General features: G+C 59.2%; 38 protein-coding genes (2 of these 38 cut by a window edge). 27 read left to right on the forward strand and 11 right to left on the reverse strand.

Annotated elements, in window-relative coordinates:
• A protein-coding gene (locus CLV84_RS05465; protein ID WP_104418719.1) for an alpha/beta hydrolase-fold protein crosses the window boundary here: on the forward strand, positions 1 to 778 show its 3' portion. 371 nt of this gene lie to the left of the window's left edge; 778 of the gene's 1,149 nt are visible here — the last part of the coding sequence; its start codon lies off the left edge, out of view; it ends in the stop codon at positions 776 to 778.
• 705 nt (positions 779 to 1,483) lie between these two features.
• Here CLV84_RS05465 and CLV84_RS05470 read toward each other — a convergent pair.
• A complete protein-coding gene (locus tag CLV84_RS05470) occupies positions 1,484 to 2,617 on the reverse strand; it encodes a serine hydrolase domain-containing protein (RefSeq protein ID WP_104418720.1) in 1,134 nt (377 codons plus the stop codon).
• A gap of 963 nt (positions 2,618 to 3,580) precedes the next feature.
• On the opposite strand from CLV84_RS05470, the gene CLV84_RS05475 reads away from it, so the two are divergent.
• The 5 genes from CLV84_RS05475 to CLV84_RS05495 all read left to right on the forward strand — a co-directional run bounded on the left by CLV84_RS05475 (position 3,581) and on the right by CLV84_RS05495 (position 9,984).
• A complete protein-coding gene (locus tag CLV84_RS05475; protein WP_104418721.1) occupies positions 3,581 to 4,558 on the forward strand; it encodes a ribonucleotide-diphosphate reductase subunit beta in 978 nt (325 codons plus the stop codon).
• 190 nt (positions 4,559 to 4,748) lie between these two features.
• Complete coding sequence (locus tag CLV84_RS05480; protein ID WP_104418722.1) at positions 4,749 to 5,129, forward strand: four helix bundle protein; 381 nt, start codon at positions 4,749 to 4,751, stop codon at positions 5,127 to 5,129.
• A 364-nt stretch (positions 5,130 to 5,493) separates the two neighbouring features.
• A complete protein-coding gene (locus tag CLV84_RS05485) occupies positions 5,494 to 7,980 on the forward strand; it encodes a ribonucleoside-diphosphate reductase subunit alpha (RefSeq protein ID WP_104418723.1) in 2,487 nt (828 codons plus the stop codon).
• A 143-nt stretch (positions 7,981 to 8,123) separates the two neighbouring features.
• Positions 8,124 to 8,510 (forward strand): BlaI/MecI/CopY family transcriptional regulator, encoded by a 387-nt coding sequence (locus CLV84_RS05490; protein ID WP_104418724.1) that lies wholly within the window; start codon positions 8,124 to 8,126, stop codon positions 8,508 to 8,510.
• On the forward strand, positions 8,503 to 9,984 hold the full coding sequence (locus CLV84_RS05495) for a M56 family metallopeptidase (RefSeq protein ID WP_104418725.1): 1,482 nt from the start codon (positions 8,503 to 8,505) through the stop codon (positions 9,982 to 9,984). The genes CLV84_RS05490 and CLV84_RS05495 overlap by 8 nt, the downstream gene beginning before the upstream one ends.
• Positions 9,985 to 10,135: 151 nt before the next feature.
• Here CLV84_RS05495 and CLV84_RS05500 read toward each other — a convergent pair whose 3' ends face one another.
• Positions 10,136 to 11,623, reverse strand: a complete 1,488-nt coding sequence (locus CLV84_RS05500; protein WP_170067584.1) for a S8 family serine peptidase — start codon at positions 11,621 to 11,623, stop codon at positions 10,136 to 10,138.
• A gap of 200 nt (positions 11,624 to 11,823) precedes the next feature.
• On the opposite strand from CLV84_RS05500, the gene CLV84_RS05505 reads away from it, so the two are divergent.
• A complete protein-coding gene (locus CLV84_RS05505; protein ID WP_104418727.1) occupies positions 11,824 to 12,732 on the forward strand; it encodes a hypothetical protein in 909 nt (302 codons plus the stop codon).
• Positions 12,733 to 12,749: 17 nt separating this feature from the next.
• Here the strand turns inward: CLV84_RS05505 and CLV84_RS05510 are convergent, their stop codons facing one another.
• The gene (locus CLV84_RS05510) at positions 12,750 to 15,329 is read right to left on the reverse strand and encodes a CHAT domain-containing protein (protein WP_104418728.1); all 2,580 of its coding nucleotides are present in this window, start codon (positions 15,327 to 15,329) and stop codon (positions 12,750 to 12,752) included.
• Between the two features lie 24 nt (positions 15,330 to 15,353).
• Positions 15,354 to 16,142, reverse strand: coding sequence for a sensor histidine kinase (locus tag CLV84_RS05515; protein WP_104418729.1), 789 nt, complete (start codon positions 16,140 to 16,142; stop codon positions 15,354 to 15,356).
• A gap of 357 nt (positions 16,143 to 16,499) precedes the next feature.
• Between CLV84_RS05515 and CLV84_RS05520 the strand changes: the two genes are divergently transcribed.
• Positions 16,500 to 18,770, forward strand: coding sequence for a hypothetical protein (locus CLV84_RS05520; RefSeq protein ID WP_104418730.1), 2,271 nt, complete (start codon positions 16,500 to 16,502; stop codon positions 18,768 to 18,770).
• Between the two features lie 247 nt (positions 18,771 to 19,017).
• Positions 19,018 to 20,049 (forward strand): T9SS type A sorting domain-containing protein, encoded by a 1,032-nt coding sequence (locus tag CLV84_RS05525; protein ID WP_104418731.1) that lies wholly within the window; start codon positions 19,018 to 19,020, stop codon positions 20,047 to 20,049.
• Between the two features lie 369 nt (positions 20,050 to 20,418).
• Here CLV84_RS05525 and CLV84_RS05530 read toward each other — a convergent pair whose 3' ends face one another.
• A complete protein-coding gene (locus tag CLV84_RS05530) occupies positions 20,419 to 23,931 on the reverse strand; it encodes an AsmA family protein (protein WP_104418732.1) in 3,513 nt (1,170 codons plus the stop codon).
• Positions 23,932 to 24,128: 197 nt separating this feature from the next.
• On the opposite strand from CLV84_RS05530, the gene CLV84_RS05535 reads away from it, so the two are divergent.
• From CLV84_RS05535 to CLV84_RS05555, 5 genes are all read left to right on the forward strand, one after another.
• Positions 24,129 to 24,692 (forward strand): RNA polymerase sigma factor, encoded by a 564-nt coding sequence (locus tag CLV84_RS05535; RefSeq protein WP_104418733.1) that lies wholly within the window; start codon positions 24,129 to 24,131, stop codon positions 24,690 to 24,692.
• Positions 24,693 to 24,698: 6 nt separating this feature from the next.
• Positions 24,699 to 25,475: a hypothetical protein gene (locus CLV84_RS05540; RefSeq protein WP_104418734.1), complete on the forward strand. Its 777-nt coding sequence runs from the start codon at positions 24,699 to 24,701 to the stop codon at positions 25,473 to 25,475.
• A gap of 287 nt (positions 25,476 to 25,762) precedes the next feature.
• Entirely contained in the window at positions 25,763 to 26,191 is a 429-nt protein-coding gene (locus CLV84_RS05545; RefSeq protein ID WP_104418735.1) for a hypothetical protein, read from the forward strand.
• Positions 26,192 to 26,279: 88 nt separating this feature from the next.
• Complete coding sequence (locus tag CLV84_RS05550) at positions 26,280 to 27,071, forward strand: DUF1206 domain-containing protein (protein ID WP_104418736.1); 792 nt, start codon at positions 26,280 to 26,282, stop codon at positions 27,069 to 27,071.
• A gap of 109 nt (positions 27,072 to 27,180) precedes the next feature.
• Positions 27,181 to 27,954 carry a hypothetical protein gene (locus tag CLV84_RS05555; RefSeq protein ID WP_104418737.1) on the forward strand — a complete coding sequence of 258 codons (774 nt, stop codon included), beginning with the start codon at positions 27,181 to 27,183 and terminating at the stop codon, positions 27,952 to 27,954.
• Here CLV84_RS05555 and CLV84_RS05560 read toward each other — a convergent pair.
• Positions 27,951 to 29,576 carry a hypothetical protein gene (locus CLV84_RS05560; protein ID WP_104418738.1) on the reverse strand — a complete coding sequence of 542 codons (1,626 nt, stop codon included), beginning with the start codon at positions 29,574 to 29,576 and terminating at the stop codon, positions 27,951 to 27,953. The two genes, CLV84_RS05555 and CLV84_RS05560, sit on opposite strands and share 4 nt — an antisense overlap.
• Positions 29,577 to 29,673: 97 nt before the next feature.
• Between CLV84_RS05560 and CLV84_RS05565 the strand changes: the two genes are divergently transcribed.
• A complete protein-coding gene (locus tag CLV84_RS05565; RefSeq protein WP_104418739.1) occupies positions 29,674 to 30,819 on the forward strand; it encodes a vWA domain-containing protein in 1,146 nt (381 codons plus the stop codon).
• 27 nt (positions 30,820 to 30,846) lie between these two features.
• Here CLV84_RS05565 and CLV84_RS05570 read toward each other — a convergent pair whose 3' ends face one another.
• Both CLV84_RS05570 and CLV84_RS05575 read right to left on the reverse strand, forming a co-directional pair.
• Positions 30,847 to 33,567, reverse strand: coding sequence for a WD40/YVTN/BNR-like repeat-containing protein (locus CLV84_RS05570; protein ID WP_104418740.1), 2,721 nt, complete (start codon positions 33,565 to 33,567; stop codon positions 30,847 to 30,849).
• A 34-nt stretch (positions 33,568 to 33,601) separates the two neighbouring features.
• Positions 33,602 to 34,222: a hypothetical protein gene (locus CLV84_RS05575; RefSeq protein WP_146088726.1), complete on the reverse strand. Its 621-nt coding sequence runs from the start codon at positions 34,220 to 34,222 to the stop codon at positions 33,602 to 33,604.
• Positions 34,223 to 34,536: 314 nt separating this feature from the next.
• Here CLV84_RS05575 and CLV84_RS05580 point away from each other — a divergent pair, with 314 nt between their 5' ends.
• The 6 genes from CLV84_RS05580 to CLV84_RS05605 all read left to right on the forward strand — a co-directional run bounded on the left by CLV84_RS05580 (position 34,537) and on the right by CLV84_RS05605 (position 43,445).
• Positions 34,537 to 35,787, forward strand: coding sequence for an erythromycin esterase family protein (locus tag CLV84_RS05580; protein ID WP_104418742.1), 1,251 nt, complete (start codon positions 34,537 to 34,539; stop codon positions 35,785 to 35,787).
• Positions 35,788 to 35,829: 42 nt separating this feature from the next.
• Positions 35,830 to 36,642 carry a DUF3298 and DUF4163 domain-containing protein gene (locus CLV84_RS05585; protein WP_104418743.1) on the forward strand — a complete coding sequence of 271 codons (813 nt, stop codon included), beginning with the start codon at positions 35,830 to 35,832 and terminating at the stop codon, positions 36,640 to 36,642.
• 225 nt (positions 36,643 to 36,867) lie between these two features.
• Complete coding sequence (locus tag CLV84_RS05590) at positions 36,868 to 39,459, forward strand: TonB-dependent receptor domain-containing protein (RefSeq protein WP_104418744.1); 2,592 nt, start codon at positions 36,868 to 36,870, stop codon at positions 39,457 to 39,459.
• A gap of 141 nt (positions 39,460 to 39,600) precedes the next feature.
• A complete protein-coding gene (locus CLV84_RS05595) occupies positions 39,601 to 40,962 on the forward strand; it encodes a TrpB-like pyridoxal phosphate-dependent enzyme (protein WP_104418745.1) in 1,362 nt (453 codons plus the stop codon).
• Between the two features lie 122 nt (positions 40,963 to 41,084).
• Positions 41,085 to 42,236, forward strand: a complete 1,152-nt coding sequence (locus CLV84_RS05600; protein WP_211295172.1) for a PQQ-dependent sugar dehydrogenase — start codon at positions 41,085 to 41,087, stop codon at positions 42,234 to 42,236.
• Between the two features lie 99 nt (positions 42,237 to 42,335).
• Positions 42,336 to 43,445 carry a site-2 protease family protein gene (locus CLV84_RS05605; protein WP_104418747.1) on the forward strand — a complete coding sequence of 370 codons (1,110 nt, stop codon included), beginning with the start codon at positions 42,336 to 42,338 and terminating at the stop codon, positions 43,443 to 43,445.
• Between the two features lie 1,445 nt (positions 43,446 to 44,890).
• Here the strand turns inward: CLV84_RS05605 and CLV84_RS05610 are convergent.
• A complete protein-coding gene (locus tag CLV84_RS05610; protein ID WP_104418748.1) occupies positions 44,891 to 48,418 on the reverse strand; it encodes a choice-of-anchor I family protein in 3,528 nt (1,175 codons plus the stop codon).
• Positions 48,419 to 48,730: 312 nt separating this feature from the next.
• On the opposite strand from CLV84_RS05610, the gene CLV84_RS05615 reads away from it, so the two are divergent.
• Together CLV84_RS05615 and CLV84_RS05620 are read left to right on the forward strand one after the other, a co-directional pair.
• Positions 48,731 to 49,582 carry a UDP-2,3-diacylglucosamine diphosphatase gene (locus tag CLV84_RS05615; RefSeq protein ID WP_104418749.1) on the forward strand — a complete coding sequence of 284 codons (852 nt, stop codon included), beginning with the start codon at positions 48,731 to 48,733 and terminating at the stop codon, positions 49,580 to 49,582.
• A gap of 9 nt (positions 49,583 to 49,591) precedes the next feature.
• Positions 49,592 to 50,620, forward strand: coding sequence for a glycosyltransferase family protein (locus tag CLV84_RS05620; RefSeq protein ID WP_104418750.1), 1,029 nt, complete (start codon positions 49,592 to 49,594; stop codon positions 50,618 to 50,620).
• An 85-nt stretch (positions 50,621 to 50,705) separates the two neighbouring features.
• On the opposite strand, the gene CLV84_RS05625 is transcribed toward CLV84_RS05620, so the two are convergent.
• Positions 50,706 to 52,799, reverse strand: coding sequence for a discoidin domain-containing protein (locus CLV84_RS05625; RefSeq protein ID WP_211295173.1), 2,094 nt, complete (start codon positions 52,797 to 52,799; stop codon positions 50,706 to 50,708).
• A 367-nt stretch (positions 52,800 to 53,166) separates the two neighbouring features.
• Between CLV84_RS05625 and CLV84_RS05630 the strand changes: the two genes are divergently transcribed.
• From CLV84_RS05630 to CLV84_RS05640, 3 genes are all read left to right on the forward strand, one after another.
• A complete protein-coding gene (locus tag CLV84_RS05630) occupies positions 53,167 to 55,257 on the forward strand; it encodes a hypothetical protein (protein ID WP_211295174.1) in 2,091 nt (696 codons plus the stop codon).
• A 203-nt stretch (positions 55,258 to 55,460) separates the two neighbouring features.
• On the forward strand, positions 55,461 to 56,033 hold the full coding sequence (locus tag CLV84_RS22285; RefSeq protein WP_104419514.1) for a histidine phosphatase family protein: 573 nt from the start codon (positions 55,461 to 55,463) through the stop codon (positions 56,031 to 56,033).
• Between the two features lie 171 nt (positions 56,034 to 56,204).
• Positions 56,205 to 56,519 (forward strand): hypothetical protein, encoded by a 315-nt coding sequence (locus tag CLV84_RS05640; protein WP_104418751.1) that lies wholly within the window; start codon positions 56,205 to 56,207, stop codon positions 56,517 to 56,519.
• A 270-nt stretch (positions 56,520 to 56,789) separates the two neighbouring features.
• Here CLV84_RS05640 and CLV84_RS21745 read toward each other — a convergent pair whose 3' ends face one another.
• Positions 56,790 to 56,927: a hypothetical protein gene (locus CLV84_RS21745; RefSeq protein WP_170067585.1), complete on the reverse strand. Its 138-nt coding sequence runs from the start codon at positions 56,925 to 56,927 to the stop codon at positions 56,790 to 56,792.
• Between the two features lie 370 nt (positions 56,928 to 57,297).
• On the opposite strand from CLV84_RS21745, the gene CLV84_RS05645 reads away from it, so the two are divergent.
• Positions 57,298 to 57,671, forward strand: partial view of a DUF1398 domain-containing protein gene (locus CLV84_RS05645; protein WP_104418752.1) — the 5' portion only. The gene runs 61 nt beyond the window's last position; only the first 374 of its 435 coding nucleotides appear in the window; it begins with the start codon at positions 57,298 to 57,300; its stop codon lies beyond the right edge, outside the window.

A 57,671-nucleotide genomic window follows, 5' to 3' on the forward strand; every position in this document is an offset into this window, starting at 1 on the left:
CTCTTACCAACTGAATTCGGCGAGCAGCGGCCCGTACGGCGACGCGCTGATCGAAGAGATCATCCCCTACGTCGATGAAAAATACCGTACCCGCGGCGTGGCAGCCCGGTACGTAGACGGCTGCTCCACCGGGGGGTGGGTCTCCCTGGCCCTACAACTGTTTTACCCGGACAGCTTCGCCGGAACGTACTCCTATAGCCCCGACCCGGTCAGCTTTAAACGGATGCAACTGATCGATATGTACGCCGACACCAACGCCTTCGTCAACCGGGCCGGTCTGCTGCGCCCCAGCCGCCGCGATATCTACGGCGAGCCCGACCTGCTGATCCGCGACGAATTTGCCGAAGAGAACGCGGAAGGCATCGATAGCACCTACGTCACCGGACAGGGACAGTGGGGTGCCTGGAACGCGCTGTACAGTCCGCGGGGTGAAGACGGCCGGCCGCTTCCCGCCTTCGACGGCGTCACCGGCACCATCGACCCGGAAGTGGTCGAACACTGGAAGCAGTACGACCTGCTGCTGCACGTCCAGGACAATTGGGCCGAGCTCGGCCCCAAAGTGGCCGGCAAGCTCTACGTCTGGATGGGGGACATGGACAACTATTACCTCAACAATGCCATGCGCGACTTCGACGCGTATTTAAAGACGGCCACCGCCCCGGCTTCGGACGCCGTTATCGAGTTTTCGCCCATGAAGGGGCACTGCACGGAGTATTCTCACCGAGAGGTGCTGGAGCGGATCGGTGAGCGGTCCGTGACTTCCACTTCAGCGGACTAGCTGCTGGGTTACCGTACTCGCTTCGCGTCGGAGGCAGCCTGACGGCCGAAGCCGTCGCTACGCGTAGCGTCCACTTTAGTGGACTGGCTGCCAAAACGTTGGGTTTGCGGGGCAGGTGTTTCAGGCAGCATGACGGCTGAAGCCGTCGGTCCGTAGCGTCCACTTCAGTAGACTAGCTGCTGTGTTACTTCGCCTTATCGTACTTGCTTTGCGTTGGAGGCAGCATGACGGCTGAAGCCGTCGCTACGCGTAGCGTCCACTTCAGTGGACTGGCTGCCAAAACGTTGGGTTTGCGGGGCAGGTGTTTCAGGCAGCATGACGGCTGAAGCCGTCGGTCCGTAGCGTCCACTTCAGTAGACTAGCTGCTGTGTTACTTCGCCTTATCGTACTTGCTTTGCGTTGGAGGCAGCATGACGGCTGAAGCCGTCGCTACGCGTAGCGTCCACTTCAGTGGACTGGCTGCCAAAACGTTGGGTTTGCGGGGCAGGTGTTTCAGGCAGCATGACGGCTGAAGCCGTCGGTCCGTAGCGTCCACTTCAGTAGACTAGCTGCTGTGTTACTTCGCCTTATCGTACTTGCTTTGCGTTGGAGGCAGCATGACGGCTGAAGCCGTCGCTACGCGTAGCGTACACTTTAGTGGACTGGCTGCCTGATGAAGAACAGGGGCAAATTTGGCAGCATGACGGCTGAAACCGTAGCGACGCCTTACAGCGCCGCGTACACCCTCCGCATGAACGGCCCGATCTCGCTCGGCTCCAGCCAGCGGGTCACGACCACCAGGTCCAGTTCCTCGTCCACGACGATAAAGTTTCCGCCGAAGCCGGCCGCGTAATACACGTGGTCGGGCACCCCTTCCCAGGCGCGGTCGCCGGCGTTGAGCCACCACATGTAGCCGTAGCTGGCGTTGGCGGCCGCGGGGGTGCGGATCATATCGACCCAGCGCTCCGAGATCAGTTGCTCCCCGTTCCAGTTGCCCCGCCGGGCGAAGAGCAGGCCGAGGCGGGCGTGGTCTTCGGTGCTGATGAAGAGCCCGCCGCCGTGGTGGCCACCGCCGCTGACCGACTGCATCCGGAGGCCGTCAAGCTCCACCCAGCTGTCGTCGTAGCCGTGCCACCGCCAGGTGGTGCTGGCGCCGATCGGGTCCATGATGCGCTCCTTGAGCACTTGGGGCAGGGGGAGGCGCCACACCTGCAGCAGCGAGTAGGCGAGTACGTTGACGCGCACGTCGTTGTACTTAAAGTGGGTGCCGGGCACGTGCAACTCGCGGTTCTTCCAGCTGTCGTAGGTACCGTCGGGGTCGGGGCGGTCGGTCCAGTCTTCGAGGCCGAAGAGGGTGCCGGACCAGTCGGAGGTCTGCTGCAGCAGGTGCTCCCAGGTGATCTGTCCGTTGTGCTGGCCATCGAAGGTGCCGTCCCAGACGTATTCGCTCACCAGGTCGTCCACGGAGTGGATGAGCCCGTCGTCGAGCGCCAGGCCCGCCGTGGTGGAGAGGTAGCTCTTGGTGACGCTGAAGGTCATGTCCACCCGGTCGGTGTAGCCCCAGCTGGTGACGAGGTAGCCGTCCTTGATGATCATGCCGGCCGGTTCGCCGCGTTCCTTGGTGGGGCCGCGCAGGGTGTGGCCGGGTTCGCGGCTGAAGCCTTCGAGGATGGCGAGGCGGAGATCGCGCTGCCCGGAGTATTCGTTGTTGATCGCAAACTGGACCACGCTGTCCAGTCCGGCGTCGGTGAAGCCGGCTTCCGCGGCGGTGCGTTGCTGCCACTCCGTGGGGGAGGGGAAGTATTGCGCCGGGGCGCGGGAGAAAAGAAAAACCAGGAAGAGGAGGTAGGTGAAGCGCATTAGACAAATGTAAGGCTGAGAGCAAGGTATTCCGGTATCCAAAGAGGAAGGCCCGCTTCGAGCCGTACGGTGGGCTTTATCGGCCGGGCGGCGCTCGACGCGGGATTCTCTACGAGCGCCATTTCATCCCAGGGGTGCGTTCAGGGGCGTGACGTCTCCGCTCAAGGCGCTCAGCGCCGGATGGAGGGTACGCCATCGGGAAAGGCGGGTCGCTCCGTTCAGCACAAGACGATCGCTATCGCCCCGGATTCATTAACGCCCGGAATGATATTACCCGCCGGCTCTCCTTCCTTGTTACAGATCTACTGTAAACCAGCGGGTGCAAAGGGAGGAAGTCATGTCGGAGAAAGGGTACCGCAAAGTTACCCGGAGGTTAAGGCGGGGCGGAAGAAACGGCGGCCGGATTCGGCAGCGCCCTCGCAAGAGGGGAAGCAGGTTACCTCATAACGGCCGGATAGGATGCGGTTTTCCACCGGGGGTCAAGCAGGAAAATCGATAAAATTGTAGGTTTTGCACAATTAATCACCCGTAGTGCACAATAAATGAGGCTTTTGCACACATCGGATGTGGAAAAGAGCATCGTTTTCCACAATGTGTAAAAGGTTATTAACAATGTGGAGAAAAGAGTAAATTCCCTTAAGAGGCTGATTTACATACAGTTAACAAAAGTTATCCACACGATGTGGATAAATAGGCTTTTTTATCCCTCAACAGTCGGCCTATCTTGGCACTTATACGGGGGAAACCAACAAATTGGTTGGACGCCCCGCACGCTCCGGCTTGCTGATACCACTTAGGCTGAGGCGGCGTCCTACTGAAGGGGTGCCGCCTTAGTTACCTGACACCAAGAAACTTACGGGTTAGTCCGGCCCTTCCCCCATCGAAGAACACGTGGAGGAACAGTCACTGCTATCCCCTTTTTTGACCATCGCAGTGCAGTAGCTGCCTATAAAACCGTTCCCTATGAATGCCAAGCTTGAACCGATCCTGGTAGAAAATCCCAACCGCTTCGTCCTGTTCCCGATCCAGCACGACGACATCTGGCGCTATTACAAAGACAACGAGGCCTGCTTCTGGACCGCCGAGGAGATCGACCTCAGCGCCGACCTCAACGACTGGAACAACAAGCTCAACGACAACGAGCGCTACTTCATCAAGCACGTACTGGCCTTTTTCGCCGCCAGCGACGGCATCGTCAACGAGAACCTGGCCGAGAACTTCGTCGCCGAGGTGCAGTACACCGAAGCGAAGTTTTTCTACGGCTTTCAGATCATGATGGAGAACATCCATTCCGAGACCTACAGCCTCCTCATCGACACCTACATTAACGATGGCGCCGAAAAGGACCACCTCTTCAACGCCATCGAAACCATGCCCTGCGTGCAGAAGAAGGCCGAATGGGCGCTGCGCTGGATCGACAACGGCAGCTTCGCCGAGCGGATCGTCGCCTTCGCCGCCGTGGAGGGCATTTTCTTCAGCGGCTCTTTCTGCTCCATCTTCTGGCTCAAGAAGCGTGGCCTCATGCCCGGACTCACCTTCTCCAACGAGCTCATCAGCCGCGACGAGGGCATGCACTGCGATTTTGCCTGTCTGCTCTACAACGACCACATCCAGTACAAGCTGGAAGACGGCATGGTGACCAAGATCATCAAGGACGCCGTGGAGATCGAAAAGGAATTCGTCAGCGATTCGCTACCCGTCAACCTGATCGGCATGAACGCCGATATGATGTGCCAGTACATCGAGTTCGTCGCCGACCGCCTCCTGGTCGAACTCGGCGAAAAGAAGGTCTGGAACGTCGAAAACCCCTTCCCCTGGATGGACATGATCAACCTGCAGGGCAAGACCAACTTCTTCGAGAAGCGGGTAGGGGAGTACCAGAAGGCTGGCGTCACTTCCGACCGGGAGAAGCAGGCTTTCTCTTTGGATGAGGACTTTTAGATAAGCGATTCCTGATTCTCGATTGGCGAGGACTGATTGGCTACCGCACATACCCCTCGGGCGGCTGCGCCGGCCCTCGCCGAGAGAAGGATAAGCGATAAACGATTTTTGATTGGCGAGGGTGGATTGGCTACCGCACGTACCACTCGGGCGGCTGCGCCGGCCCTCGCCAAAAAACTGACAACTGATTATGACTTCCAATGAACGTGCAGCAGAGCTTGAGGAACGCCTCATCGCCTACTCCGTGCGGATCGTGAAGTTAGCCGAAAAGTTCCCCCGTTCCTACGCCGGAAAGCACTTCGGTCACCAGTTACTTCGATCGGGTACAGCGCCGGCACTACTCTACGGTGAAGCGAGAGGGGCAGAGTCAAACAAGGACTTTCGTCATAAAATCAGTATCGGATTGAAGGAATTACGGGAATCGCATATCAGCCTCCGTATTGTCGATCGATCCGACTTGGTTTCTAAAATCCGACTCAATGAGTTGATCGAGGAAACCAACGAACTCATCAGCATTTTTGTCGCCACGGTCCGTACCCTGGATCAGCGCCAGAAAAAAACCAACCACTAGAGAAGCAGGGGAAAAGGTTTACGGCCGCACGACCGAAGGGAGCAAAGCCGTGCGGCAGCCAAATCAACAATCGCATCTCAGGAATCGCTAATCACCAATCAGACAACCAAACACTAACCGCGAGCGAAGGAGTCGAAAAGGTTTACGGTCGCACGACCGAAGGGAGCAAAGCCGTGCGGCAGCCAAATCAACAATCGCATCTCAGGAATCGCTAATCACCAATCAGACAACCAAACACTAACCGCGAGCGAAGGAGTCGAAAAGGTTTGCGGTCGCACGACCGAAGGGAGCAAAGCCGTGCGGCAGCCAAATCAACAGTCGCATCTCAAGATTCGAGAATCGCAAATCATAAACTATCACACCCATGCAAGTAATCAAACGATCCGGACGCAAAGAAGACGTCTCCTTCGATAAAATCACCGCCCGCATAAAAAAACTGTGCTACGGGCTCGACGAGAATTTCGTCGATCACATCACGGTAAGTAAAAAGGTCATCCAGGGGCTCTACGACGGCGTCACTACCGTCGAACTGGATAACCTGGCCGCGGAAACCGCCGCCTCGATGAGCACCGTCCACCCGGACTACGCCCAGCTGGCCGCGCGCATCGCCATCTCCAACCTCCACAAGGAAACCGACAAGTCGTTCAGTGCCACCATGGAGGGGCTTTATAACTACGTCGACCCGAAGACCGGCGAACCCGCCGGCCTGATCGGTGACGACACCATGCAGGTAATCCGCGACAATAAGCGGAAATTGGACGCCGCCATCATCTACGATCGCGACTTCGAGTTCGATTATTTCGGCTACAAAACCCTGGAGCGCAGCTACCTGATGCGCCGCGACGGTGCCGTGGTGGAACGCCCCCAGCATATGCTGATGCGCGTTGCCGTCGGTATTCACCTGGAGGACATCGACAGCGCTATCCAGACCTACCAGCTGATGAGCGAAAAGTGGTTCATCCACGCCACGCCTACGCTGTTCAACTCGGGTACGCCCAAGCCGCAGATGAGCTCCTGCTTCCTGCTCAGTATGACCGACGATAGCATCGAGGGCATCTTCGAAACCCTGCGTCGTTGCGCCCGCATCAGCCAGAGTGCCGGTGGTATCGGTCTCAGCATCCACAACATCCGCGCCACGGGCAGTTACATCAAAGGCACCGGCGGCACCTCGAACGGCATCGTACCGATGCTGAAGGTGTTCAACGATACGGCCCGCTACGTGGACCAGGGCGGTGGCAAGCGCAAGGGCGCCTTCGCCGTCTACCTGGAACCCTGGCACGCCGACATCTTCGAGTTCCTGGACCTGAAGAAGAACCACGGCAAGGAAGAAATGCGCGCCCGCGACCTTTTCTACGCCATGTGGATGAACGACCTGTTCATGCAGCGGGTGAAGGACGACGCGGAATGGAGCCTCTTCGACCCCAACGAGGCCCCCGGTCTCTGCGACGCGCACAGCGGCGAATTCGAAGCGCTGTACCACCAGTACGAGCAGGAAGGTCGGGCACGTAAGGTCGTCAAAGCGCAGGAGCTGTGGTTTGCCATTCTCGACAGTCAAATCGAGACCGGTACGCCCTACATCCTCTATAAGGATGCCGCCAACCGGAAGAGCAATCAGCAAAACCTTGGCACCATCCGCAGCTCCAATCTCTGCACCGAGATCATGGAGTACACCAGTCCGGACGAAGTAGCCGTCTGCAACCTGGCCAGTCTCGCCCTGCCGAAGTACGTCAACGAGGACGACAAGACCTACGACCTCGACAAGCTGGTCGAAGTGACCCGCGTCGTCACCCGCAACCTCAACAAGGTCATCGACCGGAACTACTACCCGATCGAGCAAGCCCGCAACTCCAACATGCGCCACCGGCCCATCGGCCTCGGCGTGCAGGGACTGGCCGATGCCTTCATTATGCTGCGTATGCCCTTCGATAGCGAGGAGGCCCGCCAGTTGAATAAGGACATTTTCGAAGCGATCTACTTCGCCGCCTGTACCGAGTCCATCGCGCTGGCCAAGGAGCTCGGTCACTACGAAAGCTACCCCGGCAGCCCCGCCAGCAAGGGCGAGCTGCAGTTCGACCTCTGGGGCGTCACGCCCAGCGACCGTTGGGACTGGGCCGGCCTCAAGGAAGACCTCGCCCAGTACGGTATGCGCAACAGCCTCCTGGTAGCGCCGATGCCAACCGCCAGCACCAGCCAGATCCTCGGCAACAACGAGTGCTTTGAGCCCTACAGCTCCAATATGTACACCCGTCGTACCCTCTCCGGGGAGTTCGTGGTGGTGAACAAGCACCTGCTGCACGACCTGATTGGTCTGGACCTGTGGGACAACCAGATGCGCAACCGCCTGATGCAGAGCAACGGCTCCATCCAGGACTTCGAAGACGTACCCCAGCACCTCCGCGACCTGTACAAGACGGTCTGGGAGATCAGCCAGAAGGTGGTCATCGATATGGCGGCCGACCGCGGGGCCTTCGTCTGCCAGAGCCAGTCGATGAACCTCTTCGTCGAGAACGTCAACTTCGGTAAGCTCTCGAGCATGCACTTCTACGCCTGGCAGAAGGGCCTGAAGACCGGCATGTACTACCTGCGCACCAAAGCCGCCCGCGACGCGATCAAGTTCACCGTCGACAAAGAACAACTGGTCAAGCAGAGCGACGACGGCGACGGTCAGGTAAAGCAGGGAAGCCGCAAGGTATCCACGCCTAAGATGATCGGCGGCGTACCCAGTCCACAGGCCAACAACGGACCTGCCACCGCTACAAAGGATTTCGAAGAATTAAGCGCCGAACAGACGGCCGAGGTAGGCAAGACCTGTAGTCTGGACGATCCGGATTGCATCGCTTGCTCCGCTTAGAGAATTACATTCCTTACCCACATTCCTGGCCCGCGGCGTCTCTGACATCGCGGGTTTTTTTTGGTTAGGCACCGGCAGACGGCAGAGCGGAGAAAAAGCCGGGGAAATTTGCAAATACTACACGTGTAGTATATATTTACGGTATGGCCGTAGATCCGTTACCCTCCGATGCCGAACTCCGTATACTGCAAGCCCTCTGGGAGCAGCCCGGAGCATCCGTGCATGATGTCCACGACTGGATATGTACCCACGAACGAGCGCTCAGTTACACGACGGTACTGACGCAACTGCAGCGGATGCATAAGAAGGGACTGGTCAAACGGGGGCGGGACGGCCTGCAGCACCGGTATTCGTCCGTTCCCACCCGATCGGAAGTGGAAGCCAAGCTGATCCACCGGTTATCGAATAAGGCATTCGACGGTTCGGCGGTCCGACTGGCGCTGAAAGCCCTCGGTACGGATCAGCCGACCGGGGAGGAACTGGACGAACTGCAACGATGGCTGGACGCACAAAAAGATCAGCATGATTGACCTTCTCTACCATCCGCTGCTGGCCGCCGTCGGCTACGCCCTGCTGCATTCCCTGTGGGTATTCGGCCTGTTCCTACTGGCAGGACGCCTGACCGCTAAGGGATTTACCGACCCCGCACGCCGGCATTCGGTGCTGCTGGCTTTTCTTACCCTCCTCCTGCCCGTATTCGGGATGCTGATTTACCTCGGCTGGCCGGCCGAAGCCGAACCCTTGCCGGGGGCGGGCGGCGACGCGAGCGGGGTTCCTACCGACACCCCGACCGATGGGGTAGACCTCATGGGCACCGGGCAATGGATCCCGGAATGGTTACCGCTGCTTTCCGTGATGTATCTCATCGGCCTCTTACTGGCCGGAACGCGAACTCTGTGGGCGTACCGGAGTATGCTCGGACTACGGAAGGGCTCCATCCTGCCCGAGGCGGAGCGGATAGCCGACTACCGAAGCCTTCGTACCGCCATGGCCCCGGGCTGCCGGGCCAAATGGCGGCTGTCGGCGGCGGTCAATCAGGTGCTTACCGTCGGGGTGTGGCGGCCGTTCATCCTCTTCCCCCTGGCACTGGCCAACGAACTATCAACGGAGGAGGTGCACGCGATCCTCCGGCACGAACTCGCCCACCTTCGGCGCCAGGATCCGCTCTGGCAGGCGCTGCAGCAACTCGTGGCTACGCTCTTTTTCTACCACCCACTCGTCAACTGGCTATGCCGCGAGCTGGACCGCGAGCGGGAATTCGCCTGCGACGACCTCGCGGCCGGTGTGTCCGGTCGTAAAACCTACGCCCGTGCCCTGTTGCGCGTGGCGGCCTATTCGCTTCATCCTAAAATTCCGTTTACCGTGTCCGCAACCGATCGCTCCTCCTTTTCGCACCGCGTGCATCGCCTCTTTGGCCCCCAAAGCTCCGGTAATCCCCGGGGTGGCTATTTCCTCGCCCCGCTACTTTCCCTCCCGCTGTTCGTTCTGCTGACTCTGGGTACCCTGAATGGCCCGTTCACTACGGTGATGCCCAATACCAACATCACCGGCACCATCTTGGACGGCGCGACCGACACGCCCCTTGTCGGAGCTACCGTGATGGTGAAGGGAACGAATACGGGCACGATCACGGATATCGACGGAGACTTCAGCCTGGACTGGGACGATAGCGGCGCCGTCACGCTCCTCATCAGTTACGTGGGTTACGTGTCGAAGGAGATCATCTTCGATAATATCAAGGACCGGGAACTGGATATAGAGCTTAACAAGCAAGAGAAGGTCCAATTCCGCAAGGCGTCCGGGGATGAATCGGCCTCCTTCTCCAACCTCCCCGATGATATCATTCTGGTAGTGGACGGTCGCATCGTCGACCGTAACGAGGTCTCGCTTTCTCCGTCCACGATTGCAGAACTCAAGGTCATCAAGAACAAGGAAGAGATGACCAAACTCGGTTTCGACGCGGAGAAGGACGGCGTCATCATGGTCACTACGAAAAAGGAGTAGGGGCGATCCGTTTCGGATTCACGGCAGGCCGACATCGAGTGGCACAAAACGGTTCGGTTCTACCATAATCTGGACACCTTCTCGCGCTCCGTGCCCTGTCGCGGAATAATTTGCTCCCGCTTTTGTCCGGTAGCCGGGGCGGGGCGGATCCTTATCCGAAGCTGTCAAGTCGGCGTTTTTCTTGATCATTCCACCTCTCTTCTTCTCGTTTAAGGGTAGTGAGCATGGTTTCTACGTCAAGGTCCGTTCGAGATAAGCTTTTAATCCTGTCGAAGTCTAATATGCCGTAACCATAAGCAGGATGATGCCGGCCCGGTGTAAAGTCGTTCGTATTGGGAGGCCTGGTTCCCATACGCAGCATGGCATGAATCTGAGCTGCCGTGATTTCCGGGTATCGTTCGATTAAATAGCCTGCCATAGCTGCTGCCTGCGGGGCGGCGAAGCTACTCGCTAATAGACAACCAAAAGGTGACAAATAAATCGGTGGAGCCATTACATCGAGGTGCTGACCTTCCTTTGTATCGAAGGCTGTGCCCTCAGCCTTAACGGAGCCTACCGTAATCACTTTGTGATAGTTGTTAATTTCATCCTGGTCAAACGGAACGCCTTCCTGAGCTTTTTGAGCGGCCCATATGACGGGAATACCCTTCCCACCCCGTCCGTTTGACACGGCGTGATCGATGGCCAACTTTAGAATGGACTGCATAGGTACGTGCCCGCCGGAAGCACTTCCCAAGGAACAACTAATCACGCCCACGTCAGGAAGAATAGGATCCGCATCCGCCGCTACCGTTTTGGCGATGCATTTTGCCAGCGAAGCCTGGGTTCCCAGGTTATTTTTACTGGCCATCGAAAGAAGCGCGATATGACCGGTCGGATGCAGCTTGTTTACTATACAAGCACACCTGGTGCCATGGTTTTCGGAGCTTATATAAAAGTCGTCGAATGCACGAGGCTGATAATTATCGTCATAATACACGCTATGGACCACACTGGCTTCACGTAACTGTTCTCTTGAGCCAAAGAATTGGTCTACCACTGCAATGGTCAATTCGTTTTCCTTGGGCTTACGTGGCAGGAAGGCAGCTGAGGCCGCAGCGGCCGATGCACCGTTTAGGGAATACCGAAAATTCTTGTGGGCATTCCGGTACAATACGATATCCCGCGCCTTGTCCTTGGTTTTTAAGATGGAGTGGGGCGGTAGTTTGACACTCAATTGTCTGAATTGTGGCTCCGCAAACTGGATAAATTCGCGGTATTCCGGAGCTTCTGAAATCGTATTAGCGAGTTGTAGAGCAGCACATCCACCTTCAGGGGTATGGATTTCGTACAGATTTTTCGCAAAATCCAGTTCACGTACGTTTCGTGTGTCTATTTCCAGTTCCGAAAACACGGATTCAATCCTCGAACGGGAGGTAGAATCCTTGAATTGTACCGCTAACCATGGCACGAAGTCAATTTCACTCGCAACCTCTCCTTGCCAGTCCTGGACTACATAGGCGATGTTCCCTTTGGAAAATTCACGTACATCGAATCCGATTTTACGTTGAACGGTATTGAAATATCTGGATGATTTAGTAGTCACTGGTGGATAGCGAGGAAAAAAATCGTCGCTTTTAGGTTTGATCGCGACTTTCAAACCCCGGATATACATATAATCTTGTGAGCACTTTTTCATGGTGTTTGAATCCCTGGGCTTAAACGATGCCTGATGACGAATACCAAAGTCGGAAAAATCACGGAGTACAAGAAAGGGATCGGGTCACCAGATATAGTGAATGTTAGGGTAAGTATGCTGTTTGTGATATTTGGTTTATAGCTTGCCGGAAAACCACCTCCATGCCACGTACGCAGTTTCAATTACAGCCCGGTTCGGGAAAATACTTTATTGACTCTGAAGACAACCCGAATCAGCCTTACGGCTTGTCGGGAAACGTTTTTCATCATGTGCAATCCGGCGAAGTACCCTATTTCGTGCTCAACGATGGTAGCGTAAATGATACGCAGGAACTGTTGGACAGGCTAGCCGAAGCCGCCGACGGAAATACCCAACCAGGCGTAAAAAGTGCCAACGTACTGGGTTTGACGATACCCAGGGGCATGACCAAACTCAATAACCTGTTGGACTACAGCGATCCAGGCGCGGGAGTAGCCATGGCTAACATCGGTAACAAGTATGAAGCCTTTCAAATAAAGCTTCTGCAGGAGCTACGGCAGGATTCTGAAGCGGAAAGACAGGAACACGAGTCGTTAGGGGTCAATCACTTTTGTACGGATTTCGAGATAGGCGATGCCAGAAGTTGTTCGGCTACGCAGGGTAATTGCCCGAAGATGATTTGCCAATCCAGCGCCAGGATAGGTTTGTCGGACGCTTCACCTAAAATTGACCCTTTGGTAGCCCGCTTTGATCTGTTTTCTCACTTCCAATCCGAGTACCAATCGGAGGCTCTGAAGAAAAGCGAGATTTACAAGCTGTTTGACGGATATATCGGTGAAACTGAGGGAGAGTTTACCACTATTTTCCAGAACGGGGTGACCCTACTGGGCAGTTATCTTCCCGATCACACCGTAATGTGGATACCCATTCCTGATGATAGCGCGCAAGCGACTCATGAGAAATTGAAAGACTTGCCGTCGGATACCGTCTTTTATTCCGAAAAGGCGGTGTACTGCGATACCCTGGATATTTGGTTTGGCTATCCGTTTGAAGCATTAACCTGTCAGGAAGCCAGGGAGAGAGGCCTGTAGCACTAGGGAGCGAATACCTATCCGGCGAGGAGGCCGGCCCATTGCCTGGGGTCGGCATCCCGCTGGGCTTCGCTGCGGTGCGCCGCCCGCCGTTGCGCTCTGGCCAGCGATTCCGATACCGTACATCCCCTTCCTAAGTGATAGCGGTAAAAGTCCATCAAAATCCGGTTGGTCGCGCTGGCGGGTATGTCATAGAACGATGCGACGACGTCCGGCACCCCCGCCAGGTGAAAACTTCGTCGCAGACTGAAGTTTCCTTCCCGGCTGAAAGACTGGCCGCGATCCGTGGAACAGGCGGCAAGGACAACTAATCTGGCGTCCCACGAACGTTCACTGATGCGTAACTCATTGAGGCTGTCACCGGGAGCCATATACAAAAAGTTGCGGTGCAGGTGCTGCGTATCCGCTTTGGCGTGGGCGGATAGGTGTAGTATATCGTATTGCTTGGCGAACCGCAAGAATGACTTGCTGCTGCAATCATCCTTACGATAGTGATTGTAATCCGTAGATGTTGCCGCAATTGATTCCTGCGCGACGTCGCCCAGGTAACCGTCCAGTTGGCTGTGTGTCCAGATCCCCACGACCGGGGCTTCTCCCCTCAGAGCGTTTCTCCGCTGGGCTAGGTGCCGTTCGGTCCGCCAGCTCGACAGGTACCGTATGTTCCACTCATCGACCGCGTACCGTAAGTCGGAGAATTCGGAAGGGTTCGGGCCACGGTCAATCACCAATGCGGAAAAGGGTAGGGATTGAAGGTGAGGGCTCGGTACGACCAACAATTCTTTCCGCTGCCGCATGAGTTGGACGACCGGACCAGCTATGTCTTGTAGGAGCTGGTTTGCTACCCGCGCGTATTCTTCCACCTCTAAACCGCGGGCTGTATTGAAGTGATCCGTGAAGGCTAGTAGATGTTCCGTGACCGGTCGTAATGGAGCGGTATATAGAGCTTGGGTGTCCCGGTCGACATAAAGTAGGATCAAGAAGCTATCCACTTCGGAGAATTCCAGCAATGCCTGGCTCGCGTTCAGTCGTTCGCACACGTATGGCAGGGTATTGCTCTCGTCTCTCAGGCCCGATGCGGAAATCACTTCCTTCCTCCGATCCAGAATGCGGGCCCGTAAGGGTATACGTTGCTGGTTCAGTAGCCAAAATCGTTCCAACTGTTCCTCGGAAAGACCTCTATCCGTGTCGAATTCGGTCTTCAATAATTGAATTTCCGTCTCAACTTCCACCAGGGCCGTCGTTGTGTACTGACTGCTGTCGCCGGCCTTATTACTGGTTCGATCCATTAATTCCTGGACGAGGAGAAAGGACTTTTCGCCCTCCATCGCCTGAAATGCCGCATCTAAGTGTTCCTGGTTCGGCTCGTCCTGGGCTACGGCAACCGACGCTCGCAAGACCGAACTAAACAGGCGTTCCCCCACCACCAGACTTCTGTTTAGAACGGATTCCTCGTTAATCCCGCGTATTGCGGCGTCGTAGCGGTTCAAGGCAGTTTGCGCATACAGATTGGCCCGATTCAAATAGATCCGGTCTCCGGAATCTTTATAGAGCTTTAATTGGTAATCGCTCATGGGATTCAAAAGGGAGGTGCACTGCAACCTTAAATGACACGACAGGGGATCCTCTTCGCCGGGGGGGCAACACCCAAAGGATTGCATATTCGACTTCGCCATACTCGTAGCCGCCCGAAAATCTTGTCTGAACTCTAATACCTTCATCAGGTAGTAATATGCTTCATCGACGTATCCATAATTGAAGCTTGTGGTATCACTGACAAGCCTCCCTGCATAAACCACCGTGCTATCGTAGTTATCCCGGTGGTAGTGAAAGTAAGCGAGCAGTCTGTCCCGGGATCCGAAAAATGGGGTTCCGTTTTCAATGCGATCAATAGTCTCGACTATCTTGAAAAACGTTTGGTCGGCCTCCGGTCGCCGCGTTGTCAAAATGGCGAGATGTTCCAGCGGGTAGCCGCGCCAGGGAGAATCAATTCGGTCCAACGTACGGTCGGCTTCTTTCAGCAACTCGGCACTTATGTCCCACCAAATTTCTTTGTCCGACCGGGCACTCATCTTGTCGGCCTGTTGTTTGCAACCACGTCCCTCAATGGTGAGGAGCAATGCGTTGAGAAACTCGTCTTCGACGGATGATTCCGCGAGCAGATGCCGACCGTATTGCGCGTAGATCTGAATATCCCGATAGCTCCAATCCAAAAAGGCCTGATATGCCTGGCACAGCAATTGTCGAGCTCGCAGGGATCCTGATGGCTCGGCGGGCATTTGTGCCTCGGCCAATCGGGTAAAGTATTCTACCGAGTCGCGATGGTAGGCCCGGTCGAAGTGCAATAAGGCGAGGTATTGATAGCCCATGGTACGAATGGAGGGGGGAACGTTGATCGAGCGCTCCGTGAGCAGGCGTAAACGTCTAGCACGGGCCATTGCTTCCGGTAAACGTGCGGCCTCATATTCCTTACGCAACACCTCCAAGCTGTCAGACAGTGGGTGATTTTCCCGAGAACTATCCGAACTACTAGCGTGGTCGCCGCAGTGCAACAGGCTAGCCGCCACGACAATCGTGAATAGTAGAAAACGGGACTTCATAGCATTTCTGATACCGAAAACAAGTTACGGTCTTTCTTGCGTCCTGCACCGCTCACATGATATTATAATGAATATCTGACCATCTGCCCAGGCTTCGTCCTGGCCTAGAGCATTCCCGAACTGTCGACCGACGGGCATCAACCTTCTATTCGGCCGGTATTTATACCGGAAACCGCAACACCACCTCCGCCCCCCGACGATCGACAGCCGGCCGTCCAGCTGTTCGGCGAAGGTGTGGATCAGTAAACTGCCGAAACTTTCCTTACCCGAGATCTCCTCCGGCCGGATGCCGCGGCCGTCGTCCGCGATGCGCAGTTCGATGTCATCGGCATCGCGGAGCAGCTCGACGGTGAGGGTGGCGGCGTTGCGCAGGGTAAAGGCGTGCTTGATGGCATTCGTGATCACCTCGTTGGCGATCAGGCCGAGCGGGATCAGGCGGTCGATGTCGAGGTCGATGTCTTCCAGCCGCTTTTGCAGCTGAAGATTGATGCCCCCTACGTTCAGGGTCTGTAGCAGCTCCCGAATCAGTTGGTCGAGGTAGGAGCGGGCGTTGACGGCCGGCGTCATGTGGTCGCGCAGGTACATCCGCTGGTGGAGGATGGCCAAGGACCGTACCCGCTGCCGGCCCATTTCGATGGCATCCCATGCCGCCGGGTCCTCGATGAACTGGGTTTGCAGCGATAGCAGGCTGCTCACCATCTGCAGGTTGTTTTTCACCCTATGGTGAATCTCCCGCAGGAGCAGGTCCTTCTGGTCGTGTAGCTGCTGCAGCCCTTCCTTTTGGTAGCTGATCTTGCGGAACAGCAGCCCCAACGTTGTCCGGCGAAAGCATCCCGAAAAAGTTCCTGAGAGTCACCACTTGCCATATTATGGCAAAATACCCAATTTTCATCGCCTTCAATTAATGGTGTTTGGTCTACTCCACGTAGGGGATTGAGATCGCCGGGTGGCCGTTCACCGCTCCGGGAATCCAAACACCGGATAGGTGTGCGTGACCAGGATCAAGTGTACTGCCTTTGCGGGCAAAACCAGGTTAGTTTGTGCGGCCGCGGGGACAACGAAAAGGGAGTTTAGTTAAAATTTGCCCCTTGTAAAATAAATTGGGCGCAGCATCAAGCGGGGAGATATTTTCGTCTCCCTGAGCGCAACAAACCGAGCTCGCCCACATTGATGAAGCACCTTTTTACCCTGTTTTTTCTTTGTCTCTCGCTATCCGGCTTTAGTCAACGCGTAGTTACCGCACCCGGAAGCTTTAGGGATCTGGTCTACGTTGAAGCCCGCGACCGCCTCTATGCGCTCCAGGTTTCGGACAATAATGCCGGCAGCGCGCTTTGCCTGATCGACCGGGAAAGCGGCGCGATCCTGGAATCCTATCCCATCGGGTTAGATCCGACCCGAGTGGTGGCCACTAGTTCGGGAGATTACCTCTACGTCGCCTTCGCAAGCGAGAATCGCGTTCGCCGCTTCAGCCTGCTTACCAATTCTATCGACCTCGACTTCAGCCTTGGCGGGGAGGAGTCTTTCGACGGACCCTTTTTTGCGGAAGACATCCTTCCGATCCGGGGCAGCGACGATCTGCTCGCGGTTGCCCGGGGCAGCTATTACACCTACCCTAGTGGGGCCGGCATCGCCCTTTTTGATCGGGGCCTACAGCTGCCCAACGTGCCTACGGAGCGCCCGGCGGGCAATACCCTGGTGTACACGGACCAGGACGCTACGATTCTGGCCTTCGAAAATCAGCTTTACTACCAGTTGCAACGCCTGGCGGTGACAACCGGTGGATTGGATCGGACCGCTTCGTATGACGGACTGTACACGAATAATAGCGCTCGGTTGGAGTACGCGGCTGGCCAACTATACGCTCCCAATGGAGGAATCGCGCAAATAGCGGAGGGCGTCCCCGGCTTCTTTAGCGTGCTTTCCCTGGAGGGCCTAAATCAGTCTGGCAACTTAGCCGTGGAGGCCGCTCCGGAGGAAAACCGCCTGTACTATTTAGGCTCCGGCACGTTTTCCGGTCGTCTGAGTATCAGTGTATTCGATCTCCCTTCCCAAACGTACGTTTCTACCATCGAGTTGGACCCCTATGCACTGAGCTATAACTGGCAGGGGGGAAGCGTACTCGAAAAATTAGGGGAGAGCGAAACCTTCGCCTACATCACCGATGACCGTGTTTTGGGGATCGTAACACTTTGCGGATCCGCGAGCGCCGAAGTGCCGCCGGCGCTCACCGGATCCCTGACCATCTGTATAGGCGATTCGCTACTGCTCACCCCGCCATCGGGCTCCTTGATCGCTGGCGGGCAAGTGATATGGTCGACCGGTGCTACGGGCGATAGTATCTACGTTACCGAGGCCGATGAGTACAGCTACCGGCTGGTTGACCCGAGTGGTTGCCCCGGTCCGCCCAGTCCTTTCGTTTACGTCGATCAGATGTACTACGGGTATGAACCGCCCTACATCGAGGAACCCCAGACGCAAGTACTTTGCAGCGGGAGCACGGTTGAACTAACGGCCTATTCTCCCTACGGGTTTCCTGTTGTCTGGAATACGGGGGATACTACCTCCGTGCTTACGGTTAGCCAGGCGGGCACCTACTTCGCCTACGGAATAATTGAAGACAACGGCTGCCTTTCCAGTCCCTCCGAAGCTTATGCCTTTACGGCCGTCGATGCGGCCCCGCCCGCAGCCCCCGTCGTGGAGCAAGGACTTTTCATCGATACCTGCACTACGGATTTGGTTGATCTATCCATAGCGGATGGTGACCTGTATTATTACTGGACGGCGGATTACAACGGATACTATCAGGAGTTGGAGGGTAGCAGCCGGATCGGTATCTACCCAAATTACGCTTCCACGCCGTCGCCCTTTACGGTGCAGGCTATGGATGACAACGGTTGCCTCAGCCCGATTACCACCGGCCAATTCATCAGCCGGCCGTTGCCGGATGCGCCGACTATCCAGTACAACGAAGCGACCACCACGCTAGCCTCTACGCTGAGCGGTCCGCTATACTGGTACCACGAGGACGTGTTCGAAGGGGAAACCACGGGTCGCTACTACCGTCCCCAGCGGAACGGCTTCTACACCGCCCGTAAGAAAGGACCATACTGTCTGTCCGAACCGAGTAACCTGGTTAGCGTGGGAGGGGTGAGTACGGCGGTATACGACGAGGTGCTTAGCGAGCAGGTCCGCATCTTCCCGGTGCCGGCACGGGAATCGGTAAACGTTTCTATTGGGTCCGGACTGGTGTGGACCTTAGCTCCCGGGCTGATGGATTACCAATTGTTTAATCATGCGGGAGCGCTGATCACCACCGGAAAACTGGACCCGCGGGTGCCCCAAACCCCCATATCGGTGGCCGGTCTGCCCGCCGGCATGTACGTGCTGACTTTAGCCACGCGGGAAGGACAGTTGTTGCGGAAACGGATTACGGTGATGTAGAGGGTTTTCCCGCGCTGCGGCGCCCTAAATAATTTACCGCTGCCAGACGGCAGGGGGCGTACGGCCGTGGTCCACCACGGCCGTACGCGTTTATCCAACCCCGGGGTAGCAGCGTACGGCCAGGTCTCCGAAAATAATTATTGATCCACCGGGTCACCTAATCCCGCCGGGCAGATCAACGCTCAATCCGCCACCAAAAATCACAACCACTACCCGGCGGAGCGTAGACCATTTAAATCAATTTATCATGTATAAACCTTTTACTTTCTGTCTGTTGCTTTGCCTGTCTGGCTACCTATCGGCGCAGAGCTATTCCTTTTCCGTCGATACCGAAACCTATGTTGACCGGGAAGACGGTCGGCTGCTGTCGGGAACGTCAAATTGGGGAAGTGATTACGATCTAGGATTCGATATACCCCTGGGTTTCCCTTTCTCCTTTTTCGGGCGCTCCATCGACACGCTATATTTCTACGAGCGCGGTCTCTATACCGTACCGCAACCGGCCGACGATATCTTTACCGGTGACCTAATGGTTCCTAATGTGGCCGACCTCGCTGATCGTTCCCCGGCAGCAGAAGGTGATTCCAGATCGCCGATCACCTACCACCTGACGGGCAACGCACCCGCCCGAATTGGTATTATCGAATGGGAAAATGTCGGATACGAGGATGATATATACAGAAATAACTCCTCGACGGAGTACACCAACTTTCAGGTTTGGCTCCACGAAGAGGACGGCACGATCGAAATCCATTACGGACCGAGTTCAGCAGGGGTGATCGCCGGACTGGAGGAGACCGAACCCGGCGTCGTCATGGTAAAGGACTATTACGAAAATCCAGCTACGGACTCCGCTAGTTGGGCCGAATTATTCTATCTGAAGGGCGATGCCGCATCTCCACGCTGGGAGGGGATTGAGACCATCGAAGCATTAGACACCTTGGACTTGTTGCTTAATAACCATGCGGTGTCCGGTACCGTCTACCGCTTCACCGCACGCGAAACCAGCCCGAGCGGCCTCTTCCAACCCGCCGCCAACCCCGCCCCCCTCCCCGTCTTCCCCAACCCCACTACCGGCCGCTTTGCCATCGATCTGGCCGGGGATCTCCGCCTAGGGGAAGGTCGGTTGAATGTATACGATGCCGCGGGCCGTGCGGTGGGGGATCTGGCTTACCCCGCCGCCGACTTCGATCTTTCCGCGTTGCCCGACGGGCTGTACCACCTCCGGCTATCCACGGAGAACGGCCGCCCGCTGGTCGGGCGCATCGTTAAGCGCTAAGCGACATGGTGGTGACGGCGGAAGCTGTTTCCGAATGCACGGTCCTTTCCAGTAGCTCCGCCCGCGATGCGCATGCGCATCGCGGGCTTTTTTGCGGGCCAGGGCTATTTCGGTCGGGGGAGGCGTAGTCCGGGGCAGAAAAGGGTACGGTATGCCTGCAATATGGTCGTGATTTAAAAGGGGTACTCAGCGTTTATCCGGCAACCTTATCTCGACCAGCTCCCCACCTGCTCTACCCCTGGCTGCTGGAAACGACGGGGGAAGCCGGTTACCCTGAAATCTTGCCGGGCGGTTTCGCCTACCCAGAATATGGCGATTACCCGCCCGCCGACTGTACCTGGCGCGGCAAGCACTGCAGTCGTATTCTCCCTACTGCGCCCGCCGTGCCGCCTTTCGCTCCTCCCGGTATTGCCGCTTTAGCTCCCGGTATTCTTCCAGGCGACCGCGGTCCTTGAAGTAGCGCCGCCGGCCCAGCCGGAATTTGGTTTTCGTTTCCCCGTCCTTTCCAGCTTCCATGACCAGGTAAACCTTCCAGCCCGCCCGTGCGTACCCCGTGCGCGGCGGTGGTTGGTCCATTAGTCCCCGCCCAATGTTGCGCAGGGGAATGGAAATCAGCATGTCAGGACCGGTTTCCGGGTCGATGGAGCCTTCTACGAAAAATTGGACTCCGGTCGACTGAATTTCCGTACGCGGTATGGAGATCAGGCCGCTGTCGATGACGACCTCTCCCTCGAGGGGGGCAAAGCGCAACTTAGCCAGCCGGTCCGCCATCCAGGCCTTTTTGCCCATCTCGGTTAGTAGGGCCCAGTCGATCAGTTCGGTATTGGTAAGCCGGAAATCCAGGGTGCCGTGGGTACTATCCATGACCAGCTTCCCGGTAGCTTCGTTTAACTTACCCACTACCGATCCGTCGAGGGTTAGGTTTCCGCGCAATGCACCGATATCGTCGGGCAGCTGGAGGCCGAGGTAGGCCAACTCTTCTCTTACCTCTTGCAGGGGCAGGGTATCGGCGGTGAAATGGACGATGAAGGGACTAATCACGGCGGTATCCAGGTCGTAGCTGGCATCGAAGGCTACCCGCCCGTCGGCCAGTTGGAAGCCCGAACGTTCCAGGAGTAGGCGGGTAGAGTCCTGTAGGCGGAGACCGGAATAGAGGTGCACCAGCGGTGCGGTTTCCCCGGTGTACAGGGTGTCGATGGCCAGGCTAATGTCGGGTCGGAAGGAGCGAAGCGCGCCGGCGGCGGTGGAGAATAAGCTTTGGAGGTCGGGGGCCGAATCGGTAGTTTCCTTACCGTCTCCCTGCACGAACCCGCTCAGATCGGACCAGAACAGGCTGGGAGCGTAGGCATCAGCGGTTACGCGGAAGTTTTCCCCGGGCCGGGGGTACAAAAAGGCGTTGATGTTATTCAGCGCACCACTGAGGCTGACGCTACGTTCGGAGCCGTCGGCCAGCAGCTCCATGCGGTACTCCGCCCGGGCGTCGGTAATGTCTACGGCGAAGGAGCGTAGGGGCACGAAAACGTCGGCCGGGCGGTAGGCGATGCGGCTACTGTCGATTCGAAGGCGAAGATTGCCCGTTTGCACCAGCTGGCGGAGATCCGTCGGCGTACCTACCAGTGACAGGTCGATGGTGAAGTTGCCCGTGCCGAAGAAGAAGTCTTCGGCGCCAAAAAGCACGTTCACGACGTGGGGATCCCCGCCGAGGTGAATGTCGGTCACCAAGCCGTTCGGGCCGGGCTCGTAGTCCATCCGCCCGGCGAATAGCTCGCTGCGGCCATCGTGGAAGGCCAGGCGTCCGGTGTTGAAGCCCGGCTCGATGCCGAGACTGTCGGCGATACGTCCTTGATGATCGAAATCGATGCTCAGGTCTTCCGGCAGGGAGTCGATGCCCTCCGGGATGTAAACCCCGAAGTAATCCAGCGACGATCGCAGTTCGTTGAGGTTCAGGTGCTCGGCCGCCAGGCTCAGGTGGAAGGGGGTTTGCCCGTCCATCGCCAGATTTAATTCGGCGCCGAAGCCCACCTGGCTACCCGCCCAGTTGAAAGCGGTTCGTTCCAGGACGAGGGTGTCGCCGTTGAAGTGGAGCCCGGTACCGAAATCGGTAAGGGTAAATACGTCGTAGTAGCCGACGGTGTCGAAGGTGGCGTCGACCTGCGGACTGAAGGTGTGCTGAATCCCGCGGAGGGTTTCCTTCAGGGCCCGGGACTGGGTAGCGGCATCGGTGATCGTGGTGTCGGGGCCGTCCGTTTCGTCTTGCGGAAAATACCCCCCCTGACCGAAGAATGTGAGGAAATCCGTCCAGTTGATCCGTGGTGCGGTTAGGGTAACGTCGGTATTCAGGCGGGCGTCGGGTACGTCGATGAGCAGGGGCGTCAGGTTGTCGACCCGACCGGCCAGGTCGAAGGAAAATCCGTTCGCCAGCGGGGTGCTTTCGATTAGGAAGGTAATATCCTGATCGTTCTTCTCTACCCGGATGGACCGAAAAGGAAAGCTTGCGGCGGCGGGCCGGTAGCCCACGACCAGGTCATCCAGCTGCAGGCTCCCGTCGCTGGTGGTGGCTACGTCCTCAAAGGAAAGCAGGGAAGCATCGACTTGCGTAAGCAACTCAAACCGCCCCCGGTCGAAGAAGAAATCGCGGTTTTCCAGATAGGTACTCACCGCACTGGCCGGGCCGGAGAGCCGCAACGGGGCGCGTAGCACGGCGTCCTTACCGAAAACGGCCACGACCGCCCGCGGGCTCTCGATCCGGGCGCCCAGGTAATAGGCCGACAGGGAGTCCAGCTCGACCCGCAGGTTTTTCTTGCTGCCGGGAATACCCCCCTCGGCGGGGTCAAGGCGGTTGACGATCTCCCCCCGGGTGGAGACGTTCGTGAAATCGTATCCCTTGGCCGTTACGTCCTGGCCGGAGAGGGAGAAATCGATCGTTACTTTCTCGTTCTCGCCGGGTGGGAGCTCGATGGTAGCCCGCACCGGGAAGCGCCCGCTCACGAAGTAGTCGCCCAGCTTTTGTTGCAGGTCTTCGTGCAGCAGCGGCCGGGCCTGGGGGTAACTGGTGCGGTCGTTGGCCACGTAAATAAAGGTGGGGTCGGTCTCGCTCCGGCGGATCTCGGCCGATACGGTGAAGGCTTCGCCACCGATGACCAATTCGGTGGGGCAAACGGTAATTTCCTCCTCGGTGAAGAGAACGTCCACCGGTCCTTCTACGCGGGTATTCTTCAGGTAGCCCCCCTTTTGGGTATTGAAGGCGAGCTGGCCCACGGTGGTGACGAGGTGGCTTTCCAAAATTACGTTGCCGTCATCCGGCTGGAAAGCCAGGGCCTGCAGGGAATCGATGTGTACGTCGATCCATTTGTTGCGGGGGGGCAGGCGGTAGGTGAAGCCGAGGTCCGTCACGCCGATACGTACGCCCTCCCACGCCAGGCGGGGCAATCGCCGCTTGGTAGGGTCCTGCTCCCGGGCGGCCGTGGAATCCCGGTCCAGGAGGGTGCCCGTATTGAAAGTGCCGCTTGAGTCGGCCACCATGCGCAGGCCGCCGCCCGTGAACTGGAGCCGGCGCAGACTGATGGTATCGCTGAACAGGGAAGCGAGACTGAATTCGGCGTGCAGCCGATGCAGCTCCAGGAGGGCCGGGTCGTTGCGGGTAAGCGAACTATCCCGTACGACGAGGCTGTCGATGGTGAGGCTGACCAGCGGAAAGCTTTCCCAGGCGGTCAGGTCGACTTTGCGGAAAACGATATCGAGTCCGGCCGGGTAGGCATACTCCCGCACGAGTTTTTCTTCCTCGGAATTTAGGTAAGCGTTGAGCGCCACGGCGAAACCGGCCAGTAGTAGCACCACCAGACCCAGTAAGATCAGGAACCAGCGGAACAGTCGTTTAACCATAAGCACGCAGCATTACCGGGAGGCGCATTCCGCACGCCTCGGTGTCCTGCCAAGTATACAAACCGGAAGGTCGGGACATCAGTTCGTAAGGTTACTGTGCGTGAAGGGACGTCCGCGGGGGGCAGTCGGCGGTGCGACCGAGATTTCCTACTTTGTGGGGGTTACCTTTCTTTGCGAACCCCATTAATTCATGTAATATGTCCGATGAGGCGCTACTGGCGGCCTTGCGTACGGATACAACGGGCACGGCCCTCAAAACCGTGTACCAGAAGTACCGCGAGCCCTGTATTCGTTTTCTAGTGGGGCGTATTGTCAACCGCGACCACCCCAACCGGCAGGAGGTGGCCACGGAACTTTTCACCGAAGCCCTGATTATTCTGGTACAAAATGTTCGTTCCGGTAGACTGACCGAGCTCTCCGCTCGGCTCGATACCTACCTGAATGCCGTGTCGAAGAATCTGTACCGGAAACTGTTAAGAACCAATCGCGAAGTCTACCTCGAACCCGAACGCCTGCCGGAAGCACTCGTTACCCCCCACGGTGACGAGGAAAATGAAGCCATTCGGCGGGAATTGCACAGAAAAATGCGGGACCTGGGAGACCGTTGTCGTCAACTCCTCGTCCACTTTTACTTTTTGGATCTGGACTGGAAGACGATCGCCGAATTGCTGGGTTATAAAAACGCAGCCTCGGCGAAAACCAATAAAGCGAAATGTATGGTTCGCCTCCGGGCGCTTTACGCAACGGACCCCGCCAAGTAATCAACAATGGAATCCGATTTTCAACTACCACCGGACCTGCTCGACAGGATAGACGCCTACTACGAAGGCGATCTGAGCGCCGAGGAAGCCGCTGCTCTCCGTGCCAGGTTACGGGCTGACGCGGAACTGGCCGCCGCGGCCGCCCGTTACGAAGCGGTCTACCGCCACGGCTTTCGGTCGTCGCCCGACGAGCTAAACAGTCGCGACGCGATGCGCGATACCCTCCACCAACTGGAAGCATCGCTCGAGCCGGTCACCCTCGGCCGGGAGCGTCGGCTATGGCCCCGCATCCTGGGCGTGGCGGCTACCGTGCTGCTATTGCTGGCCGTAGGATGGTGGTTGCTGGCGCGGCCGGATCCGGATACCCGCCTGGCGCAGGATAGTATCGAGTGGTTGCCGCGCGAAGGCGCCTTGCTGGGCCCCAGAGAGGATGCGGAGGAAGGACTCGACGCCTACGATCAGAAGGAGTACGAGCGGGCCTATCCGCTGTTGCGGGCCGGCGTCGCCTCCGGCACACTCGACAGTATCAACCTCCTGTACGCCGGCGTTTCCGCCCTGGCCATTGGACAAGCTGAAGAGGCTCAGCAACTGCTCACGGAAGTACTGGACACCGGGAGGTATCCCTACGACGAAGGCGACCTCCGCTTCTATCTTGCCCTGGCCGAACTGCAACTACAAAACCGGGAGGCTGCGCTCCGGCAACTGCAGCTGGCACGCGATCTGGAAGGCTATACTACCGATGATGCCCGCCAACTGCTCAACCAGCTAGAAGGGGAGGAGTAAGGCGAGGAAATGCAAAAAAGACGATCATTCGAAATAGCCCTGCCTGCGGTACGTTAGATCGTCCGGATGCCTATTCAAGTTTTTGAACCGCTTCCTGCTTGGCTAGCCCGGAGAACGCATCCGCTTTCTTGATGAAAGCAGGATGAACCGAAAGCTAAGCGCGCGAGGCATCCCCTTTTGTAGCGCCCCCTGCACCTGATTACCCTGACGATCGACGCCGCCGACGGCCTGGAACTTTCCGGGGCCGGTCGGTCTGGTTTTCCCGCTTCACTCTCCGTAATTTTGCTATGCGTTACCTCATTCTAGGCATTCTTTTGTCTCTCGGTACGATCCCGGCGGCCTCCGCCCAGTGCCAGCAACAATCCATCCGCTCCCAGCTTACCTCCGTTTCCGAACGCATGAGCGAAATCGGGTATCCCATGATCTACCTGACCTACTGCGGATCCATGGGGAAGAGCGACAGCCAATTCCACGATCTGGAGCTCTACGGCGGCGTTGCCTATAAGATCTTTGCCGTCTGTGACGGGGATTGCCCGGATCTCGACCTAAAACTGTACGATGAGAAGGGCAACCTCGTCGATGAGGATACCCTGGAGGATTATACGCCCATCGTCGAAGTCAGTCCGACGGCCCCAACGCGCTACCGGGCTAAGGTGATCATGTACGAGTGTGAGACCGAGCCCTGCTATTACGCCATACGCGCGGTAGCGGAGTGAGTCCCTTGCCCCCGCGCTTGTCCGTACGAACTCTCAGGGTCGGTTTGCGTACCATTCATAGGAGAACCAATCCCAAGAGAAAAGCTATATGACCAAAATCGCGACTACGGACTGGCACCACCAGCTCTACTTCTGGGGCCACGCCGCCAAAGGCTGCGTGTACGTAATGGTGGGCGGCCTGGCCCTTGCCACGGTAATCGGACAGGCCAGCGGTGGCCCCGAAGGCCCCCAGAAGATCGTGCGCTACCTCCAGGACGAGCCCTTCGGAACCGTCCTCCTCACCGTACTGGCACTCGGACTATTCGCTTACTGTGGCTGGCGCTGGTATAAAGCCCTCACCGACGAAGCCAACGACGGCACCGATCGCGAAGGAATCATGAGCCGCACCCACTACGCGATCAGCGGTAGTATGTACGGTTTACTGGGCGTGTATACCCTCACCCTCGTGATCGGCGGCAGCACCGAAGGCGATAAACAGGCTCTCCTCGTCGAGCTCATGCAGGAGCCTTTCGGTATGGTGGGCGTGGGGTTTCTGGCCCTCGCCGCCCTCTACGCCGCCTACTGGCAGTACGATCGGGCGGTGCACGAAACCTTCCTGAACGATCTGCAGACGGATAAGATGGGCCGGAAGGAACGGGAAACCTACCGCTGGATGGGCAAACTGGGCTACGGATCACGGGTCATCGTCTACCTCGTCTTTACCTACTTCCTCGTCAAGGTCATCGTGGCCCAGGACGCCAGCCAGTATAAGGGACTCGGCGGCGTGCTCCACCTCATCAGCCAGGGCGCCGGTAGTGTATTTCTGGCCCTGATCGCGCTCGGACTGTTCCTCTACGGGGCCTTCGTACTCGTCAAGGCCCGCTACCGCCAACTAAGCTGAGGGCGCCGGAGCGCAGGTGAAAAGCCGGGCGGCGAAGCGAGCGCCCCGACGCAACTGTTTCCGGCCAGGGGATGCGGAAAGTTTCCGGCCCGCCGCTTATCTTAGTTCCATGACTGATCAGTTGTCCGGCATCGCGAATTATTGCTTTCGCTGGTGCGAGCGCTGCCCCTTTACGGACCGCTGCGGCGTCTACTCCCTCGGCAGGGAGTTGGGGGCCGAGGGGAGGCAACAGAACACCATGCCCCGGGCCTTTCCCGCCCTTAGCGGTTCTTACGCCGACTTTCTGCGGCGGTTGGAAAAGCAGTTGATGGTGGATGGCGTAAGCCTGCAGGAGCTGGAGACCGACCCGCCGCTGCCGGTGGCCGAAATAAAGAGTCGCTCCCGCAGCATGGTGATAGAATACCTAAGCGCCTCTCAGTGGACGCGGCCCCTGCTCCAGTCCGCCAATTTCGACGACCCTTCCGTTCAGGCCGCCCACGCCCTCAACTGGTACGTAGTCATGCTGGGCCCCAAGGTGCAACGCTGCCTGCACAGCCGGGAGGAAACCACCGAGCAGGGAGACGGATTTTTTTACGAGGATGCCCGCCGTACCGCCTATCTCACCTTGCTGTGTCTCGCCAGGGCCACCGCGGCCGTCACGGTGCTGCTGGAACGTTCCGTTTCCCCCCGCTCCCGTCTGGTCGGCCTGGTGGTTCAGTTCATCCGGCTAACGGAAAGCATCCGGCGGGTATTTCCCGACGTAAGCCTCTACCCACCGCCTCACTGGGACCAGGAACCATACCTCTCGGAGCAACTGGCGTTTTACGGTGGGGTGCTTCCCCTGCATCCCTTCCTCGAAGGAATGTGGCGCTACGGCGGCGAACGGGCGCCGGGAGGAGGCTAAAGGCAAAAACCCGGAAACTGGGCACCGGTTACCCGCCACTCCTCACCTTCCAGGATGAATTCCATCACGCCGCCCCCCTCGAACACTTCTTTCTCCCCCGAAGCGGCATTTACTACCTCGTAGGCTACCAGGTAAAACTGGATGGCCTGCCGGTCGGTCGGGGGTTCTACCTGCGGCCCGTCGATCACGTCGAAGGCCAGGCCAACGATTTCCCGCCACTGCCTACGCCAGTTGAGGAGGTGATCCAGGCCGCGCTGCCGGGGCACGAGCCGGTTAGCGAGCCGCATTTCCGTGGCCAGCAGGTCGACGGGGAAAGGTACGTCGAGGCGGAAAAGTGATAGTAGGAAGTGCTCCGTCAGCGCTTCGATGGGGTCCATACTGGCAATAACCACCTCGGAGAATGACAGGGCCCGCCGGCTCCCGGGAGGGGGAGGTACGATCTCGAAGTCGAGCAGCAGGTTGTGTAAATAGTCGTAATAATCCTTCGGTTCGAGCTCCTTGGCTTCGTCTTCCACTAGCAGGATGCCGACCCGTTCCAGGGCTTCGGTTAGCCTGCGCGCCTCCCTGGTGGCGATTTGGTTATCGGGAATGTCGCTCGGCAGTAAGATGGGCATATCCCCGAGCAGGCTGCGTACCGTCACGGTATCCTGAGCCGCTTGCTGTTCCTCGAACTGGCGGACCTGCTCCTGGAAAGCTTCCAGCATTTCCAGCGGGAGTTCGTCCGAAGTGTAGGATTGACTGCCCATCTCCGCATCGAAGAGGGCGGTCCGCAACTGCCGTTCGTAGTTTTCCTCTTCGGTGGGCGGGTCGGGGGCCGCGCCCCGGTCGAGGTAAAACAGTTTCCGGAACGCAATCGTGGTCCCTACGCCGGGAGAATGGTATGGGCCACCTGCATTCGGCTTCACCCCGATCAGGCCGTAGTAGGCGAGGTAGTGTTCCAGCAGCCGGAGCTGCAGGGCCGTAGTCAGCTGGGTGCCTGGGAAGTCCCTTTCCAGCAAGGGGAAGGCGCGCCGGAGCCGCTCGCCGTAGAAGGTCGCCGGCCTTTCCTCGGTACCGAACAGCAACAGCAGGTAGGCCAGGTAGCCGAAGACGTGCTGGAGAGCGGACGACTCGGGGTATCCGTCCGCCCAGCCGAGATTGAACAGCTTGAGGTGCTGGCGAAATAGGGTAGCGAAAAAAGCGTGCTCCGAAAGCGCGCGGGCTTTTTTCCCCTTCGCGGTCAGGCTCAGCTTGTTGTGCCGCTTCTTCGTCCAGCCCATGACCAGGGGCAGGTGCTTGGCCACCTGGGCCGGCAGGTAGTCGTCCTCGCCGGAAAGCTTGGTGATGCCGCTATCGATGTCGCGGGCGGGGAGTAAGCCGGTGGCGTACCATTCCTTCACCAGGCCAGCGGGCAGGTTCCCCTTCTTGGTGAGGGGTATATCCCTTTCGGCCAGGCGATCCAGTAGGTCGCGTACGAAATGTACCAGGGGCATGGCGGCCGGCGGGGGCACGTCAGCGTCCGACAGCCGGACGATGCTCCCGCGGTCTAGGAAGTTATGGAGAAGCCGGTGCACCTGGCCCGGGCGCAAACCCTCAAAATCATCGAGGGGCTGGTCGGAAAGGTCTTCAAAGGCAGTAGGCATGTATGGGTGGCGTAGGTCGAAAGAAAGGTAAGATAAAGCGCGGCCCACCAACGAGCTCCACGCCTGCATCCGTCCCTTAAATGAAAATTCTAATTCCATGCGGCTCCTTTCCTGGCTTTTCGTGTCGACTACCCTGCTGCTCACGGCCTGTACGGCGGACTCCTACACCCCCGCTGCCTTGCCGACCACCTTCGAAACAGTTGACGGAAGCGAAAGCACGCCCGACCGGGGGCAACATCCCGCTTCCGATCGCAGCGGGCTCATCACCGCGGGCGAATGGAACGACCTGGATCACTGGGGTTTCTGGCAGGACCTGACCGGACACCAGGAGTACGGGCACAGCATCTCCGACTGGGGCATTCACACGACCGAACGGATCCGTATTCAGGTCACCGACGCAAGCGGCGAACCGGCCCGCGATGTGGAAGTCCGGGCTGCTTCCGGAGGTCAACATTTCACCACCCGCACCGACCACCGCGGTCGGGCTGAATGCTTTTTCGCCACTGCTTCCGATCTCGAGCTAATGGTCGACGGAAGGGAGGTTGACGAAAGGGTGACCGAGGAAGTAAGCGGCGCCATCGTCGTGCGCCTGGACTACGAGACCGAGCGTTCCGGGGCCGTCGACCTGGCTTTTTTAGTGGATGCCACCGGTTCCATGGGCGATGAATTGGAGTTTCTCAAGGATGATCTCCATGCGATCCTGCAGGAGGTGGGAGATAAGCACGCTACTATCCAATTACGGACCGCCGCCGTATTCTACCGCGATACGGACGACGCCTACCTCACCCGCCATTCCCCGTTTACGGAAGACCTCGCAACGATGACGGCCTTCATCGCTCAGCAGTCGGCGGACGGCGGAGGGGATTTTCCCGAGGCGGTTCACACGGCGCTCCAGGTTGCCCTGCATGAACTGCGGTGGTCGACAAAGGCCCGCACCCGCGTCGCTTTCCTCCTGCTCGACGCACCCCCCCACAGTGACGCGCAGACCGTGGCCACCTACCGTGGCCTGCTGGAGGAAGCGGCAGCGGCCGGCATTCACCTCGTTCCCATCGTTGCGAGCGGTATCGATAAGCCAACCGAATTCCTGATGCGCCTGACGGCGATCGTAACCAATGGTACGTACGTGTTCATCACGGACGACAGCGGCATAGGCAACGACCACCTGGAGCCAACCGTCGGGCCATTCGAAGTGGAGTATCTAAAGGACCTCCTGCTGCGCCTGATCGACCAATCCATCGATTAACGGCCAGTCACAGCCTGGCCCAGCCGGCTATCGCTTTCCGCTTAGTAGTTTCTTGAGTTCGGCGTAATCCTCCTGACCCTCGAACGGCTTGTCACCGGCAATGATACTGGTGGCGATTTCGTGGCGGGCCTTGATCGTGGCGTCCTGATTCGAGCGGGCGGAAAAAATCAGTTCGTAGGCGCCGATCCCTGCCTCCTCGTAAAGCGCTTCGCTCGGCCGGAAAGTGAGGATCAGGTCCTTGCCCACACGCGTCGTCCCGTAATCGATGGTATCCGCGTTGGGGTGGAATAGCCCGAGGTCGAAATGCTCGAAGGGAAAATCCTCGAAGAGCATGGAATAGAAGGGAGGACACAGGGCCACTTCCTCACACCCCGGGCAGCGGTACTTGACGAGACAGTTTCTCGGAATGGGATCGCGCCCGTAACAGGGAAAGCGCCCCCCGCAGTCGATGCCGATGCGGAAATCATCCAGGTCGAGATCGATACACAGGGCCGGGTTCAGCAAACAGGGGCTTGCGGCGGCGGGCGGTGACCCGGCGATGCGCATCCGGAACATTCCCCGACCTTTGGTGCCGATGTAAACGTTCAGGCCGTTATCGCCGAACGGCATGGGGGCTTCTTCAAAGTGGGCGAACTTCGGACGTGGCACCTGGATGCCCGACGGGTCATCGGGGTCGGTTACCGGCCGCCAGCTTTCCCCCCCATCGAAGGAGATGAACAGTCCGGCATCGGCGGCGCCCGCCACAATCACCTCCTCATCGTACGGATTGAAGGCAACGAGACTGGGTTGCAGGTATCTTCCCCGGGGCGTCAATTCCGAGGTGATCGAATACCGGTACGTACCGCCGCCGGTCATGAGGTCGTCCAGTTCGGGCAGTGCATCCCAGGAAGCTCCCCCGTCTACACTCAGGAGCATTTGGGGCGACAAACCGGACACGAAGTGAGAGGCGATGATACGGTCGGGATTGGTAGGGTGGGCGTCGAATACTCCGAATCCGCCCCTGCCCCCCGGCGGGTCGACGGTCGTCCAGGCGCCGGTGACGGAGAGGCCGTCCTTCCGTCGGACCCGATCGCTTCCGCTCCCGTCGCCCGCCCCGATCTGGGCGTATACCACCACGTTACCCGAAGATTCGGTCGCGACGTGCAGACCCGAGACGCTGGCCGGTACGTTGGAGGACCCCAGGCTGTTCCAGGTGATCGGATTGGCGCGAATATTGGTGGTGAAATACACCCCGGTTGAGGTAGCGACGATGAACCGGTTGCCACCGGCGTTCACGATTAGGTCGCCATCGAAGAAGGGGCGCACGTTTCCCGGAGGATAGGTGTTGATCTCCCTGCCTCCGACCATGTCCCGATCCCGCAGAAAGAGGAGGTTAAAGCGGCCGGGGCGGAAGCAACAAACGGAATACAGTACGCTACTCCGGTTCGGTGCCACGTCGAAGCCGTCGCAGCAGTCCCGGTTATTCCAGATGGGATCCGGACTGCTTGCGTTAGGGGTGACGTAGGTACCATTGTCCATTAAGCCCGCGTACAGGTATTCACCGGGTTCGCTATTGAATCCCGCCATACCGAATACCCACAGCGCCCGGACCGTGGTGGCGGGTTGTTCCCAGGCGGGGGAGTGACAGCCCGATCCACCGGCCGTATTTAAGTAGACCCCACCGTCGGAGGCCATGGCTACCGGGCAGGCGTCGACCGAAACCGTGGGGTCGAAGAGGATGTCGCCCAAATCGTTGTGCCCCCCGACGGTTCTCGTGAAGGGGCCCGTCCAGGTATTGTCCGGGCAGCGGGCGCTTCCACCGGGGGCGGGGTCAGCGGGGGTGGAGCAGCTACAGCGGTGCAGGTCGATATCCCCGAACCACAGATCGTAGGCCGTGCCGGTCCGGTTGTTGACCTTCACGAAGGGTATCCTGCCCTGGGGGGCGGGGTTGACCATGGTGTTCCGCCAGGTTTCCCCGCCGTCGGTGGTGTGGAAGATCAGGGTGCCGACGGTAGCGAAGAGCACGTAGTCCTCGTCGGGGGATACGGCGATCGTGGCGATTCCCGACGGGAGCGCATTCGCGGGGTCGGAGGTGGTCGTCCAGGTTAGTCCGTTATCGGTGGACCGGAAATGCCCATCGTCCCCAACGATGTCTACGATTCCGTTGTGTACGACGACGTCCATGATCCGGTCGGGGGAGTTCCGGGGAGTTGGGTCCACGAAATTCCACGTGGCCCCTCCATTGGTGGAGATGGCCAGCCCGCAGCTCGTGCCTGCGTACACCCGATCGGGGTTGTCACGATCGAAGGCGATACCGTAGCCGGATAGCGTTTCGGCTTCCACGGCCCTTTGGCAGAAGCCGGTGGGCGGGGTAAAGGATGCCGGCCTGGTCCAGCTCGTTCCCCCGTCGGTGCTGCGGTTAAGCCCGGACAGGCTGCTCAGGCGGCCGTCGTAGGTCGAAGTGGCCAGTACAACGTTCGGATCGGCGGGGCTTACCTCCACATCTACCGTCAGGGTAGGGAGGTGGCCGTCGAGGCGCTCCCAGTTGTTCCCGCGATCCCTGCTGCGGAAGAGACCACCCAGCTCACTCGCCGCGTAAAGGCTGTTGCCGTCACCGCTAATGGCGAGCTTGTTTACCCTGCCACCGGAGGCCCCGTTCGGGTTGGTGGCGTCGAGGGTGGAGGAGGTGGGGTTGATTTCAGTCAGCGTGATGGACTGTCCGGAAAGGGTAGACAGTAATAGCAGTGGCAGGATGGGAAGAATTCTCATGGCAATAGGGGTTGGTAGGTAAGCGGGAATCCGGTTAGCGATCAGGAGAATCAAAGGGGCAGACGGGGGCGTCGAACCGAATGGTTTGACCGGGGAGCCAGCTGTCGTCGGTGGGGGAGAAGGTGGATACGCGCAGGTAATACGTCATACCGGGAACCAGCCCGGCCAACGCGAGGCGATTCCCCCCGCTTCGGTTTTCGGTGGTGAAGTCACGGACGCGTACGTCGGCCAGGCTGCTGGTCAGATTAGCGGCCCGCCCCTGTTCGGCGGTGAACTGGAAAGCTTTCTTCTCGCCGGGAAGGAGGGTGTAAAACAGGTCTTGCTCGAACCCCTGCTTGTAGGGCGTCAAATCGATTCGGTAGGCGGTTCCCCGTTCCTGGACCTTGGCCCAGGTGACCAGGACGAGGCTTTCGCGCGGCAATTCGACATCGCAGTCCGGGGAGACGACCAGATCGGGTATTTCCTGCAACTTGGCGGCGTCAACCGGTAGATTGGCCGGTGGCACCCGATCGGTGATTCGGGTGCCGGACGGGCATCCGGTAAGGAGTAGGCACGAGACCAGTAGCAGAATGGAAAACCGGAGCGGGGTGGCGGAATCCGGAGGAAACAGCGTGGGAGAGGTAAACATGTCGATGGGGTATGCAGGTGAAGACATACCACCAGGTATGGTCGTTGCTCCGGCTTTTGCCCCCGGCCCCCAATCGGGGGGAGGATGCCCGATTCACTGCGATGTCTAGCGGTATGCGGTGAAGTAGTATCGCTCTCTAATGACGCACCGAAGCCGTTCGTTACCCGCACGGCACCTCCCCACCGGCCAACTTCGCGGCAATACGTCCTGCCGGTCAGTCCGTTGGCGGGGGGCGGCGAAAAATTGCCTCGCCCGGGGAGGGCCGAGCGGGAGGGGCCTACTGCCGCCGTCAGCCCACCGCGGCGGCGGCGGGGGCAGCATAGCGGGTCTTACCTTTGGACATGCGCTTCCTGATCTTGCTTACCCTTTCCTGGTTTGTTTGCCTCCCGCGCGCCGGCGCCCAATGTCCCGACGGTTTGGAAAAATACCTGACCGGATTTTCCGGGTTGGAGGCCGGCGCGTTCTCCTTCCTTGACGATCAGCTCGACAGCGTATCCGTACTGGGCTACGGCGAGGATACCCACGGTTCGGCCGAGTTCACCCTTCTGGCGGGGGAACTGCTGAAGTACCTGGTGGAGCAGCACCGCTTTACCGGTATCGTGCTGGAAACGATGGTGGGGGAGGGGGCCTATCTGGATGCCTACGTACAGGGGGAGCGCGACGACCGGGACTATCTCCTCAACGAGATCAACAGCAGCTGGCGCTACCGGACGGAGGAGTTCGTGGCGCTGCTGGAATGGATGCGCGCCTATAACGTCGGCCACCCCGACCGGCCGATCCACCTGTACGGTAGCGAGATGCAGTTCGTACAGTCCGACGCGCGGCTGGTGGCGGATTACCTCTCCGCCCTGGGGCACGAGGTGGAGGTGGCCGCCTACGACAAACACCTCTGGCAGCGGTTCAGTCCGGAGGAGAAGGCGGCGCTCTTCAATAATTACCGGCAGTTGCTGGATTACGTGACGGTCCACGGCCCCGAACTGGTAACGGCGAGTTCCCGGGACGCTTACGAGGACATGTTGCGCCACGTGGAGGTCATCGGGCAATTCGTACTCGTCATCAACCAGCCGCGCGAACGCCACAAGCACGATCTGCGGGACCTGTACGCCGCCGAGAACCTGCTGCTACTCCTGCGCGACGGGTCGCGCGACGTTCGCTTACTCTACTGGGCGCACAACGCCCACGTTGGCGACTGGGTGAGCAACGGGCAGGTGGACGTGACCGGCCACCAGCTGGCCAAGCGGATGGGGCGGGGGTACTATGGATTGGCGACCGACTTCGGGAACGGGGAATTCGTAGCCCTGGCGCCGCGGGGTGAGGTGTGGGCCGACCAGGTCATTTCGTTCGAGCTGGACCCGACCACCTTTACATCCTGCCTGGCCCGGACCGGCAAGCCCTACAGCTTTCTGGATCTCCGGGCGGCCCGGAAGGACCCGGCCCTAAAGGCTTCCCTCTCGGGTCCGCTGAAGGTTATGGCCGGTGCCGGGGCACAGTACTACGGTCAACCGACGATCGAGGAAAACATGGGTAGCGCCTTCGACGGCATCCTGTACCTGGACCGGGTGCAACCCATCAACCGCCTCCCCCGGGAGTGAAGCCAGCCGGGCAACCCGTACCTTGGCGCCAACCCATCCGCTATGCGTTTCTCACTCCTCACCGTGTTGCTCTTTCTCACTTTCGCGGCCTGTACGGGCGATACCGATCCCGTTACGGATAACCCGGGTAACTCGGTGGATTTTCCCATTGAGGAAGCGCCCCTCACCCTGGATCCCTACACCTTCGAGGATAGTGTCGCGCTGCGGTCGCACGGACCCTACTTCACCTACCGCCTGAATACCGTAAGGGCAGAGGGTGGATCCCAGGAGCTGCGCCGCCTGATCAACGATACGTTGAGCGCCCGGCTATTCGGCTTCGTCGTATCCGATAACCTCCCGCTGGATACCGCCGTTAAGGCGTACGTCAACCCGCTCTTCGCGGACTACACCAGCCAGGACGTACAGGAAGAATGGTTGCAGGAAGCTCCCCAAGCCCTCAGTCGGCAACAGGAAGAGCGGACCGAGGTGGTGTACCGGGGCGACAGCCTGATCGTGTTCGGCCACCAGTACTACGAATACACCGGTGGCGCGCACGGCATGTCGTTCACTACGCTGCTGCCGTTCCGGGTCGATCCGCCGCAATTCCTCACCTATGACGACTTTTTTGCAGCGGGAACGGAGGATGCGCTCAGCCGGCTCCTGACGGCAAAGGCCATGGAACACCCGGACCGGGTGTTCGGGGATTCCATTCCCGTCACCCGCAATGTCGCGCCCTTACCGGACGGGATGCGGTTCTTGTACGATCCGTACGCGATCGGTCCGTACAGCTCTGGGGAGATCGCCCTGGACCTGCCCTACGCCGTGCTGGAAGGAATACTACGGCCGGGGGTGGCCGACCTGGCGCGCTCTTGGTAGACGGTCGATTCGGGGGGCGGCGATGACGGACTGGATAGCCCAACCAGCCGACCCATAGAGCGGTGATTCGACCGATCAGCGGGGGTAGCCCCAGGCGCGGGGTGCGGGTACTTCACCCCAACTAAACCGTTTTAGTGGTAAACCGTCGAGTCGAAACGCCGGATTGTCGAATCGCCCCACACGGCGTACACGTTCGGCCTTCCTTTGCCGCTATAACCCCGAGAAATGAAAACCTATTCGTATTCCAAAATTGTGATGTGTGTCGCCTTGTTGCTGCCGACGATCGCCCTGGAGGCTAATCCTCTGGGCGCGGACGCGGGAGCGACGGGCTTTTTCACCGGCCCTATTGCCTGGAACCCCGCCGCCGGCTCGATTACGGGGCTGGTGGTTGACGGAACGGATAATTCCCCCGTGGCCTACGCTACCGTCAGTCTGTATAACGCCGCGGAGGAGTTGGTGAACGGCACCATCAGCGATGAGAACGGTCAGTTTACCGTTACCGACGTAGCCGACGGGACCTACCGCGTGGAGATCTCCTTTCTGGGCTACGAGGCCGTATCGGTTCCCAACGTGACCGTGGCGGGTGGCAAAGCGGCCTCCCTCGGGACCGTCACCCTCGGTGCATCGGCCGAGCTTTTGGAAGAAGTGACCGTAACCGGACAACGTTCCCTGATCGAGGAAAAAGTGGACCGCCTGGTCTACAATGCCGAGCAGGACCAACTCAGTAAGGGGGGCGATGCCAGCGACGTACTGCGGCGGGTACCGCTGCTCCAGGTAGACCTGGACGGCAACGTAAGCGTACGCGGCAACCAGAACATTCGGGTGCTGATCAACAACAAGCCTTCGACGATTATCGCCAGCAGCGTGGCGGATGCGATGAAGATGATCCCCGCCGACCAGATCAAGAGCGTGGAAGTCATCACCAGTCCCTCGGCGAAGTACGACGCCGAAGGATCGGGCGGTATCATCAATATCATTACTAAGAAAAACAGCCTCGCGGGTTACTTCCTGAACGTGGATACCGGTATTGGCATCCGAGGCTCTAACCTCGGCCTCAACGGCAGTTACCGCCGGGGTAAGTTCGGGGTGACCCTTGGTGGATTCGGCCGGGCGTTTTACAACAACTCGGAGACTTCCCTGGTCCAGCAATTTACGGATAGCCGCAGCGAACAGTACGGCGAAGGCAGCGACAACGGCCTTTTCGGCCGCTACAACCTCGGCCTCGATTACGACCTCACCGACAAGATGTTCCTCTCCGGTGGCGTGCGTTTCGGCATCCGCAACTTCGACCGCGACCAGCTACAGACAACCAATGTATTTGCCGAGGAGACGCCGATCTCCACCTTCCTGCGCGACATCGAAAGCGAGAGCGGTGGCAACAGCATCGACTTCAACCTGGATTACCTCTACGTCATCAAACCCGGGCGCGAGCTGAGCATCTCCACCCTGTATAGTACGACCGACGAAAACAGCAACTTCATCTCCAGCAACCTCGACGGACAAGAGACCGTCCTGAGCCGCCTGCAGAATCTCAACGACAATAACAACCAGGAGATCACCCTGCAAACGGATTACATCCACCCCATCGGGGAAACCCAGATCATCGAGGTCGGTGCCAAGGGCATCCTGCGGCAGGTGAACAGCGACTTCAGCTACCTGAGCTCCGAAGGCAACGGTGCGTTCACGCTCGATCCTTCCAATCCGGCCGGTACGCTTGACTACAGCCAGGATATCGCCGCCGCGTACGGTGCCTATACCCTCAGCCTGCCCGGCGACCTGACCGTGAAGGCCGGCCTCCGCTACGAACAGACGATGATCGATGCCACCCAGAATAACGAGGGCATTGAAATACCCGACTATAATAACCTGGTACCGAGCGTCAACTTCTCGAAGCGACTAGGCCAAACCACTACCGTAAAGGCTGGCTACAGCCGCCGGATCCAGCGTCCCTGGCTGCGCCAGTTGAACCCTAACGTCAACCTGCAGAACACCCAGAATATCGAGGTCGGTAACCCACTGCTGAGCCCCGAACTGACCGATAACTTCGAGTTGGGCTACAGCAACATGATCGGCAAGACCTACCTCAACCTGTCCCTCTTCGGACGGAACACCGACAATGCCATCAACGAGGTCCGCACCCCGATCGATAGCCTGGACGGGGTGCTGCTGACCACCTACGAAAACATCGGAAAAGAACAGGCCGTCGGCGCCAACGTCTTCCTCAACCTGTACCTCACCAACCGGTGGACCGTCAACGGCGGATTCGACGTCGATTACGCTCAGCTGGAAGGGCAGGTGACGGGCGTAGACGGAATATCCGTCACCCAGACCAACTCCGGCTTCAACTACGGCGGCCGGCTAATGAGCCAACTGAAGCTGAACAAAGGCTGGACCGCGCAGGCTTTCACCTTCATGCGGGGCCGCCGGGTTCAGCTACAGGGTTCCCGTGGCGGGTTCGGTATGTACGCGCTGGGGATGAGCAAGGAATTCAATGATGGCCGCGGCACCATCGGCCTCTCCGCCGAAAACTTTGCTGGCCGGGGCTGGACCATCCGGAGCGAACTGGAAACGCCGAACTTCACCCAGGTGCGGGAAGACCTGCTCCTCAACCGCAACGTGAAGCTCACCTTTAGCTACAAGTTCGGCGAACTGGAAGCAGACCGTGCTCGCCGCAAAACCCGTTCGGTGACCAACGACGACCTCATGGGCGGCGGTGAAGACGGCGGCGATGGCGGAGGAGCCGCACCCGCTCAGGGCCGCCGGGGTGGAAAAGCGCCCGCACCTAAGAAGGAGCGCAAAAACAAGAACAAGGAGTAACCCTCCGACCGGAATTTAGTGAGTGTAAGTGCCTGCTGCTTAGGGCACTCCCCATCGAGCCCCCGCGCCAGTTTCGGCGGCGGGGGCTTTTTCGTGTGTGGCGGGGATTTTGTATTCTTGGTGTATTCAATCACCTTCGACATGCAACAGCGTAAAATCACCCTCTCCGAATCTGAGATCCCCGACCAGTGGTACAACATCGTGGCCGATATGCCCAACCGACCGCTGCCGCCGCTCCACCCGGGAACGCGGGAGCCGATCGGTCCCGACGCCCTCGCCCCCCTCTTTCCGGAAGAGCTGATCAAGCAGGAAGTGAGCACGGAGCGGTGGATCGACATTCCGGACGAAGTGCGGAACATCTATTCGCTGTGGCGGCCAACGCCCATGTACCGGGCGTACGGACTGGAAAAGGCCCTGGATACGCCCGCCCGGATCTACTACAAATACGAGGGGGTAAGTCCGAGCGGCTCCCACAAGCCCAACACCGCCGTGGCCCAGGCCTACTACAACAAGGCAGCCGGGGTGAAGCGGATCACCACCGAGACCGGTGCCGGGCAGTGGGGTTCGGCCCTCAGCTTCGCTTGCCAGCACTTCGGCCTGGAATGCGAGGTCTACATGGTTCGGCTCAGCTACGAACACAAGCCTTATCGCAAGGTGATGATGAATACCTGGGGCGCTACCGTATATCCGTCTCCCTCCGATCGGACGGAGGCCGGGCGCAAGGTGCTCGCCAAGGATCCGGATACCACCGGCAGCCTGGGTATCGCCATCTCCGAGGCCGTGGAGCGGGCGGCCACCGACCCCGATACCAAGTACGCGCTGGGCAGCGTGCTCAACCACGTTTTACTTCACCAGACGATCATCGGGCAGGAAGCCCTGCTCCAGATGGAAAAGGCCGGGGAGCTGCCCGACGTCGTGATCGCACCCTTCGGCGGTGGGTCCAACTTCGCGGGTATTGCCTTTCCCTTCCTGCGGCTGAGCCTGACCCAAGGAAAACAGATCCGCTGTGTGGCCAGCGAACCCGCCAGTTGCCCCAAATTGACCCGCGGCCAGTTTCGCTACGACTTCGGCGATACGGTAGGCATGACGCCGCTGCTGCCCATGTATACCCTCGGCCATAATTTCGTTCCGGCGCCCATCCACGCCGGCGGACTCCGCTACCACGGCGCGGGCGTCATCGTGAGCCAGCTGCTGAAGGACGGGCTCATCGAGGCCCGCGCCCACGATAACCTGGAGGTATTTGAAGCCGGCATCGCCTTTGCGCGCGCCGAAGGGATCATTCCCGCCCCCGAGGCCGCCCACGGCATCGCCACGGCCATTCGTGAGGCGGAGCGCTGTAAGGAAGCCGGGGAGGACAAGGTGATTCTCATTAACCTCTGCGGTCACGGCAACTTCGACATGAAGGCCTACCAGGATTATTTCGCGGGGAAGATCGAATCCCACGAGCTCACGACCGCGGAGATCGAAAGCTCGCTGGCGGAACTGGACACGCCCCTGGCCTAATTCCCGGGCCGGGGCCTTGGCAGGTTTATCACCCCAGCGTAAAGCTACCGACCGCGGGGCCCGAAAGGATGCCGGATACCGAACCCGGGACCGCGGGTGGACATAGTAGAATAAAGAACACTATGCAAACTCCGCTCCCGCGCTCCGGCGCAAATCCCCTTATGCTGGCCTTTCTTTGTCTTTTCCTCTCCTGGGCCGTAACCGGTCAGAATGGGGAAGCCTTGACGGAAGCCGGTCCCGTAAAGATCGTGCCGATCGTCGACGGCCTCGAGCACCCCTGGGGAATGGCCTTCCTGCCCGACGGACGCATGCTGATCACCGAACGGGCGGGCCGCCTCCGGATCCTGCAGTCGGACTCGACCCTATCGGAGCCCGTAGAAGGAATCCCGGAACTCCTCTCCTACGGGCAGGGCGGTCTGCTTGACGTGGTGCTGGACCCCGACTTTGAGGAGAACCAATTCGTGTATCTATCCTTCGCGGATGGGGGGCAGGATTCGATGGCCTCCTCCGCCTTCGGCCGCGGCCGCTGGGTCGACGACCGGATCGAGGACTTCGAAACCCTCTTCGTACAGAACTACAAACTCCAGGGCCCCAACCACTTTGGCGGTCGCATCGAGTTCACCGACGACGGTATGCTGTATTTCACCATGGGCGAACGCTTCCAATTCGATCCGGCCCAGGACCTGAGCAATCACCTCGGTTCCATCGTGCGATTGAATACGGACGGTACGGTACCCGACGATAACCCCTTCGTCGGACAGGAAAACGCCCTGCCCGAGATCTACTCCTACGGACACCGCAACATCGAGGCCGCGGCCATCGATCCGGCTACCGGCATGCTGTGGGTCACCGAGATGGGCCCGATGGGCGGCGACGAATTCAACGCCGTGGAGGCCGGCAAAAACTACGGATGGCCGGTAGTCAGCTGGGGCGACAACTACGACGGAAGCAAAATTCCCGATCCGACCACCCGCCCCGAATTCGCGGACGCGGCGATTCACTGGTCGCCCACGATCTCTCCCTCGGGCATGGTTTTCTACACGGGCGACGCCTTCGAAGCCTGGCAGGGTAACGCGCTGATTGGTGGACTGACCGCTAGCGGCATTGTCCGCGTAGCCGTAGATGGAACGACCGCCGAGGAAGTGGAACGCATCCCGATGGGCGTGCGGGTTCGCGAAGTCGCCCAGGCTCCCGACGGAACGATCTACGTGCTTTCCGATGCGGAGAACGGACAACTCTTCCACCTGCGTCCCTTCGACGAGAACGGAAAATAAACTACGTTCGCTATTCCCGGACTGTTGCCCCGCCCCAAGGAGGCAACAGTTCGTGGATTGGCAGACCCAATGGAATAGGCGTTCATAAGGCTGGATACTATGACCTGGACCTTCCGTATCGGCCGCGTGGCCGGCATCGACGTGAAACTGCACTGGACCTTTCTCATCCTGCTGGGATGGGTATTTCTCAGCTACTTTCGCCAAAGCGGTGAATTGGCGGACGGCCTGACCGGCGTGGGTTTCATCCTGGCGTTATTCGGCTGCGTCGTGCTCCATGAATTCGGTCATGCTTTGGCCGCGCGGCGCTACGGGGTCAATACGCGCAACATCGTGCTGCTGCCCATCGGCGGCGTCGCCAACTTGGAGCGGCTACCGGAAGAACCGAAGGAAGAGCTTATCGTGGCGGCCGCGGGACCGGCGGTGAACGTGGTGATTGCCGTTATGCTGGCCGCCATCATCGCCGCTACGGGCGGTTTGCCGGACCAGGAAACGCTGGAGTCCATCACCCTGCCTTCCGGGCGGAACTTCCTCATCGGCCTCCTCAGCGTCAACATTCTGCTCGTGCTATTCAATCTGATCCCGGCCTTCCCGATGGACGGCGGCCGGATGCTCCGGGCGGTACTCAGCATGAAGTTCGACCGGGCGAAGGCCACGAACATCGCCGCCAAGCTGGGGCAGGCCCTCGCCATCGTTTTCGTTTTCCTGGGCTTCTTCGGCAACTTCTGGCTCGTCTTTATCGGGCTGTTCATCTACCTGGGGGCCGGCGGGGAGAACCGCGCGGTTGGCATGCAGGCTTTGCTCGAGGGGTATCACGTAGCGGACGCCGTGATGCACCAGTATACCGCGCTGAACGTCCACCAGACCCTCGATTATGCGGTCTCCGTACTCCTCGACGGACAGGAGCGGGACTTCGTGGTCCTGGATGACGGGGAACCCGCCGGCATCCTGACCCGCGACGACCTCATCCGCGGCCTGAAGGAACACGGTCGCGACGGCCGCATCGGTCAGGTGGCCCGCCGCCCCGATCTGCTGGAGCTCGACGCCGACAGCGAACTGCAGCTGGCCTACCAGCAACTGCGGGCCAGCTCCACGCCGATCTGTTTCGTGCGCGACGCCATGGGCCGCATCAGCGGGGTGCTGAACCTGGAAAATATCGAGGAGGTACTGTTGTTGCGGCGGGCGCTGGGGAATACGAAGAATCGACTTTGAAAGTATGAAGGCGGAAGCTCACCGGACAAAGTAGAAAGGGGAACGGAAGCTTTTCCGGGAGTACGCGTCTTTGCGCCGGGGGGCGGAAGAAATGGTGGCATTAAGGCTTCGTGGCAACGGTCTAACGAGACGTATTGGCTTTCAGTGGGGTGGCGGAGTTCCGGTTTCGAGTAATACCCACACGTGAAATACTGGCTATCGCAAACAATCTCCCGTTTGACCGTTCCCGGAGCTGGAACTAGTTGACACCGGGAACCCATCTTTTTGCGCCGGAGCGCAGGTGCAGCAATCGAAACACAGCGGAATCAGCCACCCCAACCTTTTGTTAGTCCGCCGAGCCGGATGTCTTTGGGCAGTATCGGTGCCGCCAGGAGGAGCAATTAATGGGTGCAAGCAAGCTGGTCGATACCACGGTTACCCGACGGCGGATGCGAAATCACGCTGGTGAACTGGCTGTTTGGGTAAACTTATGATGCAATTACCCGCCGCATCGGCTTCGTAGAAGTAGTAGGGCGTTTGCGTTTTCAGTAGCCGCATCCAAACGGTAAGTACGTCCGCTCGGTCTGTATTCAATCGGGTTATTTTACCTTCGGAAAGGACTAAATCCACACCACCTCGAATCTTTTCCGTGTCCCAATAGATGCGTAGGAGATAATCGGGAAAATCATAGGACGTTTCTGGGGAATAGGGCAATGGGCCGGATCAAAGACTCGGGACAATGGGGTGATATAGCCCCTGGATTACAAGGAATAGGGCTGAAGTTTAACGGAGTGTTCTCATAGTATAGGGCTATTCGTCTTGAGGAGGTATCATCGATCTCGGTTGAAGCTGCCGCAACTCAAACTGTTCATAGTGTTGGAATGCCAGGTTTAATTCGTTGATAGTAAATATAGGGGGGCTAAACCGCCGCTGCTGCATCCACAGGGATGTTTCAGATATATCATAAAAATAGGATCGGCGTTCAATCCAACAGGGTGAACATGTGAACAACGTTCACGTATTCAGGCATCTATAAATTGGTGCAGGAACATGTTTTGGTGGGTAGATTTTGGGAAGGGTAGGAGTATCCCGCAGGCTCGCTGCTTAGGCTTTGGAACGTAGTGGGAAACCTTCGCTATCCGTTGACTGCCCGCGACCAAGGGCCCCTGTCCGTTGGTTTTCAGGTCGGACCCCATTACGATCGGCTCTTCCTGCCCCCAGCAACTCTCGACGCAGCCATACGGCCACTCAGGAGAGCATTTAGAACCGGTTAGGTCATGCGAGCATTGCTCGGCAATTTGCGAATCCGCTCATCCACTTGTGCCTTACACTGAGGCAGCCACGTTGCTACGGGCCTTTTTCCACCTAAATGAAGACCGCCCCGAAATTCCTTCGGGGCGGTCCGCATATAAGATCGAAAGTGAAGTAGCCGGAGCATGATAGCTTCCCGGCACCCCAAACTTACATTACTGCCGAATCACCTGCTGACTAGCGACCCGGTCGCTCATCCGGACCCGTAGCCAATACACTCCGGCGGGAAGGTCGCTCGCGGGTACGGCGAACTGCTGGGACCCGGCGGCGAGCTTGCCGTCAGTGATCTCGGCGATCAGGCGTCCGTTGTTGTCGTAGAGGTGGAGGCCTACGTCGGTGGCAGCGGGCAATTCGAAGCCAACCGTTAGGTCGCTGCGGAAAGGGTTAGGGGAAACCGTCCAGCCGTAGGCGCCGAGATCGAGCGGGGGCAGGGCACTGGTCGACGCGATGGTGATGCGGCCCGTACCGCCCTCGGGGTAATCCGCGGCGGTGACGATTCCGTTCGCACCGGTTTCCGCCAGTAGGTATTCGTACAGGACGCGCTGGTAGCTGGGGCCGATGTTGGTGAACGCGAGGGCGGCAAACTCCCCGAAGGCATCGCCACCACCGGCGGTGAAATTGTTGGTTACGACGTAGACGTCGGGTGCCCCGGCTACGACTTCCCCGTTGGCTACGATGGGCGTGCCGTCGTCGAGGGTGACGGTAGTGATGCGATCCACATTAGGCGTACCCGTGGTGTCGTACACGATCTCGAAACCGGCGATCTGCAGGAAGCGGCCGTCACGGCCGGGCACCTGGCTCACGCTGTTTTCCAGCGCGGCTTTCAGGGAATCCGGACTGATGGGCTCGATCACCGAAACGAAGTTAGCAAAGGGCAGGATGTCGAAGGTTTTCAGTTCGCTGATCTCGCTGTTGGCGGGAATGACTTCGTCGTTGCGGATACCACCGCCGTTCTGGACGGCAATTACGGGTATGGTCTCGTCAAAGTCGTAATCGTCGAATACCGTATCGAAGTACCAGAGGTAAGCATCGGTGATCAGGTTTCCCTGGTTCGTTTCCATGGTGCGCACGTCGGCCCGCAAACCGTTCAGGTCTACCTCCGTGATTGCCACGATATTGCTGGCCAGGGATGCGTTGTACCGGACTACCGAGTCTTCCAGCATGGCCACCGCTGCGTCGACCGGCGCCGATCCCGTGACGGGAATAACGTCCGACCGCTCGGCGATGGCCATAACGTTGCCGTCGCCGTCGAATTCCACGATCAGGTTACCTACGTAGCGGTACTCGCCTGGTGTGGTGACGACGTACACCGTATTGCCGTCGGCATCGAGGGTATCAATGGGGTAGGTGTCGTCGACCTCGAGTCCGCCGAGGGCATTGGCCGGATCGTTGGTCAGGAGCTCGTCGCCACCGCCGGCGATGATGATGTCTACTCCGGTGAGGCTACCGGCCAGCATCAATTCTTCGTCGATGCTTTGCAGGTGGCTGATGAGGACGATCTTATTCACGCCCCCATTTTGCAGGGCATCGATCTCGGCCTGGGCGATGCCGACCAGGTTCGGGTCTACCGTTACGCCCCGCGGGCTGCTGACGGTGGGAAGGGCTGGCGTGGTTAGTCCGACGATACCGATCCGTTCTCCGGCCACCTCGACGGTTGTGCGACTGGCGATCCGCCCGCTGGTGACCAGTGCTTCCAGGCCGGGCTCGGCGCTAAAGTCCAGGTTGGCGCTCAGAAAGACCGGGCCGCTGGTGGCGGTTTCCTCGATGACGCGCTGCAGGATATCGGGGCCGAAATCAAAATCGTGGTTGCCGATCACCAGGGCGTCGTAGTCGATGGCGTTCAACACCTCGCTATCGTATAGCGGGGAGCCGGCGGGCCGGGCCAGGCTCGCGTTGAAGGCCGGGCCGGGGAGGAAATTGTCGCCACTGCTCAGGGTCAGGGTTGGAAGGTCGAGATTGCGGAGGCTATCGACGATGGCCGTAAAGCGGGCCGCGCCGCCGAAGGCCAATCCGTTTTCGAGGGTGTCGGCGACGAGCTGGGATTCTCCGTCGTTGTTGTGGAGGAGTTGGAGGGTGAAGGTGGGCGCTTCCAGGGAAAAGAGCGTCACCGTGCCGCTGATCTCATTGGCGGTGACTACCAGGTCGCGATCGTTGGGGCTGCTGGCCGCGGGGATGAATAGGATGTCTTCGACACCGAGATCGCCCACCGCGGGATTGACGCTGTCGTCCTCGAGCTGGGCGTCGACCGTGAAATCGCGGTTATTGGTGTAGCTGACGAAGAAGGGGGCCTCAGGAATGGTGATGTCGTAGATCATCACCCCGCCGATGCGCTCCAGGCCGATGAGGGCGTACATGCGATCGCCGCGTACCACCAGTTCGACGGCTTCGGGTTCGGGGCCCTTATCGTCGGAGCGGGAATCGAAGCTATCATTCTCGTCGTTGTTGCTGTTGAATGCGTCTGGGAGTAGTTCGGCCAGGATGCGCTCGAATTCGCTGCCGCTGTCGTAGATCAGGGTGCCGTCGGCGTGAAAGATGGAAAAGGACCGCGCGCCGTAGCTGTATATCTGGTCGACGTCACCATCGCAGTCCACGTCGCCATTAGCCGTAGTGGTGGTCAGCCGGCCAAGTACGCCATCGTCCTGCAGGCTTTCCGCGTCGGGGTAGGCATCGGGGTCGAGCTGCAGGTCGGCTACGCGGGTCTCCTCGCTGTATCCGTCGTAATCCCGGGCGTCGCCCTCGTTGGCCGTTACCAGGTAGGTTTGATTATGCATGCTGAAACTGGCGATGGCGTCCGGCATGTACATTCCCAGTACGGGATAGGGGAGGATAGCAATCATATCGTCCCGGTTGCTGGCATCGAAGGCGTTGGCTTCGCAGCTGTAGTCTTTGTAGCCGAAGGGCACGATGTCGGTGAAGCGCAGGCTGTTCAGGTCCAGTACGGCGAAAGCGTTATTCTCCTGTAGGCCGACATAGGCCCGGTCGCCCTGCACGGTGATGTACTCGGGCTCGAGGTCTTGGGCTACCGAGGCACCGGGGCCGAAAAGGCGCACGCCCCGGGCCATGAGGCTGGCCCGCTGGGTATTGAAATCGGTGAAACGGATGGTGGTCGCGGTGGCGGATTCCAGTCCTTCGGTAATATCGACGACGGTGACCGAGCCCTCCGGGTCGACGGTATAGGCGTCGTTGGGCTCGCCCTCGTTGGCGGTGAGGATGAGGTTGCCGTCGGGGCTGAAGGTGATCATGTCGGGTAAAGCGCCGGCGTCGAAAGTGGCTACGACCACCCCGTCGCCGTTCATCACGACGATCTTCCCGGGGCTGTCGACTTCCGGGCCCTGGAAGGCCGCGGCGATCAGTCCGTTGGCGATCGCGACGCTATTGACTCCGTCCACACCGGGGACTTCCGGGGTGACTTCGGCCACCAGGGTCGGGTTCGACGGGTCGCTGATGTCGAGAATGGTGATGGCGTTGGCGTCGGCGTTGATGAATACCAGTCGCTGGGACACCGTGTCGTAGGCTACGATTTCGGCGGCCCCTTCGTCGAAAACGCCGGTCCGGTAGGTGGAGAGCGGGGTGAGGAGGAGGTCGTGGGTGCCGGCGGGCGTAGGCAGGACGGGCGGACAATCGCCCTGGGCACGCAGCCCGACTACCCCGAGGATGAGAAGTAGCAAGTAAAGGTTTCGCATAGTGTGGGTGTATTAATCCCGCAACTAAGCGAAGCCTGCGTTCGTCGCTGGCAATCAGTGCTTTAAGTTTTGTTGAACTTTGTGTTAACTGACCGGGTGGGACGATGCGACAGGGAATTTTTTACCTGGCTGATTAGCCTGGCACCTGCGCTCCGCCGCAAAAATAAAGTGGACGAAATCCGTACTCCACGTAACAACATTTCATATGTTGTAACAAATATTTAACCTCTTTCGTACGTGGAGCTAACCCGGGGAATGGAAATTTATGGTCGCTGATACAAATGGGCTTGTGTCCGAAATAACGCATTGACTATGAAGCAAAAGCGCCCCGTCGAAGTGGTGGTGATCTCGGATGTGCACCTGGGGACTTACGGCAGTCGCGCCGGAGAGTTGCTGGCCTACCTCCACTCCATCGATCCGCGCACGATCGTGCTCAACGGCGACATCATCGACATCTGGCAATTCAACAAGCGGTACTTCCCGCCCGACCACCTAAAAGTGATCAAGCACCTGCTTTCGCTGGTGGTGAAGGGGAAGGAGGTGATCTACGTAGCCGGAAACCACGACGAGTTAATGCGCCGATTCCGGGGCTTCGACCTGGCCGGTTTCAAGATCGTGAATAAGGTGGTACTGGAGCTGGACGGCAAGCGGGCCTGGGTGTTTCACGGGGACGTATTCGACGTAACGATGAAGCATTCCCGCTGGCTGGCCAGGCTCGGTGGTATCGGCTACGACTTCCTGATCCGCCTGAATACCGTGGTAAACGCCTGCAGCCACCGGCTCGGGCGGGGCAGGATATCGCTGTCGAAGCGCATCAAGAGCGGCGTCAAGCGCGCCATCCGCCACATCGATGATTTCGAAACGACGGCGGCCCGGATCGCTATGTCCAACGGTTACGAATACGTGGTTTGCGGCCACATCCACCAGCCCCAACACCGGGTGATCACCGACGAGCGTGGCCGGTCGGTGACCTACCTCAACAGCGGCGACTGGATTGAGAACCTCACCGCCCTCGAGTACGACCGAGGCCGCTGGTCACTCTACGAGCACGGTGGTGCCCCCGTGGCGGCGATCGGCACGGACCCGCTCGATACCGCGGACCTCTCCCACGCCATGATCTTTCAAGCGATGGTGGAAGAATTTCAACTGGAAACAAGCAGCTAAATCGGGCATATGCGCATCCTTTACGCCATTCAGGGAACGGGCAACGGACACCTCTCGCGGGCCATCGAATTCGTCCCCGCCCTCCGCCGCCGGCCGGGGCTGGAAGTGGACGTGCTGCTCAGCGGCTCCCAGACCGAGCTGGAGGCGCCCTTCCGCATCGATTACCGGCTGGGTGGACTGGGCTTCGTCTTCGGCCACCGGGGCGGTATCGATCTGCGCGAGACGCTGCGGGCCTTGTCCGTCATCGACTTTTTACGGGAGGTGCGCACCCTGCCGGTGCACCGTTACGACCTGGTGATCAATGATTTCGAGCCGGTGAGTGCCTGGGCGGCCCGACGGGCGGGCGTTCCCTCCTTCGCGCTTTCGCACCAGTACGCAGTGGCCCGACCGGGAGCCCCCCGGCCCCGGGGGCTGAGTCCGCTGGCACTGGCCTTTCTGCGCTGGTATGCTCCCTGCGCGGCGGGTGCCGGTTTTCACTTCCGGGCGTACGAGCCGGGGATGCGCCCACCGGTGATCCGGGAGGAGGTACGGCGGGCGCGGGTAGCCGACTACGGCCACCACACGGTGTATTTGCCGGCCATTGCCGAGGACCAGCTCGTCCGGGTGTTCTCCCGCTTTCCCCTGTACCGCTTCGAGGTCTTCAGCAAACGCCGGCGGGTGCGCACCCGCATCGACAACGTGGATCTGTACCCGGTAGGCCGCGACACCTTCCTGGAAAGCATGGCGACCTCCCGCGGGGTGATCTGTGGAGGGGGCTTCGAGACTCCGGCCGAGGCACTATTCCTGGGTAAGCGGCTCCTGGTAGTGCCGATGCGCAACCAATTCGAGCAACGCTGCAACGCGGTGGCCCTCCGGGAGCTCGGGGTGATGGTACTCGACGGACTGGGCAAAAAGGATTGGCCGCGGGTGGGGGAGTGGCTCCGCAGTGAGGCTCCGGCGCCCCACCCGTTCGCAAACGATACGGAAGAAATTATCGATAGCATTCTATCGGCTTACGGGCCGGTGGACTTCGGTAGTCGGGCCCTATCTCCGGCGTAGCCAAGCTTCGGGGATACCGTCTTCAGCTACGCTTCACGCCACCCGGGGCGGACAAATACGCCGTTCAACTAGGTAGTGCGCTGCCTTACCGCATGGCGCTTTCACTGATCACGTCAAGCTCGGCGTAGCCGGCGGCATTGTCTTCCTTGGTATTGGCGAGCGCCTCGAGCTTAACGAAGCGGGCGGTTACCGGATCGAAGGTTTTGTCTTGCCACAGCGGGTTGTTGTTGATATTGGAAAATTCCCCTTCACTGACCAAGCGCCAGGTTTCACCGTCGGAGGACACGTAGAAATTGTATTCCGTGATGATGCCACTCGACCACAGCCGCTGATCGGGCAGGTAGCGGAAGCCGGAAAGCCTCTCCTGCTTGCCCAGGTCAATGATCAGGCTCGCGGGCAGGGCATTGCCCGCCGGCTGGTGCCAGTAGGTGTCGGGATCTCCGTCGATAACGTTGGCCACCTGTTCGTCCGGGATGTCTACGATCCGCCAGTCGGTCCGGGCAATCCCGAAGCGCTCCGTGGTAACGGGACTAAGTTCGCTACTGATGGGGCTGTAGGCAACCGCGCTTACCTCGATGCCACCAGCATCGGTGGCGATCGGCCCGTCGTAGCGGGGAGAATCCGGGGTGGGTTCGCTGCCGTCGAGGGTGTAGAACAGTTCGGACTCCGGGTCGGCGGGCAGAATCACCACCTCACCCGATTGTTTCCGTAAGACCGTCGGGGGCGTCAGGATTTGCGGAGCCCGGTACACACCAATGTTGGAGATCAGCGGGCACGCCTTGGCATCCGTAATGTTGAGGCGGAGCCGGGTTGCCTCCACCGTTGGAAAGCGCAGGATTCGCTTATAGCCGATGGTCGTTTCGTCGGCGATTTCTTCCCAATTCCCGTCCACGAGCGCTTCCAGCGTGAAACGGCGGACCCGCTGACCCAATGGGATGTACTCCTGCACCAGGAAGCGGTTGAACCGCGTTGGCTGGCCGAAGTCAAGGGTCAGCGAGGCGGCTGTGACCCCGTCGTCCGTGGTCCAGTAGGTAGCGTCGTTGCCGTCGATGGCCTGGGTAGCGCCGTATTTCGGATCGTTGCCTCTTACCTGCTCGGCGGTTGCCGAAGCCCGTTCTACGAGGTTGTCGGCGAAGGCTTCGTTTACCGCCGCGGCAAAGTCCAGAGCGCGCTGCGCGTCCGTTTCGGGAATGAGGCCGTCGGGGGCGATGGCGAAGTTGAGCAACAGGGTGGCATTCCGGCCAATGGACTGGTAATAAATATCCATCAGCTCGGGCAGGGTTTTGACCTTGGTGTTCTCCCGCGGGTGGTAAAACCATTCGGGCCGGATGGACGTGTTTACCTCGCCGGGCACCCAGGCGTCGCCGGCTTCGACCCCGTGCCGCAGTTCCTCCTCGGGTACGGGACCGGTGCTGTTAAGCAGGCTCCAGTTGGTCTCGCCGACGTAGCCGGATTCGGTGCCTACCCAGCGCAGGTCGGCGCGGTCGCCGCCGTCGTTCCAGATCACGATGTCGGGTTGTAGCTCGCGAACCATCGCGTAGGTATTGGACCAGTCGTAATAGGTGGTCCGGTCGATCTTGCGCAGGGTATCCGCGCCGCCGTACCAGCCGGTGCCCCCGTTGGCTCCATCGTACCACACTTCGAAAATATCTCCGTAGTTCGTCAGTAGCTCCCGCAATTGGTTGCGGAAATAGGTGATGTACTCCGGCTTGCCGTAGTCGGGGTGGTTGCGGTCCCAGGGGGAGAGATACACACCGAACTTCAGTCCGTACTCCTCGCAGGCGGCGGCCAGGTCCCCAACGATATCCCCCTTTCCGTCTTTCCAGGGCGCACTTTCGACGGAGTAGTCGGTGTACTCCGAGGGCCACAGGCAGAAGCCGCTGTGGTGCTTCGCGGTGAGGATGATCCCCTTCATGCCCGCTTCCTTACAAACCCGCGCCCACTGCCGGGCGTCGAGTTTGGTGGGATTGAACAGGGCGGGATCTTCGTTGCCGTAGCCCCAGGACATGTCGGTATACGTATTGATGGAAAAGTGAATGAAGGCGTAGTATTCCATTTCCTGCCACCGCAGCTGATTGTCGCTGGGGGTCGGGCCTACGGGCGCGGGCGGGGTGATTTGCGCAGCTATGGTAGCGGCGGAGCAGGTTAAGAGGATAAAAAGTAGGCTGATCGACTGCATGGGTTGCTGGAATAAAAAACCGATAAGTCACGATTAGCCCACTCCGGACTACCGTGACGAATGCGTTGAACGCTTGAATATAGGGAGGTTCTTTTTTTGCCGGCTTCCGATCGGAAGGCCAGGGGAGTTCGTCCGGAAGAAACGAAGCGTGGCTGATTTCCAACCCTACTTTTTGCGGGGCCTCCTGCGCCGCGGTCGACGGAGGAAGGATATGTACCCCTGTGGACTTACGTCATGTCGGGGAGAGAACCGATCGCCGGCTAAACTGCTTTGGATAATTGTCAATCTGACAAAAGGGAGTACTTTACCCCGACAGCCAAGGTTGCAAACCTCCCGCCGCCCTGTCTTGCCCATTTAACGTTCCGTCATGCAACTACTACCCGATCATCTGCGCTTCCTCTTCCTCCTGGCCATGCTGGTCGGCTGCTGTACGCCCGGCCGGGCCCAGAAGGACCAATCGGAGACCATCACCCCCACCACCGAATTTAATAACCCCGGCTACGGTAACCCCTACCTGCCGCTATGGGAGCACCTGCCCGATGGGGAACCGCGGGTCTTCGAAGACCCCGATAAGCCGGGGAAGTACCGCATGTACATCATCGGATCCCACGACGTGCGGGTAGATAGCTACTGCGGACCGGACATTCGCGCCTGGTCGGCTCCCGTGGAGGATCTGTCCGACTGGCGCGACGAAGGTTCCATTTTTACCTACTTCATCGAGGGGCAGTGGGACGTCATGTACGCCCCCGATCTCGTGGAGGTGAAGGAAGCGGACGGCGGTAAAGTCTATTACCTCTACCCCCACAGCCGCGGACGGGGACGGGAATCCATGGTGGCCAAAGGCGACCGCCCCGACGGCCCCTTCACCGTGCTGAATGTCATCCAGGACAGTACGCAAACCGTTCCCGGTAGCACCATGGGCTTCGATCCGGCGGTATACATCGAGTACGGCTCGGATTCCGTGGATGTGGACACCGAGGCCGGCTACCGCGCCTTCGGCTACTGGGGCTTCCAGCGGTCGCAGGCGGGGGAGCTGGACCCCGAGACGATGTACAGCATCCGCCCCGGGAAGGAAGTGATCGACCGCTTTATCCCCTCCAGTCGCCGCTACGGGGAGGTGCGCGACCCGGACGCCGGCTACCCTTACGTCTTTCCCGACCAGGACCTGGGGGCCTTCAACTTCTTCGAAGCCGCTTCGATCCGAAAGATCGGCAATAAGTACGTGTGGGTGTACAGCGGCTATTCCGGTCCGGATTACGGACTCAGCAGTACCAACTCCGCCCTGCGCTACGCCTACGGAGATACGCCGCTCGGCCCGTGGAAGAGCGGGGGCGTGCTGGTGGATTCCCGGGCGGTAGTGCCCAACGAGGACGGCAGCGCCCTCCAGACCACCTACGCCGGCCACAATACCCACGGTAGCATCGAGCAAATCAACGACCAATGGTACGCCTTTTATCACCGCGCCCCGCGTGGATTCGGCAACGCCCGCCAGCCGATGGTGGCTCCGGTAACGGTCGATTGGGACGAAGCCCCGGTGGCCGAGGGTGGTAAGGTGACCATCCGCGCTTACGACCCCTACGCCGAAGACGAAACCTGGACGGCTTCCGACGACCGCGGCAATACCTACACCGGCGCCGAAGTGACCTCCGAAGGTTTCCAGATCTACGGCCTGGACCCCTACCGCTACTACAGCGCGGGCTATGCTTGCTACCTGTCGAACACAAGAAGCCAGTCGGACAACTGGGACATCTGGGACAACAGCATGCCCGTCACCGGCGTGGTGCCCGGCGACGTTATCGGGTTTAAATATTTCGGCTTTGGCGGACTGGAGGAAGCCACCAAGGGGCTGCAGCCGTTCGCCGGCACCGCCCCCGGCAACGAGACCGCCTTCAACGTCTTCCTCAAACCCCTCACCGACCAGGCGTTCGAAGTGGAAGTCTGGCTCGACGGCCCCTACGACAATGCCACCTGGGAGGGCCAACGCATCGGTACGGTCAGCGTTCCGGCCGGATCGCCTTCGGAAACCACCCGCTTCACAGTGGACGTAGCCGAAGCGGTGGACGGACTAGACGGCAAGCACGCCATCTTCCTCGTGGCCGGCGCGGCCGACTCTACGGCGCTCTTCGACCTGGCCGGACTGGGCTTCAGTTCCAGCACGCGAAACATCGAACGCCACGTGCCGCCATCGGTGACCATTTCCGTAAACGGGGAAGTCATCGAGTTGCCGGAAACGCCGGTGCGGTCGACCAATGAGAACGGCATCGTCACCCTGGACCTGTACGAGGCCACCTACGCACCGCGGGCCGGCGGCGCGATTCCCGAAGTCACGGCGACCGTCAGCGACCCGGCGGTCAGCATCGAAGTGGAACAGCCGGACACCGCCAACGGCACCGCCCTGGTGCATTTCAATTATCAAGGGGTGGTGAAGACGTACCGGGTGGTACCGGTGGCGCGGTAGCGATATGGGGTATTCGGTCATCCAGTCGATGGCATGGGGTTCCAGCCGTGGGCCCGGCGGCCGCGGCCAACGGACGTACTACTGCCGGAACCGTCCAAGCTGCAGCCGTATCTTGATGCTGGCACGCATTGGCTAGCCGGGTCGCGACCCCTTACCGAAAAAATCCTGGCAACCAACGTGCGATAAAATAGTGATCCGCAATGATGACGCGCATTGGATTTGTCCGACACGGCATAACCGACTGGAATCTTGAAAATCGCATTCAGGGTCAGACGGATATCCCCTTAAACGATACGGGTAGAAAGCAGGCGCATGCCTTAGCCAATCGACTTAAGGGAGAAGAATGGGATGTCCTATACGCCAGTGACCTTATCCGGGCTCGGGAAACCGCCGAGATTGTGGCTGCAGCAATGGGAGTAAGCGTTCGGACGGATCCCCGATTACGCGAAATGAACTGCGGAGCTGTTGAAGGAACCACCCAGGAAGAACGAATAGCACGTTGGGGGGAAAATTGGAAGTCTTTACCGTTGAACATCGAAAGCAAAGAGTCGATCGTAGATCGGGGACTGTCCTTCACTTCCTACCTGCTCGCGAATTATCAGGATTCCAGCGTATTGGTCTTCAGTCACGGAGCACTGCTTCGGCTAACCCTGAAGCAACTAATTCCCCAGGTAGATACCCGCGAACGCTTACGTAATTCGGCAATCACTACGCTCGTCCATTTTGCAGGAAGCTGGGATTGCGAATTGTACAATTGTACGAAACACATAAGTTGAGGGTCTGCTGGCTGTCGTGCGGTAAGCGGACATAGTCGCCTGCTTTCGCAGTAGACGAAAGCTATGTTCGATTGGGTAAACGACCCCTCGTGTGGGGCCGGTTTGTTGCCGGGATAAAACCAAGTGGCCGTCTCAGTGGTAATTAAGGTTGACCCATCAACCACTATCAACATGCTAGGTAAGGAAGTAATCTGTGTAGACGCCAAACGTATTCCCGCCGAGATTCCCAATCATCCCGCCGAGGGAAAGGTCTATACGGTCCGCAAGACCTTTAAAAATGAAAACGGCAGGTGGGGAATCTACCTGACGGAGATCGTCAATCCGGCTATCATGTGTACCGCCGCGTGGGGCCGGTATAAATTCGAACCCAATTTCGCGGAATGGCGGTTTACGGATCTGCTCGGGCAGCCGCTGGATGTAGAAGCGGCGCTGCGCGAGGAACTGGAAACGGTAGAAGTGGAGGTCGACAAAAAGCAGGGAGCCTAATTCCTGTAGCCAGATAGACAAGCATCCGCGGAAGCCGGTTTCTACGAAATTCAGGTGGTTACCGGCGTCCCCCCGGGGAATCCGGGTTCGACGGTAAAAGCTTCCGCGTTCATGGCGGCTATTTCGCGGATTGGAAGGAGGGCAGGGCGTCGCGGTACGCCTAAGCTCCCTACTTACCTGGCTGGACCGGGGTCTTTATGGGTATTGCCCAGCGTGTGCTTTCTCCGCCACGACGAACGGGAGGGGTGTCCTGCTTCCGCTCTGCTGTGGCTACTCCCCGGTAGGCTGCCGATCAGCCACGATCTCCTCCAGGGCCGGAAGGTCGAAAGTGAGATGGCAACCGCGTGCTTCTTCGTCCGGAACCTGTCGCCGCGCTACCGCGTTCACCGGCGGTTCGTTGCTTACCATCCGCAGCAATGGTTGCGGTAACGGGGGGATCATTCGGGCGGCGGAGCGCGGGAGCCAAGCGTATCCGGTGAATGGATGCCTGCGCAGGGCCAATATCACGGTTCGTCCTGGCCCCTGCCGTTACCGTCCGCTTATTACCGTTTGGCAGGCTTGTGTGGAATTGGCAGGGAAGCGTAGGTCCTTATTTCCAACGGCTCAACGCCAACCTAATGTCGCGATCCTTTTCGCCGGACCAGCGAAAGCTGCGGCGGGAAAGCGGTACCTTTCAACTATCGGCATCCCCTTTTTCCTCCCCTCCCTCGCCGAGCAAAAAGAAAGGGGGTTTACACAATCGCGCTGGTCTTTGCTGGCAACAATCCGTGCTCCAATCATGCCCACCCTTCCATCTCAACCCGTCCCGTTTACCCTCGAACAACTCCAGGCGGCCCACGGCCGGGTAAAAAGCGGCGCCGACTTCCCGCGATACGTCCAGGACATGGAGCGGTTAGGGGTCGTGGCCTACGATTACTACGTCTCCGATGGCCACCACAGCTACCGGGGGAGGGAACAGGTCCTTACCACCGTGCCCGTCGGGGAGCCCTTGCCGGTCGCCCCCTCGGGCAACCGAGAGGCACTGCAGCAAGCCCTGACGGTTCACCAGCAAGGCCGGACGGATTACCCCACTTTTTGCCGGCAGGCCGCCGCGGCGGGAGTGGATAAGTGGACGGTGCGGACGCTTGAATTAACCTGTTCCTACTACGATGT

The organism is Neolewinella xylanilytica (assembly GCF_002934605.1).
In the GTDB taxonomy this organism is placed as follows: Bacteria; Bacteroidota; Bacteroidia; order Chitinophagales; family Saprospiraceae; genus Neolewinella; species Neolewinella xylanilytica.

Coding starts and splice junctions, on each gene's coding strand:
- CLV84_RS05470 (WP_104418720.1), bottom strand. CDS start 2,617: ATGCGCTTCACCTACCTCCTCTTCCTGGTTTTTCTTTTCTCCCGCGCC.
- CLV84_RS05475 (WP_104418721.1), top strand. CDS start 3,581: ATGAATGCCAAGCTTGAACCGATCCTGGTAGAAAATCCCAACCGCTTC.
- CLV84_RS05480 (WP_104418722.1), top strand. CDS start 4,749: ATGACTTCCAATGAACGTGCAGCAGAGCTTGAGGAACGCCTCATCGCC.
- CLV84_RS05485 (WP_104418723.1), top strand. CDS start 5,494: ATGCAAGTAATCAAACGATCCGGACGCAAAGAAGACGTCTCCTTCGAT.
- CLV84_RS05490 (WP_104418724.1), top strand. CDS start 8,124: ATGGCCGTAGATCCGTTACCCTCCGATGCCGAACTCCGTATACTGCAA.
- CLV84_RS05495 (WP_104418725.1), top strand. CDS start 8,503: ATGATTGACCTTCTCTACCATCCGCTGCTGGCCGCCGTCGGCTACGCC.
- CLV84_RS05505 (WP_104418727.1), top strand. CDS start 11,824: ATGCCACGTACGCAGTTTCAATTACAGCCCGGTTCGGGAAAATACTTT.
- CLV84_RS05510 (WP_104418728.1), bottom strand. CDS start 15,329: ATGAAGTCCCGTTTTCTACTATTCACGATTGTCGTGGCGGCTAGCCTG.
- CLV84_RS05520 (WP_104418730.1), top strand. CDS start 16,500: ATGAAGCACCTTTTTACCCTGTTTTTTCTTTGTCTCTCGCTATCCGGC.
- CLV84_RS05525 (WP_104418731.1), top strand. CDS start 19,018: ATGTATAAACCTTTTACTTTCTGTCTGTTGCTTTGCCTGTCTGGCTAC.
- CLV84_RS05530 (WP_104418732.1), bottom strand. CDS start 23,931: ATGGTTAAACGACTGTTCCGCTGGTTCCTGATCTTACTGGGTCTGGTG.
- CLV84_RS05535 (WP_104418733.1), top strand. CDS start 24,129: ATGTCCGATGAGGCGCTACTGGCGGCCTTGCGTACGGATACAACGGGC.
- CLV84_RS05540 (WP_104418734.1), top strand. CDS start 24,699: ATGGAATCCGATTTTCAACTACCACCGGACCTGCTCGACAGGATAGAC.
- CLV84_RS05545 (WP_104418735.1), top strand. CDS start 25,763: ATGCGTTACCTCATTCTAGGCATTCTTTTGTCTCTCGGTACGATCCCG.
- CLV84_RS05550 (WP_104418736.1), top strand. CDS start 26,280: ATGACCAAAATCGCGACTACGGACTGGCACCACCAGCTCTACTTCTGG.
- CLV84_RS05555 (WP_104418737.1), top strand. CDS start 27,181: ATGACTGATCAGTTGTCCGGCATCGCGAATTATTGCTTTCGCTGGTGC.
- CLV84_RS05560 (WP_104418738.1), bottom strand. CDS start 29,576: ATGCCTACTGCCTTTGAAGACCTTTCCGACCAGCCCCTCGATGATTTT.
- CLV84_RS05565 (WP_104418739.1), top strand. CDS start 29,674: ATGCGGCTCCTTTCCTGGCTTTTCGTGTCGACTACCCTGCTGCTCACG.
- CLV84_RS05570 (WP_104418740.1), bottom strand. CDS start 33,567: ATGAGAATTCTTCCCATCCTGCCACTGCTATTACTGTCTACCCTTTCC.
- CLV84_RS05575 (WP_146088726.1), bottom strand. CDS start 34,222: ATGTCTTCACCTGCATACCCCATCGACATGTTTACCTCTCCCACGCTG.
- CLV84_RS05580 (WP_104418742.1), top strand. CDS start 34,537: ATGCGCTTCCTGATCTTGCTTACCCTTTCCTGGTTTGTTTGCCTCCCG.
- CLV84_RS05585 (WP_104418743.1), top strand. CDS start 35,830: ATGCGTTTCTCACTCCTCACCGTGTTGCTCTTTCTCACTTTCGCGGCC.
- CLV84_RS05590 (WP_104418744.1), top strand. CDS start 36,868: ATGAAAACCTATTCGTATTCCAAAATTGTGATGTGTGTCGCCTTGTTG.
- CLV84_RS05595 (WP_104418745.1), top strand. CDS start 39,601: ATGCAACAGCGTAAAATCACCCTCTCCGAATCTGAGATCCCCGACCAG.
- CLV84_RS05600 (WP_211295172.1), top strand. CDS start 41,085: ATGCAAACTCCGCTCCCGCGCTCCGGCGCAAATCCCCTTATGCTGGCC.
- CLV84_RS05605 (WP_104418747.1), top strand. CDS start 42,336: ATGACCTGGACCTTCCGTATCGGCCGCGTGGCCGGCATCGACGTGAAA.
- CLV84_RS05610 (WP_104418748.1), bottom strand. CDS start 48,418: ATGCGAAACCTTTACTTGCTACTTCTCATCCTCGGGGTAGTCGGGCTG.
- CLV84_RS05615 (WP_104418749.1), top strand. CDS start 48,731: ATGAAGCAAAAGCGCCCCGTCGAAGTGGTGGTGATCTCGGATGTGCAC.
- CLV84_RS05620 (WP_104418750.1), top strand. CDS start 49,592: ATGCGCATCCTTTACGCCATTCAGGGAACGGGCAACGGACACCTCTCG.
- CLV84_RS05625 (WP_211295173.1), bottom strand. CDS start 52,799: ATGCAGTCGATCAGCCTACTTTTTATCCTCTTAACCTGCTCCGCCGCT.
- CLV84_RS05630 (WP_211295174.1), top strand. CDS start 53,167: ATGCAACTACTACCCGATCATCTGCGCTTCCTCTTCCTCCTGGCCATG.
- CLV84_RS22285 (WP_104419514.1), top strand. CDS start 55,461: ATGACGCGCATTGGATTTGTCCGACACGGCATAACCGACTGGAATCTT.
- CLV84_RS05640 (WP_104418751.1), top strand. CDS start 56,205: ATGCTAGGTAAGGAAGTAATCTGTGTAGACGCCAAACGTATTCCCGCC.
- CLV84_RS21745 (WP_170067585.1), bottom strand. CDS start 56,927: ATGGTAAGCAACGAACCGCCGGTGAACGCGGTAGCGCGGCGACAGGTT.